This is a genomic window from Stutzerimonas stutzeri (genome assembly GCF_024448695.1).
GTDB classification, from domain to species: domain Bacteria; phylum Pseudomonadota; class Gammaproteobacteria; order Pseudomonadales; family Pseudomonadaceae; genus Stutzerimonas; species Stutzerimonas stutzeri_T.
In genome coordinates this window covers 56,722-111,853 of record NZ_JAMOHY010000004.1, presented here as the reverse complement: position 1 = coordinate 111,853, position 55,132 = coordinate 56,722, and the positions used below count along the sequence as shown (strand labels likewise).

At 62.1% G+C, this 55,132-nt stretch carries 54 protein-coding genes and 1 pseudogene (2 of these 55 running past the window's edge); 33 read left to right on the top strand and 22 right to left on the bottom strand.

Annotated features, from left to right (window positions below):
• Nucleotides 1-642, bottom strand: the 5' portion of a protein-coding gene (locus tag NAV32_RS05700; protein ID WP_256051831.1) for a helix-turn-helix transcriptional regulator. The gene continues 21 nt to the left of window position 1, outside the view; the window shows 642 of its 663 coding nt (coding positions 1-642); its start codon is at nt 640-642; its stop codon lies beyond the left edge, outside the window.
• Nucleotides 643-893: 251 nt separating this feature from the next.
• On the opposite strand from NAV32_RS05700, the gene NAV32_RS05695 reads away from it, so the two are divergent.
• Nucleotides 894-1,247 carry a hypothetical protein gene (locus NAV32_RS05695; RefSeq protein WP_256051830.1) on the top strand — a complete coding sequence of 118 codons (354 nt, stop codon included), beginning with the start codon at nt 894-896 and terminating at the stop codon, nt 1,245-1,247.
• Nucleotides 1,248-1,376: 129 nt separating this feature from the next.
• Complete coding sequence (locus tag NAV32_RS05690) at nt 1,377-1,679, top strand: hypothetical protein (RefSeq protein WP_256051829.1); 303 nt, start codon at nt 1,377-1,379, stop codon at nt 1,677-1,679.
• Nucleotides 1,680-1,725: 46 nt separating this feature from the next.
• Here NAV32_RS05690 and serA read toward each other — a convergent pair whose 3' ends face one another.
• The gene (gene serA / locus NAV32_RS05685; protein ID WP_256051828.1) at nt 1,726-2,955 is read right to left on the bottom strand and encodes a phosphoglycerate dehydrogenase; all 1,230 of its coding nucleotides are present in this window, start codon (nt 2,953-2,955) and stop codon (nt 1,726-1,728) included.
• Between the two features lie 195 nt (nt 2,956-3,150).
• On the opposite strand from serA, the gene NAV32_RS05680 reads away from it, so the two are divergent.
• The 3 genes from NAV32_RS05680 (at nt 3,151) to NAV32_RS05670 (ending at nt 6,245) form a co-directional block, all read left to right on the top strand.
• Nucleotides 3,151-4,545, top strand: coding sequence for an FAD-binding oxidoreductase (locus NAV32_RS05680; RefSeq protein WP_256051827.1), 1,395 nt, complete (start codon nt 3,151-3,153; stop codon nt 4,543-4,545).
• Nucleotides 4,546-4,574: 29 nt separating this feature from the next.
• Entirely contained in the window at nt 4,575-5,240 is a 666-nt protein-coding gene (locus tag NAV32_RS05675; RefSeq protein WP_256051826.1) for a fumarylacetoacetate hydrolase family protein, read from the top strand.
• A gap of 93 nt (nt 5,241-5,333) precedes the next feature.
• Nucleotides 5,334-6,245, top strand: coding sequence for an SdiA-regulated domain-containing protein (locus NAV32_RS05670; protein WP_256051825.1), 912 nt, complete (start codon nt 5,334-5,336; stop codon nt 6,243-6,245).
• 46 nt (nt 6,246-6,291) lie between these two features.
• Here the strand turns inward: NAV32_RS05670 and NAV32_RS05665 are convergent, their stop codons facing one another.
• Together NAV32_RS05665 and rpiA are read right to left on the bottom strand one after the other, a co-directional pair.
• The gene (locus NAV32_RS05665; RefSeq protein WP_256051824.1) at nt 6,292-6,636 is read right to left on the bottom strand and encodes a YegP family protein; all 345 of its coding nucleotides are present in this window, start codon (nt 6,634-6,636) and stop codon (nt 6,292-6,294) included.
• A gap of 99 nt (nt 6,637-6,735) precedes the next feature.
• Nucleotides 6,736-7,407 carry a ribose-5-phosphate isomerase RpiA gene (gene rpiA / locus NAV32_RS05660; RefSeq protein ID WP_256051823.1) on the bottom strand — a complete coding sequence of 224 codons (672 nt, stop codon included), beginning with the start codon at nt 7,405-7,407 and terminating at the stop codon, nt 6,736-6,738.
• A 148-nt stretch (nt 7,408-7,555) separates the two neighbouring features.
• On the opposite strand from rpiA, the gene ilvA reads away from it, so the two are divergent.
• The gene (gene ilvA / locus NAV32_RS05655; RefSeq protein WP_256051968.1) at nt 7,556-9,079 is read left to right on the top strand and encodes a threonine ammonia-lyase, biosynthetic; all 1,524 of its coding nucleotides are present in this window, start codon (nt 7,556-7,558) and stop codon (nt 9,077-9,079) included.
• Between the two features lie 41 nt (nt 9,080-9,120).
• Nucleotides 9,121-9,561 (top strand): DUF2269 family protein, encoded by a 441-nt coding sequence (locus tag NAV32_RS05650; protein ID WP_256051822.1) that lies wholly within the window; start codon nt 9,121-9,123, stop codon nt 9,559-9,561.
• A gap of 13 nt (nt 9,562-9,574) precedes the next feature.
• Here NAV32_RS05650 and NAV32_RS05645 read toward each other — a convergent pair whose 3' ends face one another.
• A complete protein-coding gene (locus NAV32_RS05645; RefSeq protein ID WP_256051821.1) occupies nt 9,575-10,228 on the bottom strand; it encodes an HAD-IB family hydrolase in 654 nt (217 codons plus the stop codon).
• Nucleotides 10,229-10,407: 179 nt separating this feature from the next.
• On the opposite strand from NAV32_RS05645, the gene NAV32_RS05640 reads away from it, so the two are divergent.
• Both NAV32_RS05640 and ptsP read left to right on the top strand, forming a co-directional pair.
• Entirely contained in the window at nt 10,408-10,887 is a 480-nt protein-coding gene (locus tag NAV32_RS05640; RefSeq protein WP_256051820.1) for an RNA pyrophosphohydrolase, read from the top strand.
• Between the two features lie 19 nt (nt 10,888-10,906).
• Entirely contained in the window at nt 10,907-13,180 is a 2,274-nt protein-coding gene (gene ptsP, locus NAV32_RS05635; RefSeq protein WP_256051819.1) for a phosphoenolpyruvate--protein phosphotransferase, read from the top strand.
• 182 nt (nt 13,181-13,362) lie between these two features.
• Here the strand turns inward: ptsP and NAV32_RS05630 are convergent, their stop codons facing one another.
• The gene (locus NAV32_RS05630) at nt 13,363-14,139 is read right to left on the bottom strand and encodes an NRDE family protein (protein WP_256051818.1); all 777 of its coding nucleotides are present in this window, start codon (nt 14,137-14,139) and stop codon (nt 13,363-13,365) included.
• 182 nt (nt 14,140-14,321) lie between these two features.
• On the opposite strand from NAV32_RS05630, the gene NAV32_RS05625 reads away from it, so the two are divergent.
• The 4 genes from NAV32_RS05625 to NAV32_RS05610 all read left to right on the top strand — a co-directional run bounded on the left by NAV32_RS05625 (nt 14,322) and on the right by NAV32_RS05610 (nt 17,688).
• Nucleotides 14,322-15,104: a sulfite exporter TauE/SafE family protein gene (locus NAV32_RS05625; RefSeq protein WP_256051817.1), complete on the top strand. Its 783-nt coding sequence runs from the start codon at nt 14,322-14,324 to the stop codon at nt 15,102-15,104.
• 14 nt (nt 15,105-15,118) lie between these two features.
• Nucleotides 15,119-15,919: a prolipoprotein diacylglyceryl transferase gene (gene lgt, locus NAV32_RS05620; protein ID WP_256051816.1), complete on the top strand. Its 801-nt coding sequence runs from the start codon at nt 15,119-15,121 to the stop codon at nt 15,917-15,919.
• A 106-nt stretch (nt 15,920-16,025) separates the two neighbouring features.
• Nucleotides 16,026-16,820, top strand: coding sequence for a thymidylate synthase (locus tag NAV32_RS05615; RefSeq protein WP_256051815.1), 795 nt, complete (start codon nt 16,026-16,028; stop codon nt 16,818-16,820).
• A 94-nt stretch (nt 16,821-16,914) separates the two neighbouring features.
• Nucleotides 16,915-17,688, top strand: a complete 774-nt coding sequence (locus tag NAV32_RS05610; RefSeq protein WP_256051814.1) for a ParA family protein — start codon at nt 16,915-16,917, stop codon at nt 17,686-17,688.
• 20 nt (nt 17,689-17,708) lie between these two features.
• Here NAV32_RS05610 and NAV32_RS05605 read toward each other — a convergent pair whose 3' ends face one another.
• On the bottom strand, nt 17,709-18,494 hold the full coding sequence (locus NAV32_RS05605) for a universal stress protein (protein WP_256051813.1): 786 nt from the start codon (nt 18,492-18,494) through the stop codon (nt 17,709-17,711).
• 176 nt (nt 18,495-18,670) lie between these two features.
• Here NAV32_RS05605 and NAV32_RS05600 point away from each other — a divergent pair, with 176 nt between their 5' ends.
• Together NAV32_RS05600 and NAV32_RS05595 are read left to right on the top strand one after the other, a co-directional pair.
• On the top strand, nt 18,671-19,600 hold the full coding sequence (locus tag NAV32_RS05600) for a response regulator (protein WP_256051812.1): 930 nt from the start codon (nt 18,671-18,673) through the stop codon (nt 19,598-19,600).
• Between the two features lie 154 nt (nt 19,601-19,754).
• Complete coding sequence (locus NAV32_RS05595) at nt 19,755-20,651, top strand: M23 family metallopeptidase (protein WP_256051811.1); 897 nt, start codon at nt 19,755-19,757, stop codon at nt 20,649-20,651.
• Between the two features lie 73 nt (nt 20,652-20,724).
• Here the strand turns inward: NAV32_RS05595 and NAV32_RS05590 are convergent, their stop codons facing one another.
• The 5 genes from NAV32_RS05590 to rlmE all read right to left on the bottom strand — a co-directional run bounded on the left by NAV32_RS05590 (nt 20,725) and on the right by rlmE (nt 25,973).
• Nucleotides 20,725-21,483 (bottom strand): outer membrane beta-barrel protein, encoded by a 759-nt coding sequence (locus NAV32_RS05590; protein WP_256051810.1) that lies wholly within the window; start codon nt 21,481-21,483, stop codon nt 20,725-20,727.
• Nucleotides 21,484-21,667: 184 nt separating this feature from the next.
• Nucleotides 21,668-23,011 (bottom strand): hemolysin family protein, encoded by a 1,344-nt coding sequence (locus tag NAV32_RS05585; protein ID WP_256051809.1) that lies wholly within the window; start codon nt 23,009-23,011, stop codon nt 21,668-21,670.
• A 112-nt stretch (nt 23,012-23,123) separates the two neighbouring features.
• On the bottom strand, nt 23,124-24,425 hold the full coding sequence (gene phoR / locus NAV32_RS05580; protein WP_256051808.1) for a phosphate regulon sensor histidine kinase PhoR: 1,302 nt from the start codon (nt 24,423-24,425) through the stop codon (nt 23,124-23,126).
• A 128-nt stretch (nt 24,426-24,553) separates the two neighbouring features.
• Entirely contained in the window at nt 24,554-25,243 is a 690-nt protein-coding gene (phoB, locus tag NAV32_RS05575; protein WP_256051807.1) for a phosphate regulon transcriptional regulator PhoB, read from the bottom strand.
• A gap of 109 nt (nt 25,244-25,352) precedes the next feature.
• A complete protein-coding gene (gene rlmE / locus NAV32_RS05570; protein WP_256051806.1) occupies nt 25,353-25,973 on the bottom strand; it encodes a 23S rRNA (uridine(2552)-2'-O)-methyltransferase RlmE in 621 nt (206 codons plus the stop codon).
• A 240-nt stretch (nt 25,974-26,213) separates the two neighbouring features.
• On the opposite strand from rlmE, the gene NAV32_RS05565 reads away from it, so the two are divergent.
• Complete coding sequence (locus NAV32_RS05565) at nt 26,214-27,842, top strand: NAD(P)/FAD-dependent oxidoreductase (RefSeq protein WP_256051805.1); 1,629 nt, start codon at nt 26,214-26,216, stop codon at nt 27,840-27,842.
• An 11-nt stretch (nt 27,843-27,853) separates the two neighbouring features.
• Nucleotides 27,854-28,579 carry a TrmH family RNA methyltransferase gene (locus NAV32_RS05560; protein WP_256051804.1) on the top strand — a complete coding sequence of 242 codons (726 nt, stop codon included), beginning with the start codon at nt 27,854-27,856 and terminating at the stop codon, nt 28,577-28,579.
• A gap of 171 nt (nt 28,580-28,750) precedes the next feature.
• Here NAV32_RS05560 and ubiA read toward each other — a convergent pair whose 3' ends face one another.
• The 3 genes from ubiA to glcC are packed head-to-tail and all read right to left on the bottom strand — an operon-like array spanning nt 28,751 to nt 31,089.
• On the bottom strand, nt 28,751-29,647 hold the full coding sequence (gene ubiA / locus NAV32_RS05555; protein ID WP_256051803.1) for a 4-hydroxybenzoate octaprenyltransferase: 897 nt from the start codon (nt 29,645-29,647) through the stop codon (nt 28,751-28,753).
• A 37-nt stretch (nt 29,648-29,684) separates the two neighbouring features.
• Complete coding sequence (locus NAV32_RS05550) at nt 29,685-30,266, bottom strand: chorismate--pyruvate lyase family protein (protein WP_423836416.1); 582 nt, start codon at nt 30,264-30,266, stop codon at nt 29,685-29,687.
• A 52-nt stretch (nt 30,267-30,318) separates the two neighbouring features.
• The gene (gene glcC / locus NAV32_RS05545; protein WP_256051802.1) at nt 30,319-31,089 is read right to left on the bottom strand and encodes a transcriptional regulator GlcC; all 771 of its coding nucleotides are present in this window, start codon (nt 31,087-31,089) and stop codon (nt 30,319-30,321) included.
• Between the two features lie 230 nt (nt 31,090-31,319).
• Between glcC and glcD the strand changes: the two genes are divergently transcribed.
• From glcD to NAV32_RS05495, 10 genes are all read left to right on the top strand, one after another.
• A complete protein-coding gene (gene glcD, locus NAV32_RS05540) occupies nt 31,320-32,819 on the top strand; it encodes a glycolate oxidase subunit GlcD (RefSeq protein WP_256051801.1) in 1,500 nt (499 codons plus the stop codon).
• Nucleotides 32,819-33,877: a glycolate oxidase subunit GlcE gene (glcE, locus tag NAV32_RS05535; RefSeq protein ID WP_256051800.1), complete on the top strand. Its 1,059-nt coding sequence runs from the start codon at nt 32,819-32,821 to the stop codon at nt 33,875-33,877. Before glcD ends, glcE begins: the two co-directional genes overlap by 1 nt.
• A gap of 5 nt (nt 33,878-33,882) precedes the next feature.
• Nucleotides 33,883-35,100: a glycolate oxidase subunit GlcF gene (glcF, locus tag NAV32_RS05530; RefSeq protein WP_256051799.1), complete on the top strand. Its 1,218-nt coding sequence runs from the start codon at nt 33,883-33,885 to the stop codon at nt 35,098-35,100.
• 173 nt (nt 35,101-35,273) lie between these two features.
• Nucleotides 35,274-35,678 (top strand): heme-binding protein, encoded by a 405-nt coding sequence (locus NAV32_RS05525; RefSeq protein WP_256051798.1) that lies wholly within the window; start codon nt 35,274-35,276, stop codon nt 35,676-35,678.
• Nucleotides 35,679-35,704: 26 nt separating this feature from the next.
• Nucleotides 35,705-37,888 (top strand): malate synthase G, encoded by a 2,184-nt coding sequence (locus NAV32_RS05520; protein ID WP_256051797.1) that lies wholly within the window; start codon nt 35,705-35,707, stop codon nt 37,886-37,888.
• 193 nt (nt 37,889-38,081) lie between these two features.
• A complete protein-coding gene (locus tag NAV32_RS05515) occupies nt 38,082-39,785 on the top strand; it encodes an L-lactate permease (RefSeq protein WP_256051796.1) in 1,704 nt (567 codons plus the stop codon).
• Between the two features lie 114 nt (nt 39,786-39,899).
• The gene (locus NAV32_RS05510) at nt 39,900-40,067 is read left to right on the top strand and encodes a rubredoxin (protein WP_256051795.1); all 168 of its coding nucleotides are present in this window, start codon (nt 39,900-39,902) and stop codon (nt 40,065-40,067) included.
• Nucleotides 40,068-40,095: 28 nt separating this feature from the next.
• The gene (locus tag NAV32_RS05505) at nt 40,096-41,280 is read left to right on the top strand and encodes an NAD(P)/FAD-dependent oxidoreductase (protein ID WP_256051794.1); all 1,185 of its coding nucleotides are present in this window, start codon (nt 40,096-40,098) and stop codon (nt 41,278-41,280) included.
• Nucleotides 41,281-41,430: 150 nt separating this feature from the next.
• Complete coding sequence (locus tag NAV32_RS05500; protein ID WP_014854330.1) at nt 41,431-41,703, top strand: HU family DNA-binding protein; 273 nt, start codon at nt 41,431-41,433, stop codon at nt 41,701-41,703.
• A 149-nt stretch (nt 41,704-41,852) separates the two neighbouring features.
• The gene (locus NAV32_RS05495) at nt 41,853-42,233 is read left to right on the top strand and encodes an SCP2 sterol-binding domain-containing protein (RefSeq protein ID WP_256051793.1); all 381 of its coding nucleotides are present in this window, start codon (nt 41,853-41,855) and stop codon (nt 42,231-42,233) included.
• A gap of 64 nt (nt 42,234-42,297) precedes the next feature.
• On the opposite strand, the gene NAV32_RS05490 is transcribed toward NAV32_RS05495, so the two are convergent.
• Entirely contained in the window at nt 42,298-43,212 is a 915-nt protein-coding gene (locus NAV32_RS05490) for a LysR family transcriptional regulator (protein WP_256051792.1), read from the bottom strand.
• Between the two features lie 160 nt (nt 43,213-43,372).
• On the opposite strand from NAV32_RS05490, the gene NAV32_RS05485 reads away from it, so the two are divergent.
• The 5 genes from NAV32_RS05485 to NAV32_RS05465 all read left to right on the top strand — a co-directional run bounded on the left by NAV32_RS05485 (nt 43,373) and on the right by NAV32_RS05465 (nt 47,971).
• Entirely contained in the window at nt 43,373-44,554 is a 1,182-nt protein-coding gene (locus NAV32_RS05485; protein WP_256051791.1) for an acyl-CoA dehydrogenase, read from the top strand.
• A gap of 119 nt (nt 44,555-44,673) precedes the next feature.
• The gene (locus NAV32_RS05480) at nt 44,674-45,897 is read left to right on the top strand and encodes a CaiB/BaiF CoA transferase family protein (protein ID WP_256051790.1); all 1,224 of its coding nucleotides are present in this window, start codon (nt 44,674-44,676) and stop codon (nt 45,895-45,897) included.
• A gap of 80 nt (nt 45,898-45,977) precedes the next feature.
• Nucleotides 45,978-46,586 (top strand): LemA family protein, encoded by a 609-nt coding sequence (locus NAV32_RS05475; RefSeq protein ID WP_256051789.1) that lies wholly within the window; start codon nt 45,978-45,980, stop codon nt 46,584-46,586.
• Entirely contained in the window at nt 46,583-47,338 is a 756-nt protein-coding gene (locus NAV32_RS05470; protein WP_256051788.1) for a TPM domain-containing protein, read from the top strand. Before NAV32_RS05475 ends, NAV32_RS05470 begins: the two co-directional genes overlap by 4 nt.
• A gap of 18 nt (nt 47,339-47,356) precedes the next feature.
• Nucleotides 47,357-47,971: a TPM domain-containing protein gene (locus NAV32_RS05465; protein ID WP_256051787.1), complete on the top strand. Its 615-nt coding sequence runs from the start codon at nt 47,357-47,359 to the stop codon at nt 47,969-47,971.
• A gap of 130 nt (nt 47,972-48,101) precedes the next feature.
• Here NAV32_RS05465 and NAV32_RS05460 read toward each other — a convergent pair.
• The 6 genes and pseudogenes from NAV32_RS05460 to NAV32_RS05435 all read right to left on the bottom strand — a co-directional run bounded on the left by NAV32_RS05460 (nt 48,102) and on the right by NAV32_RS05435 (nt 54,897).
• Nucleotides 48,102-50,061 (bottom strand): annotated as a pseudogene (locus NAV32_RS05460) (AAA family ATPase).
• Between the two features lie 295 nt (nt 50,062-50,356).
• Nucleotides 50,357-50,737, bottom strand: a complete 381-nt coding sequence (locus NAV32_RS05455) for a RidA family protein (protein ID WP_256051786.1) — start codon at nt 50,735-50,737, stop codon at nt 50,357-50,359.
• Nucleotides 50,738-50,829: 92 nt separating this feature from the next.
• Nucleotides 50,830-52,938 (bottom strand): bifunctional GTP diphosphokinase/guanosine-3',5'-bis pyrophosphate 3'-pyrophosphohydrolase, encoded by a 2,109-nt coding sequence (gene spoT / locus NAV32_RS05450; RefSeq protein WP_256051785.1) that lies wholly within the window; start codon nt 52,936-52,938, stop codon nt 50,830-50,832.
• Nucleotides 52,939-52,997: 59 nt separating this feature from the next.
• Nucleotides 52,998-53,261, bottom strand: coding sequence for a DNA-directed RNA polymerase subunit omega (gene rpoZ / locus NAV32_RS05445; RefSeq protein ID WP_181084686.1), 264 nt, complete (start codon nt 53,259-53,261; stop codon nt 52,998-53,000).
• 98 nt (nt 53,262-53,359) lie between these two features.
• The gene (gene gmk, locus NAV32_RS05440) at nt 53,360-53,980 is read right to left on the bottom strand and encodes a guanylate kinase (protein WP_256051784.1); all 621 of its coding nucleotides are present in this window, start codon (nt 53,978-53,980) and stop codon (nt 53,360-53,362) included.
• Between the two features lie 53 nt (nt 53,981-54,033).
• Nucleotides 54,034-54,897 (bottom strand): YicC/YloC family endoribonuclease, encoded by an 864-nt coding sequence (locus tag NAV32_RS05435; protein ID WP_256051783.1) that lies wholly within the window; start codon nt 54,895-54,897, stop codon nt 54,034-54,036.
• A gap of 175 nt (nt 54,898-55,072) precedes the next feature.
• Here NAV32_RS05435 and rph point away from each other — a divergent pair, with 175 nt between their 5' ends.
• A protein-coding gene (gene rph / locus NAV32_RS05430; protein ID WP_256051782.1) for a ribonuclease PH crosses the window boundary here: on the top strand, nt 55,073-55,132 show its beginning. Its footprint extends 663 nt past the window's final position; only the first 60 of its 723 coding nucleotides appear in the window; the start codon lies at nt 55,073-55,075; its stop codon lies beyond the right edge, outside the window.

The following is a 55,132-nucleotide window of genomic DNA, read 5'->3' as shown; positions in this document are numbered from 1 at the left end:
ATGGTCCAGTCGGCCACGCAGCAGAAAGGCGGCTTCGGCGCGGTTGGATGCGCCGATCTTGCGCAGCAGGTTGTGGATGTGGCTTTTGATCGTATGCGGGCTGAGATTCAGTCGCTCGGCGATTTCGGCGTTTGAAAGCCCTTTGCCGGCCAGGCTTAGGATTTCGCGCTCGCGCAGGGTCAATGAAGGCTTGCTGCCGGCGCGCTGGCGCATGCGTCGCCACTGGCTGAGCAGGCGCTCGGTCAGTAAGCGCGGCAACCAGTCGCCCCCGTCCAGCAGGACCTGAATGCCTTCAAGCAAGTGATCGCGTGTGGCGTGGGTGTAGAACACGCCGCGAATGGCCGGGTACTGCTCAACCAGTTGTTCGGCCTGCTCCGGCGCTATGTTCAGCAGTGCTACCGGGGCTGTTTCGCCCAGTCGCTCCAGCAGGCTGGCCAGCTGCTCGGTGTCGTTGTTGTCGGCATCGATCAGATAGAGCTCGGGCGTTTGCGTAGTGTCGTCTGCGAGGCGCGTGAGGGTGACGTCCAGTCGGGTCTGCTCGCCAAGAAAGTGTTTGAAAAAAAGCCCCAGCAATTCGTTGCCAGTGAGCAGGGTTACGCAAGGGGGGGTGCGCTCCTGGTCGGTCAGATCCGTCGCGTCCATGTTCGATCCATGTTGTGTATAGAGAGAAAAGTTACTAAACGACCGGTGTACGGTGACGAAGTTCAGCCTTTCAGTAGCGCTTGGGCTATCCGATGTGGGGTAGGCGTGATGAGGCGACGAACGGTGATGTGAGCGCAGGGCGCTTTGCGACCGGTTGTGACACAGGGAAAAATTTTGTAATGCCCTCGATGAAACCCTTGGCTTGGCCGGCTGCCCGATTCTAGGTAACCCACTGAATTAAGGAGAACGATATGAAAACGACCAAAATTGCTGCGTTTACGCTGGCTGGCCTGATGTCTACGGGTGTGTTCGCCGCGGGCACCACGGATACCGATCGCGCCACTGGCGACAATGGCTACGGCACCATGGATGGCACTACCAATGAAGACACCCGTTCGGGTATGCCTGCCAGTCCGGGTACGAACACCGGGACAGGCGTTGATGCCGATACTGGCACTGGCACTGGCACTGGCACTGGCACTGGCACCGGTACTGGTACCGGCGGTATGGGAACCGGCACGGGCACAGGTGGCATGGGTACCGGCACCGGCACCGGCACCGGAACCGGCGGTGGCGCAGGCGGAGCAGGTGGCGCAGGTAACTGATGTTTCGACTGGCGCTGCTTGACGCAAAAGCCCCGGCCTCGGTCGGGGCTTTTGCGTTGGGTCGCCCCGAATCTTTGAAACTCATGCCGCAGGAGGCTGCCAAACCCGGTATCACTTGAGGAGTGAGCCATGGACCTGCGTACGCTGATCTTCACCGCAACCCTGGTAGTCGCCGCACCGGCGCTGGCGACTGGAACCGGCCCGACGATCCCGGAGAAAAGCCGCGAGCATCCATTGGATACCCGCGAGCCACGACAGGACGTTATCGACCCTCCCGATGAGCGTCAGCCCCGGCCGCCTACGCTGGAAGCACCGCCAGAGGTGCCCCCGCTGGAGCCGATGGAGCCGATGGAGCCGTTGCCGAAACGGCCTGAACCTCAGGGTGTGGACACCAGCGGACGGGCCATGCCCGTCAGTTGGATGTTCGACTGAGCACGAAAAAGGGAGGCCGAAGCCTCCCTTTTGCACCGCTCGGGTATCAGAACAATACGCGGCTGCGGATAGTGCCGTTGACGTGTTGCAGCTTCTCCAGCGCCAGCTCGGAGTATTCCTTGTCCACGTCGATCACCACGTAGCCGACCTTCTCGTTGGTCTGCAGGAACTGGCCGGCGATGTTGATGCCGTTGTCGGCGAACACCTTGTTGATTTCGCTCATCACGCCCGGAATGTTCTGGTGAATGTGCAGCAGGCGGTGCTTGTCGGGATGCGACGGCAGTGCCACTTCCGGGAAGTTGACGGAGGACACCGAGGTGCCGTTGTCGCTGTACTTGACCAGCTTTTCGGCCACTTCCAGGCCGATATTGGCCTGCGCCTCGGCAGTGGAGCCGCCGATGTGCGGGGTGAGGATCACACGGTCCAGGCCGCGCAGCGGGCTTTCGAATTCTTCGTCGTTGGAGCGCGGCTCCACCGGGAAGACGTCGATGGCCGCGCCGATCAGGTGCTCATCCTTGATTGCGGCGGCCAGGTGATCCAGCTCGACCACGGTGCCGCGGGCGGCGTTGATCAGGATGGCGCCCTTCTTCATGGCACGGATTTCCTTCTCACCGATCATCCACTGGGTGGATGGCAGCTCGGGGACGTGCAGGGAGACGATGTCGCACATGCCCAGCAGCTCGTACAGCGAGCCGATCTGGGTGGCGTTGCCCAGCGGCAGCTTGGTCACCACGTCATAGAAGTAGACCTGCATGCCCAGGCCTTCAGCCAGTACCGACAGCTGGGTGCCGATGGAGCCGTAACCGATGATGCCGAGCTTCTTGCCGCGGATCTCGAACGAGTTGGCCGCGGACTTGATCCAGCCGCCGCGATGGCAGGAGGCATTCTTCTCCGGAATGCCGCGCAGCAGCAGGATGGCTTCGGCCAGCACCAGTTCGGCCACCGAGCGGGTGTTGGAGTAAGGCGCATTGAACACCGCGATGCCGCGCTCGCGGGCGGCATTCAGGTCGACCTGGTTGGTGCCGATGCAGAAGCAGCCGACGGCGATCAGCTTCTTGGCCGCCTCGAAGACTTCCTCGGTGAGCTGGGTGCGCGAACGGATGCCAATGAAATGGGCGTCAGCGATCTTTTCCTTCAGCTCCTCGCCGGACAGCGCGGTCTTGAGGTATTCGATATTCGAGTAACCGGCGGCCTTCAGGGTGTCGACGGCGTTCTGATGGACGCCTTCGAGGAGAAGGAACTTGATCTTGCTCTTGTCGAGAGAGGTCTGGCTCATCTGCATTAAAACCTTTAAGGCCGGAGGTTGTGACAAGTGTCCAGCGAAGGCTGGCCGAGCCGGAAATGCCGGTTCGGGAGTCTGCCGAGGCACGTTTCAAAGGGGTGCGTATGCTAGCATACGAGCCCCCTGAAACACCCATCCCCGAGCTGAAGCGTGCTCAGGGTGACCATGAATTGTATGAGAGTTCCCGCGATGACCGATCCCGTCCTGATCGATGAGCTGAAAACCCTGGTCGAGCCCGGCAAGGTACTGACCGACGCCGATTCGCTGAACGCCTACGGCAAGGACTGGACCAAGCATTTCGCTCCGGCGCCTTCGGCCATCGTCTTCCCCAAGAGCATCGAGCAGGTCCAGGCCATCGTGCGCTGGGCCAATGAACGCAAGGTCGCGCTGGTGCCGTCCGGCGGTCGCACGGGGCTTTCCGCGGCTGCGGTGGCGGCCAATGGCGAAGTGGTGGTGTCGTTCGATTACATGAACCAGATTCTCGCCTTCAATGAGATGGATCGCACCGCCGTTTGCCAGCCCGGCGTGGTTACCGCGCAGTTGCAGCAGTTCGCCGAGGACAAGGGCCTGTATTACCCGGTGGATTTCGCCTCCGCCGGCTCCAGCCAGATCGGCGGCAACATCGGCACCAATGCCGGTGGCATCAAGGTGATCCGCTACGGCATGACCCGCAACTGGGTCGCCGGCATGAAGGTGGTGACGGGCAAGGGCGACGTGCTGGAGCTGAACAAGGATCTGATCAAGAACGCCACCGGCTACGACCTGCGCCAGCTGTTCATCGGCGCCGAAGGCACCCTGGGCTTCGTGGTTGAGGCCACCATGCGCCTGGAGCGCCAGCCCACCAACCTCACCGCCATGGTGCTGGGCACGCCGGACTTCGATTCCATCATGCCGGTGCTGCACGCCTTCCAGGAGAAGCTCGACCTGACCGCCTTCGAGTTCTTCTCCGACAAGGCGCTGGCCAAGGTGCTGGCGCGCGGCGACGTGCCGGCACCGTTCGAAACTGATTGTCCGTTCTACGCGCTGCTGGAATTCGAGGCCACCACCGACGAGCGTGCCGATCAGGCGCTGGCGACCTTCGAGCACTGCGTCGAGCAGGGCTGGGTGCTCGATGGCGTGATGAGCCAGAGCGAGCAGCAGTTGCAGAATCTGTGGAAACTGCGTGAATACATCTCCGAAACTATCAGCCACTGGACGCCGTACAAGAACGACATCTCGGTGACCATTGCCAAGGTGCCGGCCTTCCTCAAGGAAATCGACGCCATCGTCGGTGAACACTACCCCGACTTCGAGATCGTCTGGTTCGGCCATATCGGCGACGGCAACCTGCACCTGAACATTCTCAAGCCCGATGCGATGGACAAGGACGAGTTCTTCGGCAAATGCGCCACTGTGAACAAGTGGGTATTCGAGACGGTGCAGAAATACAACGGTTCGATCTCCGCCGAGCATGGCGTGGGCATGACCAAACGCGATTACCTTGAATACAGCCGCTCGCCGGCAGAAATCGAGTATATGAAGGCAGTCAAGGCGGTGTTCGATCCCAATGGCATCATGAACCCGGGCAAGATTTTCGCGGCCTGAACGGGCCCACGGATTACCAGGAGTCTTCGATGAGCTACCAGCACCACTACACCGATGGCACGCCGATTCACTACCCGCTGGGCAAGGTGGTTTGCATTGGTCGCAACTATGCCGAGCACGCCAAGGAACTGAACAATCCGGTGCCGACCGAGCCGCTGCTGTTCATCAAGCCCGGCAGCTGTGCGGTGGCGCTGGATGGCGGTTTCGGTATTCCGGCTGATCGCGGTGCGGTGCACTACGAGGCGGAAATCGCTGTGCTGATCGGCAAGCCGCTGTCGCGCAAGCCCAATGAAGAAGAGATTCGCGATGCCATCTCCGGCTTCGCTCCGGCGCTGGACCTGACCCTGCGCGACGTGCAGGCGAAGCTCAAGGAAAAGGGCCATCCCTGGGAAATCGCCAAAAGCTTCGACGGCGCCTGCGTACTGGCGCCCTTCGTCCCGGCCAGCGCAGTGGAAGATCTGGGTGACATTGGTATCCGCCTGAGCATCAATGGCGAGGTGCGTCAGGACGGCAACAGCAGTCAGATGCTCAATGCGATTGTGCCGCTGTTGCAGCACATTGCTGGGCATTTCAGCCTGCAACCGGGTGACGTGGTGCTGACCGGCACGCCAGCGGGTGTCGGACCGCTGGCGTCGGGCGATACGCTGTCGCTTGAGCTGGTCGGGCTGTCGCGCTTCGAAAGCCGCGTGCTCTGAGGCTTCTGCGGCGGGGCAATCCCGCCGCGCTTTGCGTTTTCCTGTCGATTGCCGCCGTGCTGTAATGCGTGCCCTTTCGCCGGAGCGTTGTTCATGCCTCCAATCGCTACCCGTACGCCTCGCTGGCGTCTGATCCTCAATGCGGTCGTGCTGCTGGCCTTGGCCGCAGTCCTGATTGCCGGCTATCTGTTGCACTGGGACGACCAGTTAAGGCTGTACTGGGACGAGCAGCATGTGGGTGCCGAGCAGAGGGCTGCCAGTATCTGGTTGCCCGATTACGAGCTGGTACTGGAAACGCGGCTGGCGGGGCTGGAGGACGACGAGACGTCCGGCCTGACCTGGAGTCCGCTGTCCGGCACGCTGTGGAGCGTCACCGGGCAGAACCCGCAGTTGATCGAATTTACCCCGGCCGGCCTGGTGCTGCGGCGCATACGGCTGAACGGTTTTTCGGATCCCGAGGCAGTCGAGGCGCTGGGCGACGGGCGACTGGCTGTCGTTGACGAGCGCCGTCGGCTGGTGGCTGTGGTGAATCCGGAGCCGGGGATGGAAAGCATCGATCTGGATGATCTGGCCGTGTATGACCTGGGCTTTGCCGATGCTGGCAACAAGGGCTTCGAGGGGCTGGCCTGGAACCCTCGCACGCAGCGCCTGCTGCTGGCCAAGGAACGCGATCCGCAGGGACTGTTCGAACTGCCGTTCCCCGGTGAGGACGGCGCTGTCGGCGTGCTTGAGGCATTGCCCCGCCAGCCGCTGCTGGTGCGCGACATTTCATCGGTGGCCATCGATCCGCAGAGCGGCCATACCCTGATGCTTTCGGACGAGTCACGCCTGCTGGTGGAGCTCGACCGGCAGGGCAAGCCGCGCAGCTTCATGGCGCTGTTCGGCGGACTCAACGGCCTGATCCATGGCATCGATCAGGCCGAGGGTGTCGCCATGGACGGAGAAGGAAACATCTATGTGGTCGGCGAGCCCAATCGCTTCTACGTGTTCAGCCGCAAGCGCTGAAGTCGCGTATGGGTTGGTTAGGCCTCACACCTGACCACGTAGCTGTTCAGGTACCTGACGCGCTTTCGTCTTGCAGTACCGCATCGGGTGCATAGCGTCGGACCGATTCGCAGCCTTGCTCAGCACTGCTCTGGCTGCTGTACATCTGGCTTTGTCCGACGACCTGGCCATTGGTTGCCTTGAGGACGAAGTAGTGCTTGCCGTTGCTGGCCTCCTTGACCTCGAAGGCGCCTTCGCGCACTGCGTTCTTGCGTACTGAATCGATGCCATTGAGCGCCGAGGCATGGGCCTTGTATTGCTCGCTGGACAGTATGACCTGGCCGTTGCTGGCCAGAAGATTGAAATGGAACTGGCCGTTGCTGGATTTCTTCAGCTGGAATTTACCGGACATGACGACCTCTCCTGTGATGAGCTGCGCCGGATTCGATGCAACGCATCTAAAGCGTAGTCGCCAATCGGACGTAGCGCCGTTGCGCTTCGTCCAGACATTTCAGCGCTTGAGCGTCTGCACGCCGTCCTTGGTGCCCAGCAGCAGCACATCCGCGGGGCGTGCGGCGAACAGGCCGTTGGTGACGACGCCGACGATATTGTTGATCTGTGCTTCGACATCCGGGGCGAAGCCGATCATCAGGTTGTGCACATCGAGGATGACGTTGCCGTTGTCGGTCACTACGCCGTCACGGTAGACCGGATCACCGCCGAGCTTGACCAGTTCGCGTGCTACATGGCTGCGGGCCATGGGGATGACTTCCACCGGCAACGGGAAGGCACCGAGCTGTTCGACCAGCTTGCTGCCGTCGGCGATGCAGATGAAGGTCCGCGCCACTGCCGCGACGATCTTCTCGCGGGTCAGCGCCGCGCCGCCGCCCTTGATCAGCTCCAGGTGGCTGTTGGCCTCGTCTGCGCCGTCGACGTAGAACTCCAGCTCGTGCACGTTGTTCAGGTCATAGACTGGAATGCCGTGCTGCTTGAGGCGTTCGGCGGTGGCTTCGGAGCTGGCTATAGCACCGTCGAAGAAGCCCTTGTGTTTGGCCAGCAGATCGATGAAGAAATTGGCGGTCGAGCCGGTGCCGACGCCGACGACGCTGCGGTCGCCGAGCTGCGGGACGATAAGGTCTACGGCGGCCTGGGCGACGGCCTGCTTGAGTTGATCCTGAGTCATGGCGTAAGTCCGGGCGAGAAGTTCGAGGTACAAAAGTATAGCGGGGCCAGGTCTGCGGGTCTTGCCCGGTGTGGTCGTCAGGCCGATTGCCGGTGGTCGGCGGGTTTTCGGCGGAGTAGACTCCTTGGCCTTCGCAACGCCCGCCAAGATGCCCATCATGCTCGAACAGTACGTCAAGAAAATTCTCACATCGCGCGTCTACGACGTCGCCGTGGAAACCCCGCTGCAGCCTGCACGCCAGCTGTCCGAGCGCCTCGGCAACCAGATTCTGCTCAAGCGCGAGGATCTGCAGCCGGTGTTCTCCTTCAAGATCCGCGGCGCCTACAACAAGCTGGCGCAGCTGACGACCGAAGAGCTGGCGCGTGGCGTGGTCACCGCCTCGGCAGGCAACCATGCCCAGGGGCTGGCGCTGGCGGCGCGGGAGCTGGGCATCAAGGCAACCATCGTCATGCCGCGCACCACGCCGGAACTGAAGGTTCAGGGTGTGCGTGCCCGCGGTGGCAAGGTCGTGCTGCATGGCGACGCTTTTCCCGACGCGCTGGCGCATTCGCTGAAGCTGGTCGAGGAAAAGGGTCTGGTCTATATCCATCCCTATGATGATCCGGACGTGATCGCCGGCCAGGGCACCGTGGCGATGGAAATTCTCAGCCAGCACCAGGGGCAGCTGGACGCGATTTTCGTCCCGGTCGGTGGCGGTGGATTGATCGCCGGCGTGGCGGCCTATATCAAGTACCTGCGCCCGGAAACCCGCGTCATTGGTGTCGAGCCGGACGACTCCAACTGTCTGCAGCAGGCCATGGCTGCCGGGGAGCGCGTGGTGCTGTCACAGGTCGGGCTGTTTGCCGATGGCGTGGCGGTGGCGCAGATCGGCGCGCACACCTTCGATATCTGCAGGCACTACGTCGATGAAGTCATTACCGTCAGTACCGATGAAATCTGTGCAGCGATCAAGGACATTTACGACGATACCCGTTCGATCACTGAGCCTGCGGGCGCGCTGGCTGTCGCCGGAATCAAGAAGTACGTCGAGCGCGATGGCGTGACCAATCAGGTCCTGGTGGGTATTGATTCGGGTGCCAACGTCAATTTCGACCGCCTGCGTCATGTGGCCGAACGTTCCGAGCTGGGCGAAAAGCGCGAGGCCATCATTGCCGTGACCATTCCCGAGCAGCCGGGAAGCTTCAAGGCCTTCTGCGCGGCCATCGGCAAGCGGCAGATTACCGAATTCAACTACCGCTACCACCAGAACGGCGAGGCGCACATCTTTGTCGGGGTGCAGACGCATCCGGAAAACGATCCGCGTGAGGCGCTGGTCGAAGGGTTGCGTGAAAAAGGCTTCCCCGTTCACGATCTCACCGAGAATGAACTGGCCAAGCTGCATATCCGTCATATGGTGGGTGGCCACGCAGCCGGTGTCAGCGACGAGATGGTCCTGCGTTTCGAGTTTCCCGAGCGTCCCGGCGCGCTGTTCAACTTTCTCAACAACCTGGGCGGGCGCTGGAATATTTCGATGTTCCACTACCGCAACCACGGCGCTGCCGATGGTCGGGTCGTGGCGGGCCTTCAGGTGCCGGCCGAGGAACGCCACCTGCTGCCGGCCGCGCTGGACAAGATCGGCTACCGCTACTGGGATGAAACGGATAACCCGGCCTATCAACTGTTTTTGGGCTAGCAGGTCGCTGAAAACCACCTGCTGACCCGCTGCGAGGGTCAATGGAACATTATCGACTGCTGTATATCGCCCACGCCGCTTTGGCGATCCTGCTGTTGCTTGGCCTGATCGCCCATGTGGTGATTCTGTGGAAGGCCTGGCGTCGTGCCGACAGCGCCGCGTTGCAGCAGAAACTCCGGCGTACCCGGCATATCTCTTTCCCGTTGCTGGCGCTGCTGGCCTTGCTGCTGCCTTTCAGCGGCTGGTGGCTGGCGCATCTGGCGGGGTGGCCGCTGGGTCAGCTGTGGTTGCTGGTCAGCTCGCTGCTGTTCCTGCTGTTGTTGCCGCTGGGCCTGTTGCTGGGCGGACGATTGGGTGCCTGGCAGGCGTTGGGTGATACGCCTGCGCCGGCCCGTCTGCCACGCTTTGCGCTGGTCTATGCGGGGCTGATCCTGCTGATTCTGCTGGCGACCATGGGACTGATGGGCGCCAAGCCGGTCTGAACCCCTGGCTCATTCAACGCAGGCTGATGATGTCCCAGCCTCGCTGCCCGGCAATCTCGCGCAGGATCGGATCGGGATCGACCGCGACCGGATGCGTGACGCGCTCCAGCAGCGGCAAGTCGTTGCGTGAATCGCTGTAGAAATAGCTGCCCTGCAGGCTTTGTCCGGTTTCTTCGAGCCAGCGCTCGATGCGCGTGACCTTGCCTTCCTGGAAGCAGGGCGTATCGGTCAGGCGTCCAGTGTAGCGTCCGTCCTGCATCTCGCATTCGGTGGCCAGTAGTGTGTCGACCCCCAGTCGCGCAGCGATCGGTGCGGTGATAAAGCGGTTGGTGGCGGTGATAATCACCACTCGGTCGCCCGCCTCATGATGCTGGCGCACCAGCGCTTCGCCCTTGGCCAGCACGATGGGCTCGATAAATTCGGCCATGAACTGCCGATGCCATTCCTGCAGCTGAGCCATTTCGCTGCGCCCCAGCAGTTCCTGGCAGAAGTTCTGGTAGGCCAGCACATCCAGCTCGCCCGCCAGGTAGTCCTGGTAGAAGGCATCGTTGCGTGCCTTGTAGGCCGTGGCGTCGACGATGCCGTGGCGGCAGAGGAATTCCCCCCAGGCGTGATCGCTGTCACCGGCCAGCAGGGTGTTGTCTAGATCAAATAGAGCCAGGCGCACGTGGCGAACCCTCACACAGTAAAACGCGCAGCATAGCGGGAATCATCCCTCGACTGCAGCCTGCGAACACTGGCGACGGGCCTGTGGTGCCCGCCGCAGAGCAGGTGATTATCCAGCTTTCGGCTTCGCGCCTTTTTGTGGAACAATGCGGCGCACATGCGTCTGCGAGGTTGTATGCCGTGATCGACTCCGATGGTTTTCGCCCCAATGTCGGCATCATTCTGACCAATGATGTCGGGCAGGTGCTGTGGGCGCGACGGATCAATCAGGATGCCTGGCAGTTCCCTCAGGGCGGCATCAACCCCAACGAGACCCCGGAAGAAGCGCTGTATCGCGAGCTCAACGAAGAGGTTGGGCTGGAGCCGCAGGACGTGGAGATCCTGGCCTGTACCCGGGGCTGGTTGCGCTATCGTCTGCCGCAGCGGCTGGTACGCACTCATAGCCAGCCGCTGTGTATCGGTCAGAAACAGAAATGGTTTCTGCTGCGCCTGACCGGCGCCGATGAGCGGGTGCGCATGGATGTCACCGGCAAACCCGAATTCGATGGTTGGCGCTGGGTCAGCTACTGGTATCCGCTGGGTCAGGTCGTCACCTTCAAGCGCGAGGTCTATCGTCGCGCCCTAAAAGAACTTGCCCCGCGCCTGATGGCCGGGGACTGACGGGAGAAAGCCTCTGAGCATGCTCGGCACGCTGCGCAAGATTGTCCAGGAAGTGAATGCCGCCAAGGACCTCAAGGCGGCGTTGGGCATCATTGTGCTGAGGGTTCGGGAGGCCATGGCAAGCCAGGTCTGCTCGGTCTATTTGCTCGATCCGGAGTCGGATCGCTTCGTTCTGATGGCCACCGAAGGCCTGAACAAGAAAGCCATCGGCAAGGTCAGCATGGCCCCCAACGAGGGCCTGGTGGGCCTGGTGGGCACACGCGAAGAGCCGCTCAATCTCGAACATGCTTCCGAACACCCCCGCTATCGCTATTTTGCCGAAACCGGCGAAGAGCGTTATGCCTCTTTCCTCGGTGCGCCGATCATTCACCATCGCCGGGTGATGGGCGTACTGGTCATCCAGCAGAAGGAGCGTCGCCAGTTCGACGAGGGCGAAGAGGCCTTCCTGGTGACCATGAGCGCTCAACTGGCCGGGGTCATTGCCCATGCCGAGGCGACCGGTTCGATCCGTGGTCTCGGCCGTCAGGGCAAGGGTATTCAGGAAACCCGTTTCATCGGAATTCCCGGTGCGCCCGGCGCGGCTGTCGGTACCGCGGTGGTGGTATTGCCGCCAGCGGATCTGGATGTGGTACCCGACAAGACCGTCGACAACATACCCGCCGAGCTGACGTTGTTCGAGGCGGCGCTTGAGGCGGTTCGGGCAGACATGCGTGCGCTGTCGGAGAAGCTTGCGTCGCAGATGCGCAAGGAAGAACTGGCGCTGTTCGACGTCTATTTGATGATGCTCGACGACTCCGCCCTCGGCGGCGAAGTGGCCGCGGTTATCCGCACCGGGCAATGGGCGCAGGGCGCCTTGCGCCAGGTGGTCAGCGACCATATCGCCCGTTTCGAGATGATGGATGATGACTACCTGCGCGAGCGGGCTTCGGACATCAAGGATATTGGCCGACGTCTGCTGGGCTACCTGCAGAAAGCACACAAGCAGGCGCTGACCTATCCCGATAAAACCATTCTGGTCAGCGAAGAGCTGTCCCCGGCGATGCTTGGCGAGGTGCCTGAAGGCCGCTTGGCAGGGATGGTCTCGGTATTGGGTTCGAGCAACTCACACGTCGCCATCCTGGCCCGCGCCATGGGTATTCCGACGGTGATGGGGGCGGTGGACCTGCCGTACTCGAAGGTCGATGGCATTGAACTGATCATCGACGGTACGCGTGGCGAAATCATCACCAACCCGGCCAAGGTGCTGCGCGAGCAATACCTGCAGCTGGCCGAGCAGGAGCGCCAGCTGTCTGCAGGGCTCGATGTCCTGCGCGAGTTGCCATGTGAAACCACCGACGGTTACCGCATTCCGCTGTGGGTCAACACCGGACTGCTCGCCGATGTGGTGCGCGCCCAGGAGCGCGGCGCCGAGGGCGTGGGGCTGTACCGCACCGAAGTGCCCTTCATGATCAAGGAGCGCTTCCCCAGCGAAAAGGAGCAGATGGCGATCTATCGCGAACAGCTCCAGGCGTTCCATCCCTTGCCGGTGACCATGCGCACCCTGGATATCGGCGGTGATAAATCCCTGCCGTACTTCCCGATCAAGGAGGAAAACCCCTTCCTCGGCTGGCGCGGCATTCGCGTGACGCTCGATCATCCGGAAATCTTTCTGCTGCAGATCCGCGCCATGCTCAAGGCCAGCGTCGGGCTGAACAACCTGCGCATTCTGCTGCCGATGATCTCCGGCATACGCGAGCTGGAAGAATCGCTGCACCTGATTCATCGTGCCTGGGGCGAGGTGCGCGACGAAGGCATGGATGTGCAGCTGCCGCCGATCGGGGTCATGATCGAAGTGCCCGCAGCGGTCTACCTGACGCGCGAGCTGGCGCGGCAGGTGGATTTCATCTCGGTCGGCTCCAACGACCTGACCCAGTATCTGCTGGCCGTGGATCGCAACAATCCTCGGGTCGCCGACCTCTATGATTATCTGCATCCGGCAGTGCTCGAAGCCTTGCAGCGGATCGTCAAGGAAGCCCATGAAGAGGGCAAGCCGGTAAGCATATGTGGCGAGATGGCTGGCGATCCTGCGGCTGCCATGCTGTTGCTGGCGATGGGTTTCGACAGCCTGTCGATGAACGCCACTAACCTGCCGAGGGTGAAATGGCTGTTGCGTCAGATCAGCCTGCAGACCGCGAAGGATCTGCTGGCCAAGGTGATGACCATCGACAGCCCTGAAGTCACCCATGCCACCGTGCAGCTGACGCTGCGCAACCTGGGCCTGGATAAGCTGACCAACCCTTCTGCGGCGATCTGAGGCGCCGTCCTTCCAAGGCCTGTGATGTGTTAACAGCATTTCACAGGCGAAAGGGTGAACGCGCTTTTAGCACAGCCCCGAAGGGGTGAGCGAAGCGAGTCAAAGGCTCATTTACAACCCGTAAACCCGGTTTTTCACCTTGCTGTAGGACCGAACTCAGTCGGCCTTCAATGAAATCGTCCCTACGGGTTGGGTTCTCGGCGACTCTCGGGGTGAATGAAATGAACCTCGCCCAATCTGCCGTCGGGGCCGAAGCTGCGTTCCAGTATCTCCAGTGAGCCATCGCTGCGGCGTATCAGTGCCGTGCTGGCGCGGGTGCCATAGTTCTGGCTGGTGATGAATATGCTCGACAACAAGGCTTCCAGCTCCGGGGTTACCCCGGTATTGGGCAGCCGATCAGTAGCGGGCTTCCAGGTGTCGGTCAGCAGCTGCAGCAGGGCTTCGGCGTCGAAGTGCTCCTGCTCCAGGCTGCTGGCCAGGGCACTTTTCGCGCGAACCAGTTTTGGCCAGGGCGTATCCAGCGAAGCGTTGGACAGTCCGTAAATGCCCGGTTCAAGCCGGCGCGGCATGCCTTCTTGGGAGTTCAGGTGCCAGAGCGACTGGGTGTCACCTACCAGCAGGTTGAAGCCGGCATAGTCCGAGCGCTGCGCCTGCAGCTGCGACAGATAGACCTCGGGTGAAAACTGGCCGCGCAAGTAGCGCTCCGGTAACTCGCCACGCGAGCGAGGGCCGGCGATCTGGCCGGGACAGCGGATGTTGGTCAGGGCGGCGAAGCGTCCGTCCAGGGTCATGCCCATCCAGGTGCCGCCCGCTTGCAGATCTCGTCCGGCGATCAGTTCGGGCATCTCAGTCCAGGGCGCCAGTGGCTGGCTGGGGCGCTCATGGAATTCGTCACGGTTGGCCGCGACCACCAGCGGTACGGGCTGCCTGGGTTGCCAGGCGAAAACGATCAGGCACATGGAAATCGAAAAAGACGAGGGAGGCTGGAGGCTAGACGAAAATACAGGTTGGGTCACGCATCCTTCTGGTACTGGAAGTCAGAAGGCGAGCCTGGTCTGATCAAAAACTGCACGTCCTTGGCCTGCCGCTGCCGGGCCGTTTTTCAGCTACCATGCCGCTTTGTTTTTTCAGGATGACTCCAATGGAGTTCGTGCTTTATCTGATTCTCGGCTCTGTGGCCGGTGTGCTGGCCGGCCTGTTCGGCGTCGGTGGCGGCCTGGTGATCGTACCGGTGCTGGTCTTCAGCTTTACCCTGCAAGGCTTCGCACCGGAAGTGCTGACGCATCTGGCCGTTGGTACTTCTCTGGCGACCATCGTCTTTACCTCGATTAATTCGATCCTCGCGCATCAGCGCAAGGGCGCGGTGCGTTGGCCGCTGGTGCTCTGGATGACGTTCGGCATCGTCGTTGGCGCTGTGCTGGGCAGTCTGACTGCCGATGCGATCCAGGGGCCGGTGCTGCAGAAGATCATCGGTGTATTCGCGATCCTCATGGCCATTCAGATGGGCTTTGACATCAAGCCCAAGGCCAGCGGCGACGTGCCCGGCAAGCCCGGTTTGTCCATCGCCGGCGTGGTGATTGGCTGGGCATCGGCGATCTTCGGCATTGGCGGCGGATCACTCACGGTGCCGTTTCTCAGTTGGCGCAGTGTGCCGATGCAGCAGGCGGTCGCCACCTCTGCCGCCTGCGGGCTGCCGATTGCCATCGCCGGAGCGCTGAGTTTCATGATGGTCGGCTGGCACAACGAGCAACTGCCGCCGTTGAGCTTTGGTTTCGTCTATCTGCCGGCGATGGTCGGTATTGCCGTCACCAGCATGTTTTTCGCCCGATATGGCGCCAATCTGGCGCACCGTCTGTCGCCAAAAATGCTCAAGCGGCTGTTTGCGCTACTGCTACTGGTTGTCGGTATCAATTTTCTGATTTGAGTGAGGAGCGCTGGATGCTGGCCTATCCACAGATAGACCCCGTGGCCGTTTCCCTGGGGCCATTGCAGATTCACTGGTACGGTCTGATGTACCTGATCGGCATTGGCGGCGCCTGGTGGCTGGCCTCGCTGCGGGTGCAACGCTTCGCACCCGAATGGCCCAAGGACAAGCTGTCCGACCTGGTGTTCTGGGTGGCCATGGGGGTGATCGTCGGTGGGCGCCTGGGCTATGTGCTGTTCTACGATCTGGCTGCCTACATCAATGATCCAAGCCTGATTTTGCAGGTGTGGAAGGGCGGCATGTCCTTCCACGGCGGACTGATCGGCGTACTGCTGTGCAGCTGGATCTTCGCCCGGCGCAACGGCAAGAGCTTCTTCGAGCTGATGGACTTCATCGCACCGTTCGTGCCCATCGGCCTGGGCGCCGGACGCATCGGCAACTTCATCAATGCCGAACTCTGGGGTAAGGCGACCGACGTGCCCTGGGCCATGGTCTTCCCGACCGATCCGCAGCAACTGGCCCGCCATCCTTCGCAGCTTTACCAGTTCGCGCTGGAAGGCGTCGCGCTGTTCCTGATCCTCTGGTTCTATTCACGCAAGCCGCGGCCGACCATGGCGGTTTCCGGGCTGTTCGCGGTGTGCTACGGCATCTTCCGCTTCATCGTCGAGTTCGTGCGGGTGCCGGATGCGCAGCTCGGCTATCTGGCCTTCGGCTGGCTGACCATGGGCCAGGTACTCTGCGTGCCGATGATCCTGCTCGGCCTGGCGATGATCGTCTGGGGCTATCGCCGCGACGCGGGTCGGGCGCCGGCCTGAGATCATTGACCCTGCCTGTCGCCGCAAGGGCGACAAGCGGGGCGCAGGCCTTTTACTATTCGCGCAGCCTTTTCACCGCGCTTCGGCGCCTGCTTTGAGTCAATCGATGAAACAGTACCTCGACCTGATGCGCCACGTGCGCGACCACGGCACCTTCAAGAGTGATCGTACCGGCACCGGCACCTACAGCGTGTTCGGCCATCAGATGCGCTTCGATCTGGCCGAAGGTTTTCCGCTGGTCACCACCAAGAAGTGCCACCTCAAGTCCATCATCCACGAGCTGCTGTGGTTCCTTCAGGGGGACACCAACATCAAGTATCTGAAGGATAACGGCGTGCGCATCTGGGATGAGTGGGCCGACGAAAACGGTGAGCTGGGGCCGGTGTATGGCTACCAGTGGCGCAACTGGCCGTCGCCCAATGGCGAGTCGGTGGATCAGATCGCCAGGCTGGTGCAGATGATCAGGAGCAATCCGGATTCCCGTCGCCTCATCGTTTCAGCCTGGAACCCCGCGCTGGTGGACCAGATGGCCCTGCCGCCGTGCCATGCGCTGTTCCAGTTCTATGTTGCCGACGGCAAGCTCAGCTGCCAGCTGTACCAGCGTTCGGCCGACATCTTCCTCGGCGTACCTTTCAACATCGCCAGCTACGCATTGCTGACGCTGATGGTGGCGCAGGTCTGCGATCTGCAACCGGGCGAGTTCATCTGGAGCGGCGGCGATTGCCACCTCTATTCCAATCACCTGGAGCAGGCCGACCTGCAACTGGCTCGCGAGCCGCTGGCGCTGCCGACGATGAAGCTCAATCCGGACGTGAAGGATCTGTTCGCCTTCCGCTTCGAGGACTTCGAACTCGTCGATTATCAGGCCCATCCGCATATCAAGGCCCCAGTAGCGGTGTGACCCCCTGAACTTTGGTCGCAAAAGCTCACCGGTTTAATCGCGTTGTCACATTTGCCCTATAGACTCGACCGAACTGTATTTCGGGAGCTATGGCATGCGCAGGGTCGTGTTCAATCAGAAGGGGGGTGTCGGCAAGTCCAGCATCGCCTGCAACCTCGCTGCCGTCAGCGCCTCGCAGGGCTATCGCACGCTGCTGATTGATCTCGATGCCCAGGCCAACTCCAGTCATTACCTCACCGGCTTGACGGGTGACGATATCCCCACCGGCATCGCCGACTTCTTCAAGCAGGTGCTGGCCGGCGGCGCGGCCGGCAAGAAGGCGCGTCCGCCGATCATCGAAACGCGCTTCGACAACCTGCACCTGATTACGGCCACCGCCGAACTGGCAGATCTGCAGCCCAAGCTCGAAGCCAAGCACAAGATCAACAAGCTGCGTAAGCTTCTGGACGGTCTTGATGACGACTACGAGCGTATCTATATCGATACGCCGCCGGTCCTCAACTTCTATACCGTTTCAGCGTTGATTGCGGCGGATCGTTGCCTGATCCCCTTCGACTGCGACAGCTTCTCCCGGCAGGCGCTGTACGGTCTGCTCGCTGAGATCGAGGAGTTGCAGGAAGACCATAACGAAGGCCTGGTAGTCGAAGGCATCGTGGTCAACCAGTTGCAACCGCGGGCGGCCCTGCCACAGCAGATGATCGAGGAAATGCTGGCCGAGGGACTGCCTATGCTGCCGGTGCATCTGATGAGTTCGGTGCGGATGCGTGAATCCCACCAGGCCTGTATGCCGCTGATCCATTTCGACCCAAGGCACAAGCTGACCCGGCAGTTTGTCGAATTGCATGAGTATCTTGAGGGCGCAGTCTGACTGCAGCTTCGCTGCAGGTTTCAGCGCGCAATCAGTACGTCGCAGGGCGGGTGATCCAGGTATTGCCGAGTCAGGCTGCCCAGCAGCGCGCTGCTCATCTCGCCACGACTATGACCGCCGAGGGCCAGCAGTTGTGGCTGCAGTTCGGCAATCGCCGAATCCAGGCAGTTGCTGCGCTCGCCCTGACGCAGTGTCGACTTGAGCAGCGCGCCGTTGTCGGGCAGCCCGGCCTTAAGGTCCTCGGTCAGTTGCTCGAACAATTCCTGTTGCAGCACGCGCTCGTCTTCGTCCGGGCTGTGCACTTCAGCCACTTCATGGATATTCAGTGCGGTCAGTTCGGCGCCGCTCGGCAATAGCTGCCAGGCCGTCTGCAGGGCGCGGCTGGCGCAGCGCGAGTAGTCCAGGGCAGCCAGAGCGCGTGAATAGGGCTGCGCAGGCGTGATGGCGAGCAACAGGGGAATCGGGCAGCCCAGCAGGATGCGTTCCAGGGTGGTGCCGGCGAAACCCTGGGGCGACCGGCGATGGTGCTGGCCGAGCACCAGCAGGTCCGCTTCCAGCCCGCTTGCCTGGGTCAGGATTTCCTCCACGGGTCGTCCCCGGCGAATCCAGGGTTGCAGCTCGCTTAGCCCCGCCTCGTTCAGCCTGGCGTGCAGGTAGGCGCGTGCCTGCTGTTCATCGCCGTGCTCATCGAGCACGTACAACAGGCTCAGGCGTGCATGGCCTTGCCGTGCCAGTTGTGCCGCGCGGCGCAACGCCAGATCGGCTTCCGGACTGAGGTCGTGGGCGACGAGTATGTGCTGAACCATGATGGCCTCGGGGCTGAACGAAGGTGGGCAGTATGCCGCGCCAGCCCGGTGATTGTCCCGCATGGCACCCAGAGGCAGAACTGTTTGGCACTGGGAAATACGCAACACTTAACGGTCGTGCTTTTTTCAATACACAGCTACCGCTATGCTGGCGACCATTCAAGCAGGAGCGAATGATGAGCAAGGTCAGTGTGCTGGTGGTGGATGATGCGCCTTTCATCCGTGATCTCGTCAAGAAGGGGCTGCGTGGCCAGTTTCCCGGTATCCGCATCGAGGAAGCGGTGAATGGGCGCAAGGCCCAGCAGATGCTTGAGCGCGACCGCTTCGACCTGATCCTCTGCGATTGGGAAATGCCTGAAATGTCAGGCCTGGAACTGCTTTTCTGGTGCCGCGAACAGGAAAAACTCAAGACGCTGCCGTTCATCATGGTCACCAGCCGGGGTGACAAGGAGAACGTGGTGCAGGCGATTCAGGCCGGGGTATCCGATTTTATCGGCAAGCCCTTCACCAACGAGCAGCTGACCGGCAAGGTCCGCAAGGCGCTGGGGCGGGCCGGCAAGCTCGATGCGCTGGCTGCCAGCGCGCCTGTGCGCACCATGGCTACCGGGCTGGCCAATGATTCACTGGCCGCGTTGACGGGTGGCAAGGCGGAGGTACTCAAGCCGGCAGTGGCCGAAGCGCCTGCGGCGTCCGCCGCTGCTGACAGGCCCGCCCTGGGCGCAGCCATGCCGCTTGTGCAGCCGCGTGTGGAAAAACCCTCCGTCAGTGGTGGGCGCGGGCAGGGGCAGTTGCGTCTGGCTTCGGGCACGCTCGCCTGTGTGATCAAGGCGCTCAGCCTGAAGGAAGGGTTGCTGGTGGTCAGGCGTGGCGAGACCCTGCCGCAGGTGCTTGAAGGCGCAGTGCTTGATCTGGAGCAGGGCGAGGGCGGCGAGGTGGCAAGGCTGAACGGCTATCTGCATGCGGTCGCCGCGTTCGAGCCGAAACCCGATAGCGAATGGCTGCAACTGACCTTCCGTTTCGTCGATCGCGATCCGCAAAAACTCGACTATCTGTCACGCTTGATCGCCCGCGGTACGGCGCAGCGGCACTTCGTCCCCGGCGCCTGAAGCAGAAAGGCGGCGGCAAGTCGTCCGGGCTGCATCCTGTCGACTGGCGTGCATTACGGTAATGAACCGCTTCACACCCCGATGGTTGGCGACTCGCGCAGAGTCGATTGCGCTGCTAGTCTGCGGCTTCTGCACACATCATGAAGTTGTCGCTATGTCGGGACGTATTTTCGCGCTGCTCGGATTGTCCTTGCTGGCCCTTCCGGCCTCGGCGCTGACCATTTACAAATACACCGATGCCAATGGTGTGGTCACCTACAGTGACCAGGCCGTGTCGGGCGCAGCCGTGTTCACCTTCAACGACCGCATGGTCGAAAAGCTCGACAATCAGGTGAAGCTGGAGACGCGCAAGCATGCCGCAGGCGAAACCTTGCTGGTGCGCAACGACCTGTATGCGCCAGTGGATATCGAGCTGAAGTTCGACGGCGTGCAGAACGCAGTTGGGGTGCCGGACAAGCCGATTCGCTGGGTGCTGCCGCCGCGCAGCCAGATTCGTCTGGCGACGCTGGCACCCCGTGATCCGTCCCGTCCGCTGAAATACACGCCCCGGCTGCGCCACGCGCTGGGCGACCCGCGCCTGCTGCCCAAGCCTTACAAGTATCCGCTGCCCTGGCGTGGCGGCCCCTTTCGCCTGACCCAGGGCGCCAACGGCCAGTACAGCCACTTCACGCCCAAGGGGCGCTATGCGGTGGATATCGCGATGCCCGAGGGTACGCCCATCGTCGCGGCGCGTGGCGGTACGGTGGTGCGGGTGGAGAACGAGCAGAGCGGGCGCGGCAATAATCCGGCTGGCAACTTCGTGCGCATCCTGCATGACGACGGCACCATGGGCGTCTACCTGCACCTGATGAAGGGCTCGGTAGCGGTGCGCGAGGGGCAGCGCGTCAGCGCCGGCAGCAGCATCGCCCGTTCGGGCAATACCGGCAACAGCACGGGCCCGCACCTGCATTTCGTGGTGCAGCGCAATGTCGGGCTGACGGTCGAATCGATTCCCTTCGAATTTTCCCAGCCAGTGGGCAGCCTGCCGAACTTCGCCGTGGGTGGTGAGTAACGAGCGTCCGGCAGGCCGTGGCTTTCAGCGGGATCAGCGGTTCGTTGAAAGCCGGGGCAGTTTCAGCAACCTGTTAGAACGCCAGGCCAACCTTCAGGCCCACCTGCTCCTGCTTGAGCTTGCTGTTTTCGGCAAGTGCGCTGTTGCTGTCGAGTTCATAGCGGGTCTGGGTGTAATACAGGCTGGTGCTGATCGGCATGTTGTTGATGCCCTTGTTCCAGAGCACGCTCAACTCGCCGTAGGGGTTTACCTTTTCCTTGAGATCGACGGTGTCGCTCTCCCCGCCAACCTCCAGTTTGCTATCGGCCTCGATGGAATAGCGTGCGCCCACTTCCAGGCGCACGGTGTAGTCCGGCGTCAGGTAGTTGTAGCCAACGCCGGCCTTGGCGAAAGGCGAGCGGGTGGTCAGCTTGACGTCTTCTTCAAGCAGGCCGACGCGTACGTCGTCCTGCTCGATGCGGCCCCAGTCATAACCGCCGCCGACGATCAGGTCGACGTAGTTGTTTGTGCTCAGCGCTGCACGCAATCCGAGATCCAGGTCTGCTCGAGCGGAGAGGTATTCCACGTCGTCCTTGTCGCGATACTGGCCTTCGGCGCCGATCTGGTAGATGAAGCCTTCCTGCCCGGTCAGCTTGTTGCCGAAGTTGTAATACAGGCCGCCCTGGTTGAGGCGCTCCTTGTCGCTTTCATCGCCGAGGGTCAGCTTGTACTGATTGTGCGAGCCGATGACGCCGAGGTTCGAGATCGGGCCCGTTGCGGATTGAGCGAAGGCATGGGTGCCGGCCAGGCACAGGGTCAGTGCAGCGGTAGTGGTCAAGCCGTTGATGCGCATGAGGGTAGCTCCATCTTGTCAGACGAGAATTAGCGGCTAAAAGAAGCCGCCTATGCCGTGGACCGGCACTACCTTCAAAAAATTCTGCCTAGCGCGATGGACGGTCGATTTTTCAAGTAAATCAGCGACTAGCAGCCAGTATGTAAACAAACATGTAAGCACCGGGGCGGCGTGGAGCCAACCGCTATTGCTGAACCCGGAGTACCTTCGCCAGCACGATTTTCGGGCCGCGCATTTTCTTGATGATGATCTGCAGGCCATCGACCAGCAGCTCTTCGTTTTCCTCGGGGACGCGCTTGAGGGTTTCGTAGATCAGCCCGGCCAGTGTGTCGGCTTCGATATGGTCGAGGTCGACATGGAGCAGGCGTTCGACCTTGAACAGGGGCGTGTCGCCGCGCACCAGCAGCTTGCCCGGCTGGTAGGTGAGGATGCCGCGCTCGGTCTTGCGGTGTTCGTCCTGAATGTCGCCGACCAGCACTTCCAGCACGTCTTCCATGGTGAGAAACCCCACCACCTTGTGATCGCCTTCCTCGACCAGTACGAAGTGCGCGCCGCCCTGGCGGAACTGTTCCAGCAGATCGCTCAACGGCAGGTGTCTGGAAACCCGCTCCAGCGGGCGCAGCAGCTCGTCGAGGCGGAAGTTTTCGGCCAGATCCTTGTCGCTTGCCAGCGCCAGCAGCAGGTCCTTGATATGCAGCAGACCGGTGTACTCACCCTGCTCGCGGTCATAGACCGGATAGCGGCTGTACTTGTGAAAGCGGATCACGTCGAGGATCTGCGACAGCGGTGCGTCATGCTCCAGTTGCAGCAGGTCCTCACGCGAGTTGGCCCAGTCGGCCACTTCCAGCTCACTCATCTCGACTGCCGAGGCGAGCACCTGGATCTGCGCGTTGGTCGGGTCAAGAGCGCGATTGGAATGCAGGATCAGCTTCAGCTCTTCGCGGGTGTAATGGTGCTCGTAATTGCCACCGGGCTCACCCTGGCCGGCAATACGCAGAATGGCGTTGGCGCTGGCGTTGAGCAGGTAGATCGCCGGATACATCAGCCAGTAGAACAGGTACAGCGGCACCGCCGTCCACAGCGACAGCAGCTCGGGTTTGCGGATCGCCCACGACTTGGGTGCCAGCTCGCCGATCACGATATGCAGATAGGAAATGATGAAGAATGCGGTGAAGAAGGCGATGCCGTGGAGCAATACCGGGGAGTCGATGCCGAGCGTCGTCAGCAGCGGCTCCAGCAGGTGGGCAAACGCCGGCTCGCCGACCCAGCCGAGACCCAGCGAAGCCAGGGTGATGCCCAGCTGGCAGGCGGACAGGTAGGCGTCCAGCTGGTTGTGTACTTTGCGCAGGATATGCCCGCGCCAGCCGTGCTGTTTGGCAATGGCCTCGACCTTGGTCGCGCGCAGTTTGACCATGGCGAACTCGGCGGCGACGAAGAAGCCGTTGAGCAGGACCAGCAGCAGAGCAAAGAGAATCAGGCCGAAGTCGGCGAAATACGTGGGGGCGTTATAAGCGGGGGAGGGGTCCATGAAGATTTCAGATGATGGATGACCGCAGCACAATGGGGCTCATTGTGCTGGTTTTCAAGGGTCGCTGGGTGGGGGCTCTGACAGGCGATGTACGTGACGCTGGCTCAGCGGCTCAGCGGCTCAGCGTCAGCGAATGCGGGAAGCTGCAGGTAAAGGTGCTGCCCTTGCCCGGTGTGCTGTCGATATCCAGACGACCCTGATGACGCAGCAGTACGTGCTTGACGATGGCCAGGCCAAGGCCGGTGCCGCCGGTGCTGCTGGCGCGGCTGGAGTCGACCCGGTAGAAGCGTTCGGTCAGGCGTGGCAGATGCTTGGGTTCGATACCGATGCCCGAGTCTTTCACGGCCAGGTGTGCGCCGTATTCGTCATGCCACCAGCGCAGGTGAATCTGGCCACCCGGTGGGCTGTATTTCACCGCATTGAACAGCAGATTGGAGAAGGCGCTGCGCAATTCCGATTCGCTGCCGCGTAGCGCCAGCGTGGCGTCCGCGTCGAGGCTGATGACGTGCTGCTGCTCCGCCGACAGGGCCAGGGCGTCGTTGCGGATCGACTCCAGCAGCGCGGTCACATTCACCGGTTTGGCGCTTGCCGGAGGGTCGGTGGCTTCCAGTTTGGCCAGCAGCAGCAGGTCGTTGAGCTGGTGCTGCATGCGGCCAGCCTGCTGGTTCATCTGCTGCAGCGCACGAGTCCAGCGCGGGCTGGTGTCTTCGCTGTGTTCGAGCAGGGTTTCCAGGTAGCCGGCGATCACCGTCAGCGGCGTGCGCAGTTCGTGGGAGACGTTGGCGACGAAATCCTTGCGCATCTGTTCCAGCTGGTGGAGGCGGGTGATGTCGCGCACCACCATCAGGTATTCGCTGTTGCCGTAGCGGGTGATGGTGATCTGCAGCCAGAGGCGGTCATCGACAGGTGAGGAAAGCTCCAGCGGGTCTTCATGGCGGCCGCTGTCGAAATATTCCTTGAAGCTGGGATGGCGCACCAGGTTGGTGATCGGATGGCCGCTGTCCTGCGGCTTTTTCAGGCCCAGCAGGCGCTCGGCGGCGGGGTTCCACCACTCCAGATTGGCATCGCTGTCGAGCATGATCACCGCGTCCTTCAAGGCTGTGGTTGAGCCTTGAACGCGGTCGATCACCGACTGCAGCTGCCCGCGAAGTTGCAGGTCGCGTCGTTGCAACTGGTACAGATTGTCGAAGATATCGCCCCAGATGCCGTGGCTGTCCGGCGGCGGATTGTCCGGCTGCTCGCGCTTGAGCCAAAGCTGCAGGCGGAGCATCTGCCGCAACGTCCAGCCGAGATAGCCGGCCAGGCCCAGCACCAGCGCCCAGGCGTACTCACCGGTAATCAGCCCGATCAGCAGACAGCCGGCCAACAACAGAAGCAGGAGGCGCACCAGAGCGCCGTGCCAGTCTTGGTTCACCGCTGATGCTCCTTGAGGCAGCCCGTGTGGAGGTCTTGTGCAACACCCGCAAGGCACCGGTCAGTTCAGGTTGCATGAAAACTGCTGTGCTCGCTCATGCGCGTAAGAAAGCCCGGGGTGCGGTGTAGTCAGCTCTTGGTGGAAAAACGATAGCCGGTGCCACGCACAGTCTGCACCAGGTTCTCGTAGGTTTCGCCCAGCGCCTTGCGCAGGCGGCGGATATGCACGTCCACGGTGCGTTCCTCGACGTACACATTGCCGCCCCAGACCTGGTCGAGCAACTGGCCGCGTGTATAAGCGCGCTCCTGGTGGGTCATGAAGAACTGCAAGAGCCGGTATTCGGTAGGCCCCATTTCCGCCGGGATACCGTCGATGGTGACGCGGTGGCTGACGGGATCGAGCAGCAGGCCGCCAATCTCGATGGGCGTCTCGTTGTCGTTGGGCGCGGCTCGGCGCAGCACCGCTTTCAGACGTGCTACCAGCTCGCGTGGGGAAAAGGGTTTGGTGATGTAATCGTCGGCACCGACTTCCAGGCCCTGGATCTTGTTGTCCTCGGCGTCCTTGGCGGTGAGCATGATGATCGGCGTGTTGGCCGTCAGCTCTTCGCGCTTTAGGCGGCGGGCCAGTTCGATGCCGGAGGTGCCGGGGAGCATCCAGTCGAGCAGGATCAGGTCCGGCTGACGATCGACGACCAGCGCATGAGCATCCTGCACATTCTCTGCTTCAAGGCATTCATAGCCGGCCATTTCCAGCGCCACCACGATCATCTCGCGGATCGGTGCTTCGTCATCGACGATCAGTATGCATTTGCCATTCATGTCCGCTCTCGGTCCGCTTTGTCGTTCGGCATTAGATAACGGAAATATTGCAGGGATGTTACAGGGGCGCGGAGGAAGACGCGCTCGATCGGCTTCTGGCGGTGGCGCCTTAGCCTTTGAATCCTTTGGCCACCAGATAAACCTCGTTCGACCGCGGTCGTGACGCCGCAGGCTTGCGGACCACCACTTTCTCGAATGAGGTGCGCACGTCCCTCAGGAAGTCGTCGGAGCCTTCGCCCTGGAAGACCTTGACCACGTAGTTGCCATTGGGCTTCAGCACTTTGCGGACCATGTCGAGGGTGAGTTCGACCAGGTACATCGAGGAGGCTTGGTCGGCGACAGCGACGCCGCTGAGATTGGGCGCGATGTCGGAAACGATCAGATCAGGCTGCCGGCCGTCGAGCGTGTCCAGCAGCTGCTGGAATACAGCATCCTCGGTGAAGTCGCCCTGGATGAAGTCGACGTTGTCCAACGGGTCCATCGGCAGGATGTCGGTGGCCACGACCCGCCCTTTCTCGCCGACGAGCCTGCCGGCCACTTGCGACCAGCCACCGGGAGCAGAGCCGAGATCCATCAGCAGCATGCCGGGGCGTATCAGCTTGTCCTTCTCGTTCAGCTCGATCAGCTTGTAGCTGGAGCGCGAGCGCAGGCCATCCTTCTGGGCCTGTTTGACGTAGGGATCGTTGACGTGTTCATCCAGCCAGCGGCGGCTGCTTTTGGATCGTTTCATGACGGAGGTACCACGGAAAATCAAGCTGAGGGGCGGCCAACGCATGGGGCAAAAGAGAACTGTTGGGCGCGGAATGGCGCCAATTATAGGCCGATAACGCTGTGCAGGTTAAATCGGCAGGGCAGGGCGCGTTGTGCTGCTGCCTTTGGAAAGTCGCCGGAGTTGGCTGCGACGGGTACAATCGGCCCCCATTTCCCCCTGTTTTTTCCTCTGCCGGAGTCACCGGCCAGGACCCTCGCCATGATTCGCATCAACGAACTGTCTCTGCCCCTCGATCACTCCGCCGATGAATTGCGCCAGGCCATCGTCAATCGCCTGGGTATCAGCGACGCCGATCTGCTGAATTTCACCGTGTTCAAGCGCAGCTACGATGCTCGCAAGAAGAACAGCGTCATCCTGTTCATCTACATCATCGACCTGGAGGTTCGCGACGAGGCCGCCGTGCTGGCGCGTCTGGCTGACGACCGCAATGTCCGTCCGGCGCCGGACACCAACTACTATCCGGTCGGGCAGGCGCCGGCTGATCTGAGCGAGCGGCCGTTGGTGGTGGGCCTTGGCCCCTGTGGCTTGTTCGCGGCGCTGCTGCTCGCGCAGATGGGCTTCAAGCCCATCGTGCTGGAGCGCGGCAAGGAAGTGCGCAGCCGCACCAAGGACACCTGGGCGCTGTGGCGCAAGAATGTTCTAACGCCCGAATCCAACGTGCAATTCGGTGAGGGCGGTGCCGGCCTGTTCTCCGACGGCAAACTCTACAGCCAGATCAAGGACCCCAAGTTCTACGCCCGCAAGGTGGTGCATGAGTTCGTGCGCGCCGGCGCGCCAGAAGAAATCATGTACGTGAGCAAACCGCACATCGGTACCTTCCGGCTTACCGGCGTGGTGGCCACCATGCGTGAGGAGATCATCGCCCTGGGCGGCGAGGTGCGCTTTGAAAGCAAAGTGACTGAGCTGCTGATCGACAATGGCCAGGTCGAGGGTGTGCTGCTGGCCAGTGGCGAAACGCTCCGCAGCCGTCATGTGGTCATGGCGCTGGGCCACAGCGCTCGCGATACCTTCCGCATGCTGCACCGCCAGGGCGTGTTCATGGAGGCCAAGCCCTTTGCCGTGGGTTTTCGCATCGAGCATCCGCAAGGCCTGATCGATCAGGCTCGCCTGGGCAAATACGCCGGCCATCCGGAGCTTGGCGCCGCCGATTACAAACTCGTCTATCACGCCAAGAATGGCCGCGCCGTTTACAGCTTCTGCATGTGTCCGGGCGGCACTGTGGTGGCGGCCACTTCCGAGCCGGGGCGCGTGGTGACCAACGGCATGAGTCAGTACTCGCGCAACGAACGCAACGCCAATGCCGCTATCGTTGTAGGCATCAATCCGGAGCAGGATTTCCCCGGTGGCACGCTGGCCGGTGTGGAATTCCAGGAGCGTCTGGAGTCCCTTGCCTACGAACTGGGCGGTCGCGATTACTGCGCACCGGCGCAATTGGTCGGCGATTTCATTCGCGGCGTGCCGTCGAGCGAGTTCGGAGAGATAGAACCGTCCTACAAGCCGGGTGTGCGTCTGGGTGATCTGGCGGCGTCCTTGCCGGAATACGCCATTGAAGCCATTCGCGAAGCGCTGCCGGCGTTTGGCAAGCAGATCCGCGGTTTTGACCGTGACGATGCGGTGCTGACCGGTATCGAAACCCGCACTTCATCACCCGTGCGCATCACTCGCGACAATGAGACCTTGCAAAGCCTCAACCTGAAAGGCCTGTATCCGGCCGGTGAAGGTGCTGGTTACGCGGGCGGTATTCTGTCTGCGGGCGTGGATGGCATCAAAGTCGCCGAAGCGGTGGCCAAGTCGCTGCTGTCCGAAGTCAGTGAGCAGAACAACTGAGCGCCACATTGATGAAACTCGACGACATCAAGAAACTTCAGCAGAAAAAATACCGCGCCGAGTTTGGTCATTTCCTGGTGGAGGGCGAGCATCTGTTGCTGGAGTTGCAGAAGGCGGCCTTGCATAACCCGCAGCTGCAGCGCAGCGAGCTGTATGTCACCGCGGCCTACGAGCACTGGCAAAGCCCGTTCAGGGCTCATGTCATCAGCGATCGACAGATGGCGCAGATCGCTGACACCAAGACGCCGCAAGGCATCGTCGCCGTGGTGCCGATGCCGGAGCGTGTCGCGCCGGTCTCTGAAGCCGGTGAGCGCGCCATTTACCTGCATGAAATTCAGGACCCCGGCAACCTCGGCACCATTCTGCGTACCCTGGCCTGGTTCGGTAATTTCCGCTGTCTGCTCAGCCCCGGCAGCGTCGATCCGTACAACCCCAAGGTTGTGCGCTCCAGTATGGGCGCGATCTTTCATACGCCCATGGAGCTGGATGTGGAACTGGATTCGTTGCGCACCCGCTTCGCGCGCATCGCCTGCCTCGATATGAATGGCGAGCAACTGCAATCGGCCAGCTTCAAAACATTCGACTGTTACCTGTTCGGCAACGAAGCCCGTGGTGTGCCCCGTGAGCAGCTGGCTGCGCTAAACGCACAGCCGTTCACGATTGCCGGTTGCGGCGCCATCGAATCGCTGAACCTGGCCGCCACCGTCAACATGTGTGCCTACGAACTGAACCGGTAACTGGCTTCGTTGATTGCTGACCGTAGCCTGGATCAGCCGTAGGCGTAATCCGGAGAGTGCGAAGCATCGACCAGCGTACAAGCCTGCAGCATCGTGCGTGGCAGAAGCACCGTCCGGCGGATCGGTGAAGCGTTGATCCGCCCTACACTTGAGCCGCTAACGACGTCAGCATCAGGCAGTTTTCAGCGCGTAATCCAGCACGATTCCCGCAAGAATCGCCAATCCCGCCCAGTGATTGTGCAAAAAGGCCTTGAAGCAGATGAGCGGATCGCGCGTGCGGGTTTTCCAGAACTCCCAGGCGAAGCAGGCGGCGGCGATGAACAGGCCGAGGTGGAACCACTGGCCCAGCTCGAAGCGCACGCCGGCCAGGATCAGGCAGAACAGCGCCATCCCCTGCAGCGTGAGGATGATGATCCGGTCGGCTTCGCCGAACAGGACGGCGGTGGACTTGATGCCGATCTTCAGGTCGTCCTCGCGGTCGGCCATGGCGTAATAGGTGTCGTAGCCCACGGTCCAGAGCATGTTGGCGATGAACAGCAACCACGCTTCTGTTGGCAGGCTGCCGGTTTCGGCGGTGAAGGCCATCGGAATGCCCCAGGAAAAGGCCGCGCCCAGCACCACTTGCGGGTAATAGGTGTAGCGTTTCATGAAGGGGTAGAGCGCGGCGACGGCCAATGCGCCGAAGGACAGCCAAACGGTTGCTGCGTTGGTCAGCAGCACCAGGCCGAAGCTCAGCGTCACCAGTACCGCGAAGAGAATCCAGGCTTCCTTTGTTGTGATCTTGCCGGTGGCCAGGGGACGCTTCTTGGTCCGACTGACGTGGCCGTCGAAGTTGCGGTCGGCAAAATCGTTGATTACGCAGCCGGCGGCGCGCATCAGGATCACGCCGAGGATGAAGATGATGACGTTCTTCACGCTGGGCGCGCCTGCGCCGGCGATCCACAGGGCGCCAAGCGTCGGCCACAGCAGCAGGTAGGTGCCGATGGGGCGATCCAGACGCATCAGCTGAATGAAATCGAAGGCGCGCGGATGCAAACGATTGGTTGAGTGCAGAAGCTTCTGATACATCGATGGCCTCCTGGCGAAATGGGTGTCGTGCGGTTGCTCAGTTTTCGTTCTGCGCGGCTTGCCACAGGGCGGGCAGAAAGACCTCGGCGACGAGCACGCCCAGTTTGCCCCGGCTGAATCGGGAGCGTCTGGCCCAGAGCCGCATCTGACGAATGTCTTCAGGCAGCCAGGCGTCGGGATAGTGTGTGGCTTCGAGCGGGCCGCGGGCAAAGGCCTGGTCGCTGAACAGCAGTTCGCCCAGCGAGCGACTGCCCAGGCGCTGCAGGTCGAAGCCCGAGTCTTCCAGCGCACTGCGTGCTGCCACGCTGCGGGCGAACACCCAAGGCTCGCCATGCCCGCGCAGATACACTTCGCGCACCCAGCCGGTGCTGTCTGGCGCCACGCCAAGGGCTGCGCACTCATCGTTACGCAGCGGCTGCCAGCCCTCGCGCAACGGCGTAACACTGAACGCGCCGGCGGCGAGGAGCGTGAGGCGACGAGTCAGCGAGCCCTTGTCGACATAGAGCCAGTCATGCAGCAGCGGGTCGAGCGGCGCGGGAAGTTGGTCGGCGGCCAGCCAGTCTTCAAATTCGGACACGGGCGAGAACAGGCAGTTGAAATGAGGCGGCGAGTCTAGCATGCCCGTGTCAGAGGCCTGCGAATGCAGCCTGCCGGAGCGCAGGCCGGTACAGTTATGCCCATCCCTCCAGCCGCATGGTTGCCCGCACCAGCCGCTGTTCTTCCTGTTCGATTTCCTTAAGGTTGTCGCGAATGCCGTGGATATGGTCACGGGCGGCGCGCTGGGCCTGATCGGGCAGGCGCTCGGTGACCGCATGAAACAGTCGCGAGTGCTGTCGGTCGATCTGGCGCTTCTGCGCAGGGCGGTGGTAGAGGTTGTTCACCGAGGCGAACACGGTGGAGAGCATCAGATCGGTCAGCGACTGCAGGGTATGCACCAGTACCGGATTGTGCGAAGCCTCGCAGATGGCCAGGTGAAAGGCGTGATCGAGGCGGGCATGTTCGCGAGGGTCGGTGGCTTCGCCAGCATGTGCGGCGAGCATTTCCTCGTAGCGTCGGCGCAGCAGAATGAAGTCTGCTTCTGTGCCGCGCAGCGCCGCCAGCCGTGCCGATTCGCCTTCCAGCAGAGCGCGCACTTCGAGCAGGTCGTAGAGCGTGCGCGGTTGCGAATTGAACAGGTGCATCAGCGGCGAGGCATCGTGTCCGCCGGACAGCTGGGCGACGAAGGAGCCGCGCCCCTGCGAGGTTTCGATGATGCCGCGCCCACGCAACACGCGCAGACCTTCACGCATGGCCGAGCGGGAAATGCCGAGCTTTTCGCACAGGCGACGCTCCGATGGCAGGGCCTGCCCGACCTTGAGCACGCCATCGATGATCAGTCGCTCGATGCGCTCGGCAACCACATCCGCGATCTGACGTTTCTCGGGAACAAGCGGGTTGAGCATGACTTTCTCAGTGGTAGGACCAGTTGTGATTGAGTTTAACCTGTCATCGAGAAAAATGCTGGAAGTGCCAGATAGCGAGCCTTTGATGAAAAATATGCAGCTTTATTGCATTTCAAACTGGTAGGACCAGCTGGTCAGAGAGTGGACGCGATGACTTTTTCGGGCTAAAGATGCGTCACTCCGCCGCAGCTGGCCGTGCTGTTGGTGAATAACGAGAGCATCCGACTGCCATGAATATTCTGTACGACGAACGCATTGACGGTGAGCTGCCCAAGGTGGATAAGGCCGCGCTGCTGGCTGAACTGCAGGCGCAGCTGCCCGACCTGGATATCCTCCACCGCCTTGAAGATCTTAAGCCCTATGAGTGCGATGGCCTCTCCGCCTACCGCACCACGCCGATGCTGGTGGTGCTGCCCGAGCGTATCGAACAGGTCGAAGCCCTGCTCAAACTTTGCTATCAGCGCCGCGTCCCGGTGGTTGCCCGCGGTGCCGGCACCGGCCTGTCCGGCGGTGCGTTGCCGCTGGAACAGGGCATCCTGCTGGTGATGGCGCGTTTCAACAAGATTCTCGAGGTCGATCCTGCCGGACGCTTTGCCCGCGTCCAGCCTGGTGTGCGCAACCTGGCGATTTCCCAGGCCGCCGCGCCCTTTGAGCTGTATTACGCGCCGGATCCCTCCTCGCAGATCGCCTGCTCCATCGGTGGCAACGTTGCGGAAAACGCCGGTGGCGTGCATTGCCTGAAGTACGGCCTGACCGTGCACAACCTGCTCAAGGTGGACATCCTCACCGTCGAGGGCGAGCGCATGACGCTCGGCTCCGAGGCGCTGGATTCACCTGGTTTCGACCTGCTGGCGCTGTTCACCGGCTCCGAGGGCATGCTCGGCATTGTCACCGAGGTGACGGTCAAGCTGCTGCCCAAGCCGCAGGTGGCCAAGGTGCTGCTGGCCGCCTTCGATTCGGTGGAAAAGGCCGGGCGTGCGGTGGGTGACATCATCGCCGCGGGCATCATTCCCGGCGGGCTGGAGATGATGGACAACCTCTCGATCCGCGCTGCCGAGGACTTCATCCATGCCGGCTACCCGGTGGATGCCGAAGCCATCCTGCTTTGCGAGTTGGATGGCGTGGAAGCCGACGTGCACGATGACTGCGCCCGCGTCAGTGAAGTGCTGAAGCTGGCCGGCGCCACCGAAGTGCGTCTGGCCAAGGATGAAGCCGAGCGCGTGCGCTTCTGGGCCGGGCGCAAGAACGCCTTCCCGGCGGTCGGCCGTATTTCCCCTGACTACTACTGCATGGACGGCACCATCCCGCGCCGCGAGCTGCCGGGCGTGCTCAAGGGCATCGCCGAACTGTCCGAACAGTACGGCCTGCGCGTGGCCAACGTGTTCCATGCCGGCGACGGCAACATGCACCCGCTGATCCTCTTCGATGCCAACCAGGAAGGTGAGCTGGAGCGCGCCGAAGACCTGGGTGGCAAGATCCTCGAACTCTGCGTCAAGGTCGGCGGCAGCATCACCGGTGAGCACGGCGTGGGCCGCGAGAAGATCAACCAGATGTGCGCCCAGTTCAACGCCGACGAGTTGACGCTGTTCCATGCGGTGAAAGCCGCCTTCGACCCGACCGGCCTGCTGAACCCCGGCAAGAACATCCCGACCCTGCATCGCTGCGCCGAATTTGGCCGCATGCATATCCACAACGGCGAGCTGCCCTTCCCCGAACTGGAGCGCTTCTGATGACAGTTTCATTCGACGCCAGCGAGCAGTTGCTGGATCAGGTCAACCAGGCGCTGACTGCCAGGACGCCGTTGAGCATTCAAGGCAGTGGCAGCAAGAAATTCCTTGCCCGTGCGGTCGAAGGCCAACTGCTGGATGTGCGCGCCCATCGCGGCATCGTCAGCTATGACCCCACCGAACTGGTGATCACCGCCCGCGCCGGCACACCACTCAGCGAGCTGGAGGCGGCGCTCGATGCCGCCGGGCAGATGCTCCCCTGCGAACCACCGCACTTCGGCGAAGGTGCTACGGTTGGCGGCATGGTTGCTGCGGGACTATCCGGCCCGCGCCGTCCGTGGAGCGGTTCGGTACGCGATTTCGTGCTCGGCACGCGTGTCATCACCGGCCAGGGCAAGCACCTGCGCTTCGGTGGCGAGGTGATGAAGAACGTCGCCGGCTACGACCTGTCGCGCCTGATGGCCGGCAGCTTCGGTTGCCTGGGTGTGCTCACCGAGGTGTCGCTGAAGGTACTGCCCAAACCACGCCTGAGCACCGGCCTGCGCCTGGAACTGGATCTGGAACGCGCGCTGCTCAAGCTCGCCGAATGGGGCCAGCAGCCGGTGCCAATCAGCGCCGCCAGCCATGACGGGCAGGCGCTGTACCTGCGCCTGGAAGGCGGCGAGGGTTCGGTCAACGCGGCGCGTGAGCGTATCGGAGGCGAGGAGCTGGGGGCCGTCTACTGGAGCGATCTGCGCGAGCAGCGGCTGGCCTTCTTTGCCGATGCGCGGCCACTGTGGCGTCTGTCGCTGCCAAACAACACGCCGGCAGTCGTGCTGCCCGGCGAGCAACTGGTGGACTGGGCCGGTGCCCAGCGTTGGCTGAAATCCGAAGCCGATGCCGAACAGATTCGCGCCATCGTCACCGAATTTGGTGGTCACGCGATCTGCTACAGCCCAGGCGCCACGGCCAGCCCATTCCAGCCACTGGCCGAGCCGCTGTTGCGCTACCACCGCCAACTCAAGGCGCAGCTTGACCCGCAGGGGATATTCAACCCTGGCCGCATGTATTCCGAGGTCTGACACGTATGCAAACGAACTTGAGCGAAGCCGCGAAGAAGCTGCCGCGTGCCGAGGAAGCCGAGAGCATCCTGCGCTCGTGCGTGCATTGCGGTTTCTGCAACGCCACCTGCCCGACCTATCAGTTGATCGGCGATGAGCTGGATGGCCCGCGCGGGCGAATTTATCTGATGAAGCAGATGTTCGAAGGTGGCGAAGTCACCGAGAGCACCCAGCTGCATCTGGACCGCTGCCTGACCTGCCGCAACTGTGAAACCACCTGCCCGTCGGGCGTGCAATACCACAACCTGCTGGATATCGGTCGCGACTTCATGGAGCAGCAGGTGCCACGCACCCTGAGCGAGCGCCTGGTACGCGGGGGGCTGCGCACAGTAGTGCCACGTCCGGCGCTGTTCAAGGCGCTGCTGAGCACCGGCAACGCCTTGCGTCCGCTGATGCCGGCCAGCCTCAAGGCGCATCTGCCGCGCCAGGTGCGCCCCCCCGTGGAGCGGCCGCAGACTACCCACGCACGCACTGTGCTGATGCTCGAAGGCTGCGTGCAGCCGAGCCTGTCACCCAATACCAATGCGGCCACCGCACGGGTACTGGATCGACTCGGTATCAGTGTCACGCCCATTCGCGAAGCCGGCTGTTGCGGTGCGGTGGACTATCACCTCAACGCCCAGGAAGCCGGGCTCGACCGCGCGCGCCGCAATATCGACGCCTGGTGGCCGAGCATCGAGGCGGGCGCCGAAGCCATCGTACAGACCGCCAGTGGTTGCGGTGCCTTCGTCAAGGATTACGGCCACCTGCTGCAGGGCGATCCGGCCTATGCCGTCAAGGCCGCACGGGTCAGTGCGCTGACCAAGGATCTGGTCGAAGTGCTGCGTGGTGCGGAGCTGGAAACGCTCAACGTCAAGGCAGACAAGCGCATGGCTTTCCACTGTCCCTGCACGCTGCAGCATGCACAAAAGCTCAGTGGCGCGGTCGAAGATGTGCTCACGCGACTGGGCTTCCAGCTCACCGCCGTGCCGGACGCGCACTTGTGCTGCGGTTCGGCTGGCAGTTATTCGATCACCCAGCCGGAGCTTTCCAAGCAATTGCGTGACAACAAGCTGACCGCGCTGGAAAGCGGCAAGCCGGAAGTCATCGTCACTGCCAACATCGGTTGCCAGACCCACCTCGACGGCGCTGGCCGCACGCCGGTGCGGCACTGGATCGAGATTGTCGAAGAGGCGATGCAGTAACGCCGAGCAAAGCGCTTGAGGCTGAACGAAAAAGCAGAACCCGTAGGAGCGAGGAGGACGCCGAGTCCCTGTTTGCGATCAATGACGCCGAGCTGTGGCCATTGGCGAGCAAGCTCGCTCCTGCAAAAAAACACCTGCGCCCTGGCGCAGACCGAATTCCATAAGGAGAGAACATGAAAACCAAAGCCGTACTGGGCCAGGCCGAAGTCGCCGCCATCCTCAACGCCGCGCGTACCGAAGCGCAGAACAACGGCTGGGCCGTGACCATTGCCGTGGCCGATGACGGTGGCCATCCGCTGGCGCTTGAGCGTCTGGATGGCTGCGCACCCATCGCTGCTTACATCGCCACTGAAAAAGCCCGCAGCGCTGCTGTCGGTCGGCGCGAAACCAAGGGGTACGAGGACATGGTCAACGGCGGTCGCAACGCCTTTCTGTCCGCGCCGGTGGTCTGCTCGCTGGAAGGCGGCGTGCCGGTGATCGTTGACGGCCAGGTGGTCGGCTCGGTGGGTGTCTCCGGGGTGACCGCCACTCAGGACGCACAGGTAGCCAAGGCCGGCGTCGCTGCCCTCGCCAACTGACTCGAATAAAAAGGAGAACAACCGCGATGACCGAGCGTGTAACCCTGGGTCGCCTGCAAGTGGCGGCCAACCTGCAGCGTTTCATCGAAGACGAAGTGCTGCCAGGCACCGGCGTCGAAGCAGCAGCCTTCTGGGCCGGCTTCGATCAGCTGGTCCACGATCTGGCGCCGAAGAACCGCGCCCTGCTCGCCGAGCGCGACCGGCTGCAGGCCGAGCTGGACAAGTGGCACAAGGCCAATCCCGGTCCGGTCAGCGACATGCCGGCCTACCGCACCTTCCTCGAATCCATCGGCTATCTGCAGCCGGAGCCGGGCGAGGTGAAGATCAGCACCAGCAACGTCGACAGCGAGATCGCCACCCAGGCCGGTCCGCAGCTGGTTGTGCCCATTGGCAATGCCCGCTACGCCCTGAATGCCGCCAACGCCCGCTGGGGCTCGCTGTATGACGCGCTCTACGGTACCGACGCCATCAGCGAAGAGAACGGCGCGCAGAAAGGTCCGGGCTACAACGAAGTCCGTGGTGCCAAGGTCATCGCTTTCGCGCGCAACGTTCTCGATCAGGCCGCACCGCTGGCCGAAGGCAGCCATGCCGACGCAACCAATTACCGCGTGCAGGACGGTCAGCTCAAGGTCACCCTGGAAAGCGGCCGCGTAACCGGTCTCAAGCAGCCGGAGAAATGTCTCGGCTATCAGGGTGAAGCGGTCGAACCCACCGCCGTATTGCTGAAGAACAACGGCCTGCACATCGAGATCCAGATTGACCCCAACAGCCCCATCGGCCAGACCGATGCCGCCGGCATCAAGGACCTGCTGATCGAAGCCGCCGTGACCACCATCATGGACTGCGAGGACTCCACCGCTGCCGTCGATGCCGACGACAAGGTGCTGGTCTATCGCAATTGGCTGGGCCTGATGAAGGGCGACCTGACCGACACCTTCCAGAAGGGCGGCAGAGCGATGACCCGCCAGCTGAACGCCGACCGCGAATACACCGCCGTCGATGGCTCCGGCCTGAAGCTGCATGGCCGCTCGCTGCTGTTCATCCGCAACGTCGGCCACCTGATGACCAACCCGGCGATTATCGATGGCCAGGGCCGCGAGATCCCGGAAGGCATTCTCGATGGCGTGGTCACCAGCCTGATCGCCAAGCATGACCTGCAGCGCAAGGGCAACTCGCGCACCGGCAGCGTCTACATCGTCAAGCCGAAGATGCACGGGCCGAAGGAAGTTGCCTTCGCCGATGAGTTGCTCGGTCGCGTCGAAGACCTCATCGGCGTACCGCGGCATACCCTCAAGGTCGGCATCATGGACGAGGAGCGCCGCACCAGCGTCAACCTCAAGGCCTGCATCGGCGCCGCGAAGAACCGCGTGGCGTTCATCAACACCGGCTTCCTCGACCGTACCGGCGACGAGATGCACAGCATCATGGAAGCCGGCGCCGTCCTGCGCAAAGGCGACATGAAGAGCACCGCCTGGATCCAGGCCTACGAGCGCAACAACGTGCTGGTGGGACTGAACTGCGGCTTGCGCGGCAAGGCGCAGATCGGCAAGGGCATGTGGGCCATGCCGGACCTTATGGCTGCGATGCTGGAGCAGAAGATCGCCCATCCCAAGGCTGGCGCCAACACCGCCTGGGTTCCTTCGCCGACCGGCGCCACGCTGCACGCGCTGCACTACCACCAGGTAAGCGTACAGGCGGTACAGGCCGAGCTGGAGAAGATCGATCTGGCCAGCGAGCGCGAGCAGCTGACCAATGATCTGCTGACCATTCCGGTCGCGGCAGAGCGCAACTGGAGCGCCGAAGCCATCCAGCAGGAGCTGGACAACAACTGCCAGGGCATCCTCGGTTACGTGGTGCGCTGGGTCGAGCAGGGCGTCGGTTGCTCGAAGGTGCCGGATATCCATGATGTCGGCCTGATGGAGGATCGCGCCACGCTGCGTATCTCCAGCCAGCATCTGGCAAATTGGCTATACCACGGCGTGGTCGGCGAGGCGCAGGTCCGTGAAACGCTTGAGCGTATGGCCAAGGTGGTCGATCAGCAGAACGCCGGTAATCCGCTTTATCGGCCAATGGCGGCTGATTATGCGCAATCCAGTGCTTTTCAGGCGGCCTGCGATCTGGTATTCAAGGGGCGTGAACAACCGAGCGGCTACACCGAGCCTCTGCTGCATGCCTGGCGCCAGCGCTTCAAACAGCAGAATGGTGGTTGAAGTCGCTCAATAACCAGTCTGACTGGTTATTGGTAAGACCAAGCCCCGAAGGCCTGTAAGCCTTCGGGGCTTTTGAGCATGGGGCCGGTCGGCGTGTGCCGAGCGGTGCCTCTGGATGACGCGAGTCATTCATGCGTAGCACCGGGTAACCGGGAATGAAAGTGGTTCAATACAAAAAACAAGGAACCCAACAATGAGTCAGACTCTGCTATCCATCCTGGCCTTCGTGCCACTGGTATTGGCGGGCGTATTGCTGATCGGCTTTCGCTGGCCGGCCAAGTATGCGATGCCGCTGGTTTTCGTTCTTACCGCTCTGATTGGCCTGCTGGCCTGGGACATGACGCTCAACCGCGTCGTTGCCTCGACCCTGCAAGGCCTGATCCTGACTGCGGCGATCCTCTGGATCATCTTCGGTGCCATTCTGCTGCTCAACACCCTCAAGCATTCGGGGGGGATCAGTTCGATCCGGCGCGGCTTCTCCAACATCAGCCCGGATCGTCGCGTCCAGGTGCTGATCGTGGCCTGGCTGTTCGGTTGCTTCATCGAAGGTGCTTCGGGCTTCGGCACTCCAGCCGCTGTGGCAGCGCCTCTGCTGGTGGCACTGGGCTTCCCGGCCCTGGCTGCGGTAGTGCTGGGCATGATGGTGCAGTCCACGCCGGTGTCCTTCGGCGCGGTGGGCACACCGATTCTGGTAGGCGTCGGTGCAGGTCTGGACAAGTCCGGTCTCACCGAGCAACTGGTGGCGGTCGGCAGCAACTGGGATGTCTTCTTCCATCTGATCTTCTCGCGCGTCGCGATCATCCATGCGATTTGCGGGATTCTTATGCCGCTGATCATGATCAGCATCATGACCCGCTATTTCGGTCGCAACAAATCCTGGACCGAAGGTCTGGCCGTTGCGCCATTCGCGATCTTCACCGGCCTGGCGTTCGTCATCCCCTACGCGGCTGCGGGCGTGTTCCTCGGTCCGGAGTTCCCTTCGATGATCGGCGCCCTGGTGGGCCTGGCCATCGTGGTTCCAGCTGCCAAGGCCGGCTTCCTGCTGCCCAAGGACACCTGGGACTTCGCGCCGGCCAGCGAGTGGCCGTCGGATTGGATGGGCAAGATCGAGATGAAGATCGAGGACGTGGCCGGCAAGACGCCGATCTCCGTTCCGATGGCCTGGGCTCCGTATCTGCTGCTGGCCGTGCTGCTGGTTGCCTCGCGGGTCTTCCCGGAGTTCAAGGCGGCGCTGATGTCGCTGAGCTTCGGCTGGAAGGACATCCTGGGTGAAACGGGCGTTTCCGGTACCCTGGAGCCTCTGTACCTGCCAGGTGGCATTCTGTGCATGGTGGTGGCGATGACCTTCTTCCTGCATCGCATGAAGGTAAAGGAGTTGGGTGCGGCGATCAGCGAGTCGAGCAAGACCCTGCTCGGCGCCGGTTTCGTACTGATCTTCACCATCCCGATGGTGCGTATCCTGATCAACTCCGGCGTCAACACCTCCGACCTGGTTTCCATGCCGGTGGCCATGGCGCAGTTGGTGGCCAATAGCGTCGGTGATGTCTATCCGTTCTTCGCCCCTGCGGTGGGTGCAATCGGCGCCTTTATCGCTGGTTCCAACACCGTGTCCAATCTGATGCTGTCGCAATTCCAGCTGAACACCGCAGGACTCCTGGGCCTGTCCGGTGCGCTGATGGTGGCGCTGCAATCAGTGGGTGCAGCGGCGGGCAACATGATCGCCATCCACAACGTGGTAGCGGCTTCGGCGACCGTTGGGCTGCTGGGACGCGAAGGGATCACCCTGCGCAAGACCATGCTGCCGACCCTGTATTACCTCATCCTGGCTGGCATCATCGGCCTGATCGGGTTCTATGTGATAGGTCTCACCGACCCGTTGGTGGGCGTCGCTGGCTGATACGTATAGCTGATTACAACGGGCGGCCTAGGCCGCCCGTTGTGTTTGTATTTGGCGCAACGCTTCGTTCTGGTATAGCGTTCAGCGCAATTGGCAATGATCAGGATCATCCCCATGAGAAAGTGGCAATGTGTGGTGTGCGGCTTCATCTATGACGAAGCCCTGGGGCTGCCGCAGGAGGGGCTTGCACCCGGTACCCCCTGGGAAGAGGTACCCGAAGACTGGCTGTGCCCCGATTGCGGTGTGGGCAAGATGGATTTCGAAATGATCGTGATCGGCTGATTCACTTGGCGCAACAGAGGTAAGCGGTATGACGGCACCTGTAGTAATCATCGGCACCGGGCTTGCGGGCTACAACCTGGCGCGCGAATTCCGCAAGTACGACAGCGAGACGCCGCTGCTGTTGATCACTGCCGATGACGGCCGCTCTTATTCCAAGCCGATGCTCTCCACCGGCTTCGCCATGAACAGGGATGCCGATAGCCTTGCCATGCAGGACGCCGGGCAGATGGCGATCCAGCTCAACGCCGAGGTCCGCACTCATACCCGAGTGACCCGGCTCGATCCCGACCATCGCCGGGTATGGATCGGCAACGAGCCGGTTCCCTATCGTGATCTGGTACTTGCCTGGGGTGCGCAACCCGTTCACGTGCATCTGGAGGGAGATGCAGCGGACCAGGTCTTCCCGATCAATGATCTGCTCGACTATGGCCGCTTCCGCGAGGCGGCAAAGGGCAAGCGGCGGATATTGATTCTCGGCGCCGGACTGATCGGTTGCGAATTTGCCAGTGACTTGCTGCAGGCTGGCTTCGAAGTGGAGCTTGTGGCGCCAGACACACAGGTCATGCCTGCATTGCTGCCGGAGCAGGTGGCTGCCGCCGTGCAGCGCGGACTGGAATCGCTGGGTGCGCGCTTCCATTTCGGTGCGGTGGTCGTGCGTCTCGATCAGGGTGGCGCCGGCCTGCAGGCGCAGCTGTCAGATGGGCAGTCTCTGCAGTGCGATCTGCTGATCAGTGCCGTCGGCCTGCGACCGCGCACGGAGCTGGCTGCAGCCGCAGGGCTTAAAACCGGACGCGGCATCGTGGTGGATCGCCTTCTGCAAACCTCAGCCAGGCATATTTATGCGCTGGGTGATTGCGCCGAAGTCGGAGGGCTGAACCTGCTGTACGTCATGCCGCTGATGAGTGGCGTGCGTGCCCTGGGGCGAACCCTTGGCGGTACTGCCACGTCCGTCAGTTACGGGCCGATGCCCGTGACCGTGAAAACACCGGTGTGCCCGCTGGTGGTGTCGCCGCCAGCGGCCGGTAGCGAAGGACACTGGAGCGTCACTGGTGAGGGTGGCGATATCAGTGCGTTGTTCCAGGCTCCCGATGGCCGTCTGTTGGGCTATGCGCTTACAGGCGCAGCCGTGCAGCAACGCATGGCGCTGAACAAGCAACTGCCGCCTGTGCTGGCAGAGCTGCCTCAGGTTCTGTCGTTAACGCCTTCATTTTGATGCCGACATAACACTTTTGGGGACTGGCGCCCCTGCTAGCAGCGTGCCATTCTCCGTCGAGCCTGCGGCACTCTGGAGCTGTCGCGGCGCCTTGAAACGCTGTTCGCAGAACGGCACACACAACAACAAGAAAGCATCAGAGGCTAACTCATGCGCAAACCGGAACTCGCGGCGGCCATCGCCGAAAAGGCCGACCTCACCAAGGATCAGGCCAATCGTGTACTCAATGCCGTTCTGGATGAAATCACCAACGCGCTGAATCGCAAGGACAGCGTAACCCTGGTCGGTTTCGGAACATTCCTGCAGCGCCACCGCGGCGCACGGACTGGCAAGAATCCCCAGACGGGAGAGCCAGTGACCATCAAGGCCAGCAATACCGTGGCGTTCAAACCGGGGAAAATGCTGAAGGACGCGATCAACTGATCTGCTGCTACCCGGAGCCGTCCGGCTCCGGGTGGATCCGACTTATCGGTCCGCTACGGACCGATTCGTTCCCGCTGTGCAAAGTACTTTTCCCACTTCGGCAAGCCGCTACAATGCGGAAATTTTTTGATCAGCCGTCGGGAAATATCATGAAATTCCGCTTTCTTCTCTGGATGCTGGGCCGCCTGATGGGCAAGGCCAGCCGCAACAATGCCGAGTTCCAGCAGCAACTGGGTGACAAGGACCTGACCTTCCAGCTGCACACTCTGGACGGCAAGGTGGCGCGGCACTTCATCGTCAAGGACCAGCGCATCACCAGCAAAAGCGGCCCTGCGACCGAGCCGGCCTTTTCGTTGGGTTTCAAGGATGCCGCGTACGGTTACGCCACCATGACGGCGAAGAACAAGCAATTGGCGTTCATGCAGGGCATTCAGGACAAGCACATTCAGATCCAGGGCAACCCGGCGCTGGTGATGTGGTTTCAGGGGCTGACCAAGTATCTGAAACCGAAGAAAGTGAAAAAGGCCTGAGCGGCTAGGTATTTATACCGACGTCTTGCATCCGGCATTCCCATAGGTCGGGTTACGCCTTCGGCTAACCCGACCTACGTTGCCCCTCCCGCCACGCTCGCGCTTCTTCCTTCAGCCAATCCCGAAACACTACCAACCCCGACGCCTCCAGCTTGCGCTGCGGAATCATCAGGTAATACCCGCGCGTTTCGCTGCGATAGACATTGGAATGCGCTACCACCAGCCGTCTTTCGCTAAGCTCCCGCTGGATCAGAAACGGCGGAATCAGCGCCACTCCCATCCCGTGCTCCGCCGCCTGAGCCAGCATCGAGAACAGCTCCAGGCGTGGGCCGGTCATGTCGCGGGCGACTTTCATGTCCAGCGAGTCGAACCATTGCCGCCAGGCGTAGGGCCGTGTGCTCTGCTGCAAGAGTGGCATGCTTGCCAGGGTTTCCGCGTCCAGCGGGCTTGCGTGGGGCAGCAGCGCCGGGCTGCATACCGGCTGCAGATCCTCATGCATGAGAAAATGCGCCTCGGTGCCGGACCAGTCGGAATCGCCGAAATAGATCGCGGCATCGAAGTCCGTATCGGCGAACAGAAACGGTCGAGTGCGGTTGGTCAGGTTAAGTGTGATTTGCGGGTGCAGTGCCTGGAAATGTTTCAACCGAGGCACCAGCCACTGGGTGCCGAATGTCGGCACCACGGCCAGTTCCAGGCTCATCGCCCCCTGCTGGCCCATGACCGACAGCGTATCGCGCTCTACCGCATCCAGTTGCGCCGCGATACGCCTGGCGTAGGACTGGCCGGCTTCCGTCAGTTGCACGCCGCGTCGTGAACGACGAAACAGAGCCAAGCCGAGAAACTCTTCCAGGCCACCGATCTGCCGGCAGATGGCGCTCTGGGTCAGCGCCAGTTCTTCGGCGGCACGGGTGAAGCTTTGGTGGCGCGCCGCCGCCTCGAAGGCAATCAGGGCCGCCGTACTGGGAATCTTGCGGCGCATGCTGAAACCTCATGATAAGTAACAGTCGGACGCTCAAAAGCTTACCTTGAAGTGAGTAATACGCACAGATGAGTGCGAAATCCTCGTTTGCCGAGAGCGATTGGCGGGCCTAGCATCTGTGCATTCATTCCCCTAAGGCACATGTTCAGAGGATTCGCCCATGGTCGGCAAGGCAAGCTTCAACTGGATCGACCCGTTGTTGTTGGATCAGCAGCTGACGGAAGAAGAGCGCATGGTGCGTGACAGCGCTGCGCAATTCGCCGCCGACAAGCTGGCGCCGCGCGTGCTGGAGGCCTTCCGCCATGAGCGCACCGATCCGGCGATCTTCCGCGAGATGGGTGAAACCGGCCTGCTCGGCGCCACCATTCCCGAAACCTACGGTGGCAGCGGCCTGAACTACGTGTGCTACGGCTTGATCGCCCGCGAGGTGGAACGTATCGATTCGGGCTACCGCTCGATGATGAGCGTGCAGTCGTCACTGGTGATGGTGCCGATCTTCGAATTCGGCAACGAGGCGACGAAGCAGAAGTACCTACCCAAGCTCGCCAGTGGTGAATACATCGGCTGCTTCGGCCTGACCGAGCCGAATCACGGATCCGATCCGGGTTCCATGGTGACCCGCGCGAAGAAGGTCGAAGGTGGCTATCGCCTCTCCGGCAGCAAGACATGGATCACTAACAGCCCCATCGCCGATGTCTTCGTGGTCTGGGCCAAGGATGACGAGGGCGCCATTCGCGGTTTCGTGCTGGAAAAGGGCTGGGAAGGTCTGTCCACCCCAGCGATTCACGGCAAGGTCGGGCTGCGCGCCTCGATCACCGGCGAGGTCGTGATGGATAACGTGTTCTGTCCCGAGGAGAACGTCTTCCCCGAGGTGCGCGGCTTGAAAGGCCCGTTCACCTGCCTGAATTCTGCCCGCTACGGCATCAGTTGGGGCGCGCTGGGCGCCGCCGAATTCTGCTGGCATACCGCGCGCCAGTACGTGCTGGACCGCCAGCAGTTCGGTCGCCCACTGGCGGCCAACCAGCTGATCCAGAAGAAGCTGGCCGACATGCAGACCGAGATCACCCTGGCGCTGCAGGGCTGCCTGCGTCTCGGTCGGATGAAGGACGAAGGCACTGCTGCCGTGGAAATCACGTCGATCATGAAGCGCAACAGCTGCGGCAAGGCGCTGGATGTCGCCCGCCTGGCGCGCGACATGCTCGGCGGCAATGGCATCAGCGATGAATTCGGCATCGCCCGTCACCTGGTCAATCTGGAGGTGGTGAACACCTACGAAGGCACCCACGACGTGCACGCGCTGATCCTCGGCCGTGCGCAGACCGGTATCCAGGCGTTCTTCTGAGCGCCGAGCCGCCTCCGTAGGGTGGATGACGCTCTTTTCATCCACCGTTGGCCACGGTCATCCATCCATTACTCCTGCGCCGGGCCTGTTTCCGGTGCCTTTAGATCGAGGCTTCGTTCATGCCCGGCGCCCTGTCCCATCTTCGCGTGCTCGACCTGTCCCGCGTGCTTGCCGGGCCGTGGGCCGGGCAGATCCTCGGTGATCTCGGCGCCGAGGTGATCAAGATCGAGCGCCCCGGCACAGGTGACGACACTCGCCACTGGGGCCCGCCCTATCTCAAGGATCAGCGCGGCGAGAACACGTCAGAGGCGGCCTATTACCTCACCGCCAACCGCAACAAGCAGTCGCTGACTGTGGATTTCACCCGGCCTGAGGGCCAGCGCATCATCCGCGAGCTGGTGGCGCAGAGCGACGTGCTGCTGGAGAACTTCAAGGTCTGCGGGCTAGCGGCCTACGGACTGGACTACGCGAGCCTGAAGGCGATCAATCCGCGCCTGATCTACTGCTCCATCACCGGCTTCGGCCAGGACGGGCCATATGCCCAGCGTGCCGGCTACGACTTCATGATCCAGGGCCTCGGCGGGCTGATGAGCCTGACCGGGCGTGCCGAAGGAGAAGAGGGCGCCGGGCCGGTGAAGGTCGGCGTGGCCCTGACCGACATTCTTACCGGTCTTTACGCCGCGGTAGGTGTACTCGCCGCGCTGGCCCATCGTGAGCGCACGGACGAGGGCCAGCATATCGATACGGCGCTGCTGGACGTGCAGGTTGCCTGTCTCGGTAATCAGGCGCTGAATTACCTGGCCACCGGTGTTGCGCCCAAGCGCATGGGCAATGCTCATCCGAATATCGTGCCGTATCAGGATTTTCCCACCGCCGATGGCAACATCATTCTCACCATCGGCAATGACGGGCAGTTCCGCAAGTTCGCCGGCGTGGCGGGGCGTCCCGAATGGGCCGACGACCCACGCTTTGCCAGCAACAAAGCACGGGTTGCGCATCGTGCCGAGCTGATTCCGCTGATTCGCCAGGTCACGGTATTCCGCACCACGGCTGAATGGGTGGCGGCGCTGGAGTGTGCCGGCGTGCCCTGCGGGCCGATTAATGATGTGGCACAGGTGTTTGATGACCCGCAGGTCCGTCATCGTGGCCTGAGGATCGAGATGCCGCATCCGTGCGCCGGCAGCGTGCCTCAGGTGGCCAGCCCGTTGCGCCTGTCGGCCTCGCCGGTTAGCTACCGCAACGCCCCACCGCTGCTGGGCGAGCACAGCGAGAGGGTGCTGCAGCGTTTGCTGGGCTTGAGTGCCGAGCAGATAGCTTCCTTGCGGCAGACCGGGGTGATCTGAGCCGCTTCCGGTATGTGCGCTGAACTCTCGGGGCGTCCCGCCATTCTTATGGAGGTAATCCTTTAGCGGACGAGTGAATCATGCACAGGCAGCATTCCCGATTTACCTGGCAGCTGGCGACTGTCGTTCTTCTGTCCTGGCTGTTGGCAGGCTGCGGCATCAACAACATTCCGCAGTACGACGAGCAGGTCAAATCCGCCTGGTCCCAGGTGGAAAATCAGTACCAGCGCCGCGCGGACCTGATTCCCAATCTGGTGGAGACGGTCAAGGGCTTCGCCCGTCAGGAGCAGGAAACCCTGACGGCGGTGATCGAGGCGCGGGCCAAGGCGACGTCCATTCAGGTCGATGCCGACACGCTGAACAATCCCGAGCAATTGCAGCAGTTCCAGCAGGCGCAGAACCAGCTGACCGGTGCCCTGAGCCGGCTGATGATGGTGTCCGAGCGCTATCCGGAACTGAAGTCCAACCAGAACTTCCTGGCCCTGCAATCGCAGCTCGAAGGCACGGAAAACCGCATCGCCGTGGCGCGGCGAGACTTCATCGCGGCGGTGGAGCGCTACAACACCGAGATCCGCACCTTCCCGGGCCGCATCTGGCACACCCTGATGTACAGCGACATGCCGATTCGCGAGAACTTCGAGGCAACTGCCGAGAATGCCGATCAGGCGCCGCAAGTGCAGTTTCAATGATTGCCAGGCTGCTGCTGTTTCCGCTGCTGCTGGTCTGCGCCAGTGCTGCCTTTGCTCAGGAAGCTGAGCTGCCCGCGCTGACAGGCAGGGTGGTGGATCAAGCCGAGCTGCTGGATACCCAGACCGAAGCGCGCCTGAGCAGCATGCTCGCCGCCCATGAACAGGCCACCGGCGAGCAGGTAGTGGTGGTCACGGTGCCTGACCTGCAGGGCCGCAACATCGAGGAGTTCGGTGTGCAGCTCGGTCGCGAGTGGGGCATCGGGCAGCGGGGTGAGGACAACGGTGCATTGCTGATCGTCGCCCGTGACGAGCGCCGGATTCGCATCGAAGTCGGCTACGGCCTGGAAGGGCGCCTGACCGATGCGCAGTCGTCGATGATCATTAACGGCATCATTACGCCGGCCTTTCAGCAGGGCGATTTCGCCCGCGGTATCAGCGAAGGCGTGGCAGCCATGGTGCAGGTGCTTGGTGGCGATCCGCTGCAAAGCGCGGCCATGCGTCCGGCGATGCCGATGGGCGCCGAGCAGCCGGGCGGTCTGGGCATCCTGGGTTTCTTCCTGATGCTGGTGGCCATTTTTTTGATCGGTGGCGGGCGTGGTGGTCGTGGCGGAGGACGTCGGGCCTTGCTGCTTGGCGCGCTGCTTGGTGGCATGGGCCGTGGCGGTTTTGGCGGAGGTGGTGGTTTTGGTGGGGGCGGTTTCGGTGGGGGAGGCGGCGGCTTCGGCGGCGGCGGTGCCTCGGGTGGCTGGTAATTCAACGATGGAAATGCAATGACTCTACTGACCCCAAGCGAGCAACAGCAGGTGGCAGAAGCCATCGACCGCATCGAGCGCGATACCGATGCCGAGCTGGTGACCGTGCTGGCCGAACAGGCTGACGACTATCGCTACATCCCGCTGTTGTGGGCCGGGTTGATCGCACTGGTGGTGCCGGGTGGTCTGCTGTTCTTCACGGCTGCGATGAGTGCCTGGCAGCTACTGCTGGTGCAGTGGGCTACCTTTATCGTGCTGGCGCTGGTATTTCGCATTCCCAGCCTGACCACTCGCCTGATTCCCCGTCAAGTGCGTCACTGGCGGGCCTGCAACCTGGCGCGGCGGCAGTTTATCGAGTGCAACCTTCATCACACCGAGGCGGGTACCGGCATCCTGATCTTTGTCTCGGAAGCCGAACGCTATGTAGAGATACTGGTGGACCGCGGAATCGCCAGCCGCATCGACAACAACGCCTGGGAGTCCATCATCGAAACCTTCACCGAGCAGGTGCGGCAAGGCCAGGTGCTGGAAGGTTTCCTGATTTGTATCGACGCCTGCGGTGCACTGCTCAAGGAGCATGTGCCCTCAACCCATGAGCGCAACGAGTTGCCGAATCGGCTGGTGGTGATTTGAGCGTATCCCTGATTGCGTGACAGTGCGTGGGGGCGGACTTGTCCGCGAAGCTAGGTCCGCGCAGTGGAAAGCGCGCGGACAAGTCCCCTCCCACAGGCAGGTATTGGCAGGCGCCGGCGCTTTAGCGAACTTACGCCATCCCCGGCCCGTCATCCTCCTGCTCTACCGGCGTCAGTTCGAGTTGCTCAACGTGCTCCAGGGCGCTGGCGGCGACGCGGTCGATGCTGCTCATGGCGTGGCCGATGATGGAGCTGACGCTGGCATCGCGGTGATGCTCGGGCAGACGCTCAATGGCGGCCAGCACCTCTTCACCGGGGACGGTTTCCCTGTCCAGCAGGCGCTCGGTGATCTCGTCCAGCGCCGGCTTCATGCGTTGCAGCAGGGCCTGACACTCTCGGTCCAGTTGCTTGAGCAGATCGTCAGCAGCACGAATGGACTCACCCGAATCGAACTCGATATGGGCGTCGCGTACCGCCTGCAGACTCAGCAGCGAGCCAGTCGGCCCCATGCCCAGCGCACCGACCATCGACAGGGCGATCTTCGAGGCCTCCTGCAGGTCCTGCCCGGCGCCGGATGAGGCTTCGCGGAAATACAGCAGCTCGGCGCCGCGTCCGGCCAGCAGCATCTGGATCCGGTTGCGCAGCTCGGAGGTCATGTGCAGGCGCTTGTCTTCCACCGGCGTGACCAGAGTAACGCCCAACGCCTGGCCGCGCGGCAGGATGGTGACCTTTTCTACCCGGCCCACCTTGAGCGCGGCGGCGACCAGTGCGTGGCCGGCCTCGTGCACGGCGATGCGCTTGCGCTCGGTGGCCGACAGGGGTGTGATGCCGCTGGGCTGCTCACCAATACGACAAGTCTCGATGGCATCGACGAAGCGGGACATCTCGACCTGACTGTCCCCTGCGCGTGCCGCCAGGAGCGCGGCGTGATTGACGATATAGGCGATGGCGGCGGGCGTCAGGCCCACGGTGTTGCGCGCCAGTTGCGCATAATCCAGCCCGTCGCCGGTGCGAACCTTGCCGGCATAAAGGCGGAACAGCGACTCGCGGTCGTCAAGGCCCGGCAGACCCACGGCAATTGAACGGTCGAAGCGGCCTTCACGCACCAGCGCCGGATCGAGTGAGTTGGGGAAGTTGGTCGCGCCGAGCACCAGCACGCCAGCGGCCGCATCGAAGCCGTCCATCTCGGCCAGGAACTGGTTGATGATCCGGTTGCTTTCGGCGTCGCTGGAGCGCTGTTGCTCGGCGCGCTTGCCGATGCCGTCGATCTCGTCGATGAAGATGATGCAGGGCGCCTGCCGGCGGGCGGTGCGAAACAGCGCCTTGACCTTCTGGATGCCGACGCCGAAATACATTGAGGAAAAATCGCTGCCGGTCACCTGAATGAAGCTGGCATTGGATTCGGTTGCCAGCGCCTTGGCCAGCTGGGTCTTGCCGGTGCCGGGCTCGCCGGTCAGCAACACGCCCTTGGGTGGTCGAGCGCCCAGCGCGGCATAGGCGGCGGGGTCGCGCAGATAGGCGGTGACGTCGTTGAGCGCCTGCTTGGCTTCCCGTGCGCCGATGACATCATCGAAGTCGATACCGCTGCCCTTGCGCTGCACGCTGAACGACTGGCTTTTCATGATCAGATACAGCAGTACCCCGATCAGGGCCAGGACAAAGGGTGTGTAGGGCAGCACCGAGGTATACCAGGGCGCCTCGCCGTCGGTTTCGAACAGTGTCAGCGGGAACGGCTGGCTATCCGTTGCTGCGTACTGCTCCAACAGCAACTGCGCCACGTGCCCGGACTGGTACCCAGTAACGCAGGCCATCCTCACGACTGATATAGACGGCGTCCCTGCTCAGCGCGGCGCTGGCTATGCTCTGGCCGCGCAGATCGCCCAGCAGGGTCGAAAGGTCGCGGCGGTTGGCCAGCCAGGGCTCTTTGGACGCGTCCAGCTCCTGCAGCATGCTGGCGCTGGCATCCGGCGCGGAAGTGACCGGTGTCCCGGGTTTGAATTGCCAGTAGCCCAGCGCAACGGCGACCAGAAGCATCAGCGCAATGGACAGCAGCAGGCCGCGACGGCCTTGCAACAAGCGGGGTTTCTTCATTTCACATCCAGGCGGGGCGAGCCCGAGGCGTCATAAAACAACCGCCCATGCAGGCGGACCACAGTTTCGGGCGAGTAGCCCGTAAAGGCACCAAGGCAGGCGCTGGCGGTGCGGCTTATGCGGATGTGGATTGTATTGCCGACCGCTGGTCGGCGAGAGGGAACCGACCCGTGACGAGGATACGGCAAGAGTTTGCAGGTGAGCCGCGATTCGACGAATGGCGGGTCTTTTTAGACGAACGTCATTGCTGGCGCTTGGGCTGGCAGGCCGTTTTCAGCGGCCTGCCGCAGGGGCGTCAGGCAAGCACCATGACTGCGTCCATTTCCACTTGCGCGCCTTTGGGCAGTGCGGAGATGCCAATGGCCGCGCGGGCCGGATAGGGTTGCTGGAAGTAACGGCTCATCACTTCGTTGACGGTGGCGAAGTTGGCCAGGTCGGTGAGGTAGATGTTCAGCTTGACGATGTCCTGAAACGAGCCGCCAGCCGCCTCGGCTACCGCTTTGAGGTTCTCGAAGACCTGAACGGTCTGCGCCTCGAAGCCCTCGACCAGCTCCATGCTTTTGGGGTCCAGTGGGATCTGCCCGGATATGTAGACGGTATCGCCTGCTTTGATGGCCTGGGAATAGGTGCCGATGGCGGCGGGTGCCTTGTCGGTGTTGATTACAGTGCGGGACATGGGAGCTCCTTCAGTAGCAGCAGGCATTGGGTAACAACAGAAAGCTGTTACGTATTCTGGGTGAGGGTGCACGCTGTTTATTGCAGCTTGCTTCAGGCCTTGACTCGGGTAATCCGTATTACGCCCTGGATGGTGCGCAGTTTCCTGATGACGCGAGCCAGGTGTACACGATCATGGACGCTGACTACCAGCTGGACCACGCTGATACGACCGTCACGTTCATCCATGCCGATCTTCTCGATATTGCCATCGGCAGCGTTGACACTGCCGGCCAGCAGGGCGATCAGGCCGCGCTGGTGTTCCAGTTCGACGCGCAGCTCGACATTGAATTCGCCGGTGACATCCTTGGACCAGGACAACGGGATGCACTTGTCCGGGTTGTGCCGGACTTCGCTGATATTGCGGCAGGTGTCCATGTGCACAACCATGCCCTTGCCAGCGGACAGGTGCCCGACAATGGGGTCTCCGGGTATCGGCGTGCAACACTTGGCGTAGTTGAGCACCAGGCCCTCCGTGCCGCGGATTGCCAGTGAGCCTTCGTCGCTCGGCAGCTCTTCGTCGTCACTGGCCAGCAGGCGACGGGCGATGACATAGGCCATGCGGTTGCCCAGGCCGATGTCTTCGAGCAGGTCCTCGATGACCTCCATCTGATATTCGGCCAGCACCGCCCTGATGCGCTCAGGTGAGATCGCGTCCAGGTTGGTTTCAAAGCCTGTAAGCGCCTTGTTCAGCAGGCGTTCGCCGAGATTGATCGACTCTGAACGACGCTGCAGCTTGAGTGCGTGGCGAATATGCGTGCGTGCCTTGCCGGTGACGACGAAGTTCAGCCACGCCGGATTCGGGCGCGCGCCGGGTGCGGTGACGATCTCCACCGTCGAGCCACTTTCCAGTGCCTGCGACAGCGGTGCCAGGCGACGGTTGACCCGGCAGGCGATGCAGGTATTGCCGACGTCGGTATGCACCGCATAAGCGAAATCCACAGCTGTGGAGCCCTTGGGCAGCTCCATGATGCGACCCTTGGGCGTGAAGACATAGACTTCATCGGGAAACAGGTCGATCTTGACGCTTTCGATGAACTCCAGCGAGTTGCCGGCGCGTTGCTGCATTTCCAGCACGCCCTTGACCCACTGTCGGGCGCGGGCGTGAGTGCCCTTGGGCGAATCATCGTCGCTGGATTTGTACAACCAGTGAGCGGCGATGCCGTTGTTGGCCATCTCTTCCATCTCGCGGGTGCGGATCTGGATTTCGATGGGCACGCCATGCATGCCGAACAGGGTGGTGTGCAGCGACTGGTAGCCGTTGGCCTTGGGGATCGCGATGTAATCCTTGAAGCGTCCAGGCAGCGGTTTGTACAGGCTGTGCACAGCACCCAGCACGCGATAGCAGGTGTCTGCCTTGTCCACCACAATGCGGAAGGCGTAGACGTCCATGATCTCGTGGAACGCCTTGCGCTTGCCGCGCATCTTCTTGTAGATGCTGTACAGGTGCTTTTCGCGGCCCAGCACGTCGCCTTGCAGGCCCTCGCGCTCGAGGCAGTGGATCAGCGACTGTTCGATCTTCTCGACGATCTCATTGCGATTGCCGCGAGCGCGACGTACCGCGGCGCGGATGCGCTCGGAGCGCATCGGGTGCATGGCCTTGAAACCGAGATCCTCGAATTCCACGCGCATGGTGTGCATGCCCAGCCGGTTGGCGATGGGTGCGTAGATCTCGAGGGTTTCCTTGGCAATGCGGCGGCGCTTTTCGCCAGCCAGTACTTCCAGGGTGCGCATGTTGTGCAGGCGATCGGCGAGCTTGACCAGGATCACGCGGATGTCGCGCGCCATGGCCATGGCCATCTTCTGGAAGTTCTCGGCCTGCGCTTCGGCCTTGGTCTCGAAGTTCATCTGGGTCAGCTTGCTGACACCATCGACCAGGTCGGCAACGGTTTCGCCGAACTGGGCGGTCAGGGCTTCCTTGGGAATGCCGGTGTCCTCGATCACGTCGTGCAGCATGGCGGCCATCAGGCTCTGATGGTCCATGTGCATGTCGGCAAGGATGTTGGCTACCGCGAGGGGGTGGGTGACGTAAGCTTCACCGCTGCGCCGGCGCTGACCATCGTGGGCCTGCTCGGCGTAGAAATAGGCACGGCGGACCAGGTTGACCTGCTCCGGGCCGAGGTAGGACGACAGGCGATCGGCAAGCGTGTCTATGGCTGGCAAGGCTCTGCTCCTTGCCGGCAGGCTGCTGTGTCTGCGGTTCGACTTCGGCCTGGCATCGATCAGATGGCCTCGTTGGGCTCTTCCTCGTACTGGGCGAAGAGCGGCTCGTCATCGACGATTTCGTCCTGGGCGATGACGTCATAATCCACCAGGCCAGAGGCGATTTCGCGCAGGGCAACTACGGTTGGCTTGTCGTTTTCCCAGGCTACCTTTGGCTCCTTGCCGCCGGTGGCCAGCTGGCGCGAGCGCTTGGTGGCGAGCATGACCAGCTCGAAGCGGTTATCTACGTTGTCCAGGCAGTCTTCAACGGTAACGCGGGCCATGGTGTTCCTCATCAGATTCGGTAAAGCGTGCCCAAGTGGGCGAGCGGACGGGATAGTCTAAAAAATCACCAGCGGTTAGGGAAGCTATAAAACAGCCTTCAGACCAGCAACTGCTCCAACAGCCCCTCGAAGCGTTGCTGCTGGGCGGGCTGCAGCAGTCGATTGGCGTGGAAGATGGCCTGCAGGTCAGCCAGGGCGTGGGTGAAGTCGTCGTTGATCACCAGGTAGTCGTATTCGACGTAATGGGTCATTTCGCTGACCGCTTCACGCATGCGTGTGTTGATCACCTCTTCGCTGTCCTGGCCGCGATGGGTCAGGCGTTGGCGCAGGGCTTCCTGGGAGGGCGGCAGGATAAAGATGGACTTGGCCTGCGGCATGAGGCGCCGTACCTGCTGCGCACCTTGCCAGTCGATTTCCAGGATCAGGTCGTAACCCTCTTCGAGGGTCTGTTCGAGCCAGCGCTGGGACGTGCCATAAAGGTTGCCGAACACTTCGGCGTGCTCCAGAAACTCGTTGCGCTCCAGCCGTTCGAGAAACGCCTCGCGAGTGACGAAGTGGTAGTTGACCCCATCCACCTCGCCTGGACGAATGGCGCGGGTGGTGTGGGAAACGGATACCCGAACCTGCGGCTGCGCATCGAGCAGGGCCTTGACCAGGCTGGTCTTGCCGGCCCCGGAAGGCGCGGAAACGATATAGAGCGTACCGGTGGAAGCGGACATGGCTGGCGTTCTCTGCAAGCAGTGACGGGGTATGAGGCTTGAGCAAATCAAGCTTATTCGATGTTCTGCACCTGTTCGCGCATCTGCTCGATCAAGACCTTGAGATTGACTGCTGCCTGGGTGCTGCGTGGATCGAATGCCTTGGAACCGAGGGTGTTGGCTTCACGGTTGAGTTCCTGCATGAGGAAGTCCAGCCGCCGACCGGCTGCGCCTCCGGACTTCAGCACGCGGCGCACTTCGGCGACATGGGTGGCCAGCCGGTCAAGCTCTTCTGCGACATCGCTTTTTTGCGCCAGCAGCACCATTTCCTGTTCGAGGCGTTGCGGGTCCAGCTCGGCGCGCATCTCGGCGCAGCGGTCGAGCAGCTTCTGTCGTTGCAGGGCGAGCATCTGCGGTACCTGTTCGCGCAGCGTGGCGGTCTCCAGAGTGATCGCGTCGAGGCGCTCGTCGATCAGCCGCGCCAGTTCCTCACCTTCGCGTTGACGGCCTTTTCTGAGTTCGCCGAGGGTTTCATGGAACAGCGCCAGCGCAGCGCTGCTGAGCGCCTGCGGGTCGCTTGCATCGCCGACCAGTACGCCCGGCCAGCCGAGCACTTCCAGCGGGTTGAGCGGAGCGGGCTGTTTGATCAGTGCTGCAACGCTTTCCGCGGCAGCGATCAACTGGCTGGCGCGCTGGCTGTCGACCTGCATTGAGCGACCGCTGCTGTCCTCGGAAAAGCGCAGGGTACATTCAACCTTGCCGCGTGACAGGCCCTTGCGTAACGCTTCGCGCACGGAGCCTTCCAGATCGCGAAAGGCTTCCGGCAGACGCAGGTGCGGTTCCAGATAACGATGGTTGACCGAGCGGATTTCCCAGCTGAGGGTGCCGTGTTCACCGGCCTGTTCGGCGCGGGCAAAGGCGGTCATGCTGTGGATCATCAGGGAGCCTCTCGATGGCGTTGCGAAAGGCGAAGGATTGTAAAGCAAAAAGGCGCGCAACGCCTTGGGCCATCAATTTGCAGAACATGGGCCGATCAGCCGGCTGGTTGCATGAATCTGCCGCAAAGCCTCCTATAATGCCGGCACCTCGAATCCATAGAAGTAGGAAATGTCCATGAAGCGTCCCAGTGGCCGCGCTGCCGACCAGCTGCGTTCGATCCGCATCACCCGCCAC

Excerpts from the sequence above, each read along its gene's own strand:
- NAV32_RS05695 (WP_256051830.1), top strand. The coding sequence starts at position 894 with ATGAAAACGACCAAAATTGCTGCGTTTACGCTGGCTGGCCTGATGTCT.
- NAV32_RS05690 (WP_256051829.1), top strand. The coding sequence starts at position 1,377 with ATGGACCTGCGTACGCTGATCTTCACCGCAACCCTGGTAGTCGCCGCA.
- serA (WP_256051828.1), bottom strand. The coding sequence starts at position 2,955 with ATGAGCCAGACCTCTCTCGACAAGAGCAAGATCAAGTTCCTTCTCCTC.
- NAV32_RS05680 (WP_256051827.1), top strand. The coding sequence starts at position 3,151 with ATGACCGATCCCGTCCTGATCGATGAGCTGAAAACCCTGGTCGAGCCC.
- NAV32_RS05675 (WP_256051826.1), top strand. The coding sequence starts at position 4,575 with ATGAGCTACCAGCACCACTACACCGATGGCACGCCGATTCACTACCCG.
- NAV32_RS05670 (WP_256051825.1), top strand. The coding sequence starts at position 5,334 with ATGCCTCCAATCGCTACCCGTACGCCTCGCTGGCGTCTGATCCTCAAT.
- NAV32_RS05665 (WP_256051824.1), bottom strand. The coding sequence starts at position 6,636 with ATGTCCGGTAAATTCCAGCTGAAGAAATCCAGCAACGGCCAGTTCCAT.
- rpiA (WP_256051823.1), bottom strand. The coding sequence starts at position 7,407 with ATGACTCAGGATCAACTCAAGCAGGCCGTCGCCCAGGCCGCCGTAGAC.
- ilvA (WP_256051968.1), top strand. The coding sequence starts at position 7,556 with ATGCCCATCATGCTCGAACAGTACGTCAAGAAAATTCTCACATCGCGC.
- NAV32_RS05650 (WP_256051822.1), top strand. The coding sequence starts at position 9,121 with ATGGAACATTATCGACTGCTGTATATCGCCCACGCCGCTTTGGCGATC.
- ptsP (WP_256051819.1), top strand. The coding sequence starts at position 10,907 with ATGCTCGGCACGCTGCGCAAGATTGTCCAGGAAGTGAATGCCGCCAAG.
- NAV32_RS05630 (WP_256051818.1), bottom strand. The coding sequence starts at position 14,139 with ATGTGCCTGATCGTTTTCGCCTGGCAACCCAGGCAGCCCGTACCGCTG.
- NAV32_RS05625 (WP_256051817.1), top strand. The coding sequence starts at position 14,322 with ATGGAGTTCGTGCTTTATCTGATTCTCGGCTCTGTGGCCGGTGTGCTG.
- lgt (WP_256051816.1), top strand. The coding sequence starts at position 15,119 with ATGCTGGCCTATCCACAGATAGACCCCGTGGCCGTTTCCCTGGGGCCA.
- NAV32_RS05615 (WP_256051815.1), top strand. The coding sequence starts at position 16,026 with ATGAAACAGTACCTCGACCTGATGCGCCACGTGCGCGACCACGGCACC.
- NAV32_RS05610 (WP_256051814.1), top strand. The coding sequence starts at position 16,915 with ATGCGCAGGGTCGTGTTCAATCAGAAGGGGGGTGTCGGCAAGTCCAGC.
- NAV32_RS05605 (WP_256051813.1), bottom strand. The coding sequence starts at position 18,494 with ATGGTTCAGCACATACTCGTCGCCCACGACCTCAGTCCGGAAGCCGAT.
- NAV32_RS05600 (WP_256051812.1), top strand. The coding sequence starts at position 18,671 with ATGAGCAAGGTCAGTGTGCTGGTGGTGGATGATGCGCCTTTCATCCGT.
- NAV32_RS05595 (WP_256051811.1), top strand. The coding sequence starts at position 19,755 with ATGTCGGGACGTATTTTCGCGCTGCTCGGATTGTCCTTGCTGGCCCTT.
- NAV32_RS05590 (WP_256051810.1), bottom strand. The coding sequence starts at position 21,483 with ATGCGCATCAACGGCTTGACCACTACCGCTGCACTGACCCTGTGCCTG.
- NAV32_RS05585 (WP_256051809.1), bottom strand. The coding sequence starts at position 23,011 with ATGGACCCCTCCCCCGCTTATAACGCCCCCACGTATTTCGCCGACTTC.
- phoB (WP_256051807.1), bottom strand. The coding sequence starts at position 25,243 with ATGAATGGCAAATGCATACTGATCGTCGATGACGAAGCACCGATCCGC.
- rlmE (WP_256051806.1), bottom strand. The coding sequence starts at position 25,973 with ATGAAACGATCCAAAAGCAGCCGCCGCTGGCTGGATGAACACGTCAAC.
- NAV32_RS05565 (WP_256051805.1), top strand. The coding sequence starts at position 26,214 with ATGATTCGCATCAACGAACTGTCTCTGCCCCTCGATCACTCCGCCGAT.
- NAV32_RS05560 (WP_256051804.1), top strand. The coding sequence starts at position 27,854 with ATGAAACTCGACGACATCAAGAAACTTCAGCAGAAAAAATACCGCGCC.
- ubiA (WP_256051803.1), bottom strand. The coding sequence starts at position 29,647 with ATGTATCAGAAGCTTCTGCACTCAACCAATCGTTTGCATCCGCGCGCC.
- NAV32_RS05550 (WP_423836416.1), bottom strand. The coding sequence starts at position 30,266 with ATGCTAGACTCGCCGCCTCATTTCAACTGCCTGTTCTCGCCCGTGTCC.
- glcC (WP_256051802.1), bottom strand. The coding sequence starts at position 31,089 with ATGCTCAACCCGCTTGTTCCCGAGAAACGTCAGATCGCGGATGTGGTT.
- glcD (WP_256051801.1), top strand. The coding sequence starts at position 31,320 with ATGAATATTCTGTACGACGAACGCATTGACGGTGAGCTGCCCAAGGTG.
- glcE (WP_256051800.1), top strand. The coding sequence starts at position 32,819 with ATGACAGTTTCATTCGACGCCAGCGAGCAGTTGCTGGATCAGGTCAAC.
- glcF (WP_256051799.1), top strand. The coding sequence starts at position 33,883 with ATGCAAACGAACTTGAGCGAAGCCGCGAAGAAGCTGCCGCGTGCCGAG.
- NAV32_RS05525 (WP_256051798.1), top strand. The coding sequence starts at position 35,274 with ATGAAAACCAAAGCCGTACTGGGCCAGGCCGAAGTCGCCGCCATCCTC.
- NAV32_RS05520 (WP_256051797.1), top strand. The coding sequence starts at position 35,705 with ATGACCGAGCGTGTAACCCTGGGTCGCCTGCAAGTGGCGGCCAACCTG.
- NAV32_RS05515 (WP_256051796.1), top strand. The coding sequence starts at position 38,082 with ATGAGTCAGACTCTGCTATCCATCCTGGCCTTCGTGCCACTGGTATTG.
- NAV32_RS05510 (WP_256051795.1), top strand. The coding sequence starts at position 39,900 with ATGAGAAAGTGGCAATGTGTGGTGTGCGGCTTCATCTATGACGAAGCC.
- NAV32_RS05505 (WP_256051794.1), top strand. The coding sequence starts at position 40,096 with ATGACGGCACCTGTAGTAATCATCGGCACCGGGCTTGCGGGCTACAAC.
- NAV32_RS05500 (WP_014854330.1), top strand. The coding sequence starts at position 41,431 with ATGCGCAAACCGGAACTCGCGGCGGCCATCGCCGAAAAGGCCGACCTC.
- NAV32_RS05495 (WP_256051793.1), top strand. The coding sequence starts at position 41,853 with ATGAAATTCCGCTTTCTTCTCTGGATGCTGGGCCGCCTGATGGGCAAG.
- NAV32_RS05490 (WP_256051792.1), bottom strand. The coding sequence starts at position 43,212 with ATGCGCCGCAAGATTCCCAGTACGGCGGCCCTGATTGCCTTCGAGGCG.
- NAV32_RS05485 (WP_256051791.1), top strand. The coding sequence starts at position 43,373 with ATGGTCGGCAAGGCAAGCTTCAACTGGATCGACCCGTTGTTGTTGGAT.
- NAV32_RS05480 (WP_256051790.1), top strand. The coding sequence starts at position 44,674 with ATGCCCGGCGCCCTGTCCCATCTTCGCGTGCTCGACCTGTCCCGCGTG.
- NAV32_RS05475 (WP_256051789.1), top strand. The coding sequence starts at position 45,978 with ATGCACAGGCAGCATTCCCGATTTACCTGGCAGCTGGCGACTGTCGTT.
- NAV32_RS05470 (WP_256051788.1), top strand. The coding sequence starts at position 46,583 with ATGATTGCCAGGCTGCTGCTGTTTCCGCTGCTGCTGGTCTGCGCCAGT.
- NAV32_RS05465 (WP_256051787.1), top strand. The coding sequence starts at position 47,357 with ATGACTCTACTGACCCCAAGCGAGCAACAGCAGGTGGCAGAAGCCATC.
- NAV32_RS05455 (WP_256051786.1), bottom strand. The coding sequence starts at position 50,737 with ATGTCCCGCACTGTAATCAACACCGACAAGGCACCCGCCGCCATCGGC.
- rpoZ (WP_181084686.1), bottom strand. The coding sequence starts at position 53,261 with ATGGCCCGCGTTACCGTTGAAGACTGCCTGGACAACGTAGATAACCGC.
- gmk (WP_256051784.1), bottom strand. The coding sequence starts at position 53,980 with ATGTCCGCTTCCACCGGTACGCTCTATATCGTTTCCGCGCCTTCCGGG.
- NAV32_RS05435 (WP_256051783.1), bottom strand. The coding sequence starts at position 54,897 with ATGATCCACAGCATGACCGCCTTTGCCCGCGCCGAACAGGCCGGTGAA.